At 36.8% G+C, this 57,671-nt stretch carries 37 protein-coding genes, 3 tRNA genes and 1 pseudogene (1 of these 41 running past the window's edge); 29 read left to right on the top strand and 12 right to left on the bottom strand.

The window, feature by feature from the left end; translation table 11 throughout:
- From ABFC98_07105 to ABFC98_07075, 7 genes and pseudogenes are all read right to left on the bottom strand, one after another.
- A protein-coding gene (locus tag ABFC98_07105; protein MEN6445794.1) for an aminotransferase class III-fold pyridoxal phosphate-dependent enzyme crosses the window boundary here: on the bottom strand, positions 1-1,235 show its 5' portion. The gene continues 10 nt to the left of window position 1, outside the view; only the first 1,235 of its 1,245 coding nucleotides appear in the window; its start codon is at positions 1,233-1,235; its stop codon lies beyond the left edge, outside the window.
- 214 nt (positions 1,236-1,449) lie between these two features.
- Positions 1,450-2,646, bottom strand: coding sequence for an acetyl-CoA C-acetyltransferase (locus ABFC98_07100; protein MEN6445793.1), 1,197 nt, complete (start codon positions 2,644-2,646; stop codon positions 1,450-1,452).
- A 121-nt stretch (positions 2,647-2,767) separates the two neighbouring features.
- Positions 2,768-2,843: transfer RNA gene (locus ABFC98_07095), tRNA-Gly, on the bottom strand.
- 191 nt (positions 2,844-3,034) lie between these two features.
- Positions 3,035-3,676: a GPP34 family phosphoprotein gene (locus ABFC98_07090; protein ID MEN6445792.1), complete on the bottom strand. Its 642-nt coding sequence runs from the start codon at positions 3,674-3,676 to the stop codon at positions 3,035-3,037.
- Positions 3,677-3,702: 26 nt separating this feature from the next.
- Positions 3,703-4,992 carry an ABC transporter substrate-binding protein gene (locus tag ABFC98_07085; protein ID MEN6445791.1) on the bottom strand — a complete coding sequence of 430 codons (1,290 nt, stop codon included), beginning with the start codon at positions 4,990-4,992 and terminating at the stop codon, positions 3,703-3,705.
- 319 nt (positions 4,993-5,311) lie between these two features.
- A pseudogene (locus ABFC98_07080) lies at positions 5,312-5,446 on the bottom strand (Sir2 family NAD-dependent protein deacetylase).
- A complete protein-coding gene (locus ABFC98_07075; protein MEN6445790.1) occupies positions 5,446-9,030 on the bottom strand; it encodes a C25 family cysteine peptidase in 3,585 nt (1,194 codons plus the stop codon). Before ABFC98_07075 ends, ABFC98_07080 begins: the two are co-directional and overlap by 1 nt.
- Before the next feature lie 438 nt (positions 9,031-9,468).
- Here ABFC98_07075 and ABFC98_07070 point away from each other — a divergent pair, with 438 nt between their 5' ends.
- From ABFC98_07070 to hydG, 24 genes are all read left to right on the top strand, one after another.
- Positions 9,469-10,524 carry a tRNA (5-methylaminomethyl-2-thiouridylate)-methyltransferase gene (locus ABFC98_07070; protein ID MEN6445789.1) on the top strand — a complete coding sequence of 352 codons (1,056 nt, stop codon included), beginning with the start codon at positions 9,469-9,471 and terminating at the stop codon, positions 10,522-10,524.
- A 13-nt stretch (positions 10,525-10,537) separates the two neighbouring features.
- The gene (locus ABFC98_07065) at positions 10,538-11,164 is read left to right on the top strand and encodes an MBL fold metallo-hydrolase (protein ID MEN6445788.1); all 627 of its coding nucleotides are present in this window, start codon (positions 10,538-10,540) and stop codon (positions 11,162-11,164) included.
- A gap of 8 nt (positions 11,165-11,172) precedes the next feature.
- Positions 11,173-12,708 (top strand): glutamine-hydrolyzing GMP synthase, encoded by a 1,536-nt coding sequence (gene guaA, locus ABFC98_07060; protein MEN6445787.1) that lies wholly within the window; start codon positions 11,173-11,175, stop codon positions 12,706-12,708.
- Positions 12,709-12,839: 131 nt separating this feature from the next.
- Positions 12,840-12,917 (top strand) — tRNA-Asp (locus ABFC98_07055).
- 42 nt (positions 12,918-12,959) lie between these two features.
- A complete protein-coding gene (locus tag ABFC98_07050; protein MEN6445786.1) occupies positions 12,960-14,198 on the top strand; it encodes a glycosyltransferase N-terminal domain-containing protein in 1,239 nt (412 codons plus the stop codon).
- On the top strand, positions 14,198-15,061 hold the full coding sequence (gene amrS, locus ABFC98_07045; GenBank protein MEN6445785.1) for an AmmeMemoRadiSam system radical SAM enzyme: 864 nt from the start codon (positions 14,198-14,200) through the stop codon (positions 15,059-15,061). The genes ABFC98_07050 and amrS overlap by 1 nt, the downstream gene beginning before the upstream one ends.
- Positions 15,062-15,430, top strand: a complete 369-nt coding sequence (locus ABFC98_07040) for a NusG domain II-containing protein (protein MEN6445784.1) — start codon at positions 15,062-15,064, stop codon at positions 15,428-15,430.
- A gap of 9 nt (positions 15,431-15,439) precedes the next feature.
- Positions 15,440-17,464, top strand: coding sequence for a hypothetical protein (locus ABFC98_07035; GenBank protein ID MEN6445783.1), 2,025 nt, complete (start codon positions 15,440-15,442; stop codon positions 17,462-17,464).
- A complete protein-coding gene (gene miaB, locus ABFC98_07030) occupies positions 17,461-18,744 on the top strand; it encodes a tRNA (N6-isopentenyl adenosine(37)-C2)-methylthiotransferase MiaB (GenBank protein ID MEN6445782.1) in 1,284 nt (427 codons plus the stop codon). The genes ABFC98_07035 and miaB overlap by 4 nt, the downstream gene beginning before the upstream one ends.
- A gap of 225 nt (positions 18,745-18,969) precedes the next feature.
- Positions 18,970-19,845 carry a YicC/YloC family endoribonuclease gene (locus ABFC98_07025; GenBank protein ID MEN6445781.1) on the top strand — a complete coding sequence of 292 codons (876 nt, stop codon included), beginning with the start codon at positions 18,970-18,972 and terminating at the stop codon, positions 19,843-19,845.
- Entirely contained in the window at positions 19,835-20,272 is a 438-nt protein-coding gene (locus ABFC98_07020) for a hypothetical protein (GenBank protein MEN6445780.1), read from the top strand. The genes ABFC98_07025 and ABFC98_07020 overlap by 11 nt, the downstream gene beginning before the upstream one ends.
- Positions 20,272-22,593 (top strand): VacB/RNase II family 3'-5' exoribonuclease, encoded by a 2,322-nt coding sequence (locus ABFC98_07015; protein ID MEN6445779.1) that lies wholly within the window; start codon positions 20,272-20,274, stop codon positions 22,591-22,593. The genes ABFC98_07020 and ABFC98_07015 overlap by 1 nt, the downstream gene beginning before the upstream one ends.
- Positions 22,590-23,393 (top strand): glutamate racemase, encoded by an 804-nt coding sequence (murI, locus tag ABFC98_07010; GenBank protein MEN6445778.1) that lies wholly within the window; start codon positions 22,590-22,592, stop codon positions 23,391-23,393. Before ABFC98_07015 ends, murI begins: the two co-directional genes overlap by 4 nt.
- 29 nt (positions 23,394-23,422) lie before the next feature.
- Positions 23,423-23,746 (top strand): hypothetical protein, encoded by a 324-nt coding sequence (locus ABFC98_07005; protein ID MEN6445777.1) that lies wholly within the window; start codon positions 23,423-23,425, stop codon positions 23,744-23,746.
- Positions 23,747-23,784: 38 nt separating this feature from the next.
- Positions 23,785-24,615, top strand: coding sequence for a 3-keto-5-aminohexanoate cleavage protein (locus tag ABFC98_07000; GenBank protein ID MEN6445776.1), 831 nt, complete (start codon positions 23,785-23,787; stop codon positions 24,613-24,615).
- 11 nt (positions 24,616-24,626) lie between these two features.
- Positions 24,627-26,882, top strand: a complete 2,256-nt coding sequence (locus ABFC98_06995; protein ID MEN6445775.1) for a vitamin B12-dependent ribonucleotide reductase — start codon at positions 24,627-24,629, stop codon at positions 26,880-26,882.
- 139 nt (positions 26,883-27,021) lie between these two features.
- Positions 27,022-27,819 carry a hypothetical protein gene (locus ABFC98_06990; GenBank protein MEN6445774.1) on the top strand — a complete coding sequence of 266 codons (798 nt, stop codon included), beginning with the start codon at positions 27,022-27,024 and terminating at the stop codon, positions 27,817-27,819.
- A gap of 10 nt (positions 27,820-27,829) precedes the next feature.
- Positions 27,830-28,834: an FAD:protein FMN transferase gene (locus ABFC98_06985; GenBank protein MEN6445773.1), complete on the top strand. Its 1,005-nt coding sequence runs from the start codon at positions 27,830-27,832 to the stop codon at positions 28,832-28,834.
- Entirely contained in the window at positions 28,831-29,601 is a 771-nt protein-coding gene (gene folE2 / locus ABFC98_06980; GenBank protein MEN6445772.1) for a GTP cyclohydrolase FolE2, read from the top strand. Before ABFC98_06985 ends, folE2 begins: the two co-directional genes overlap by 4 nt.
- A gap of 5 nt (positions 29,602-29,606) precedes the next feature.
- The gene (locus tag ABFC98_06975; GenBank protein ID MEN6445771.1) at positions 29,607-32,261 is read left to right on the top strand and encodes a pitrilysin family protein; all 2,655 of its coding nucleotides are present in this window, start codon (positions 29,607-29,609) and stop codon (positions 32,259-32,261) included.
- 1 nt (position 32,262) lies between these two features.
- The gene (locus ABFC98_06970; GenBank protein ID MEN6445770.1) at positions 32,263-33,030 is read left to right on the top strand and encodes an acyl-CoA dehydratase activase; all 768 of its coding nucleotides are present in this window, start codon (positions 32,263-32,265) and stop codon (positions 33,028-33,030) included.
- Positions 33,027-33,770: a histidinol-phosphatase HisJ family protein gene (locus ABFC98_06965; GenBank protein MEN6445769.1), complete on the top strand. Its 744-nt coding sequence runs from the start codon at positions 33,027-33,029 to the stop codon at positions 33,768-33,770. Before ABFC98_06970 ends, ABFC98_06965 begins: the two co-directional genes overlap by 4 nt.
- 197 nt (positions 33,771-33,967) lie before the next feature.
- Entirely contained in the window at positions 33,968-34,240 is a 273-nt protein-coding gene (locus ABFC98_06960; protein ID MEN6445768.1) for a TM1266 family iron-only hydrogenase system putative regulator, read from the top strand.
- The gene (hydG, locus tag ABFC98_06955) at positions 34,230-35,639 is read left to right on the top strand and encodes a [FeFe] hydrogenase H-cluster radical SAM maturase HydG (protein MEN6445767.1); all 1,410 of its coding nucleotides are present in this window, start codon (positions 34,230-34,232) and stop codon (positions 35,637-35,639) included. The genes ABFC98_06960 and hydG overlap by 11 nt, the downstream gene beginning before the upstream one ends.
- A 338-nt stretch (positions 35,640-35,977) precedes the next feature.
- Here the strand turns inward: hydG and ABFC98_06950 are convergent, their stop codons facing one another.
- The 5 genes from ABFC98_06950 to ABFC98_06930 all read right to left on the bottom strand — a co-directional run bounded on the left by ABFC98_06950 (position 35,978) and on the right by ABFC98_06930 (position 50,971).
- Positions 35,978-41,983, bottom strand: a complete 6,006-nt coding sequence (locus ABFC98_06950) for a C25 family cysteine peptidase (protein MEN6445766.1) — start codon at positions 41,981-41,983, stop codon at positions 35,978-35,980.
- 18 nt (positions 41,984-42,001) lie between these two features.
- Positions 42,002-42,226: a hypothetical protein gene (locus ABFC98_06945; GenBank protein MEN6445765.1), complete on the bottom strand. Its 225-nt coding sequence runs from the start codon at positions 42,224-42,226 to the stop codon at positions 42,002-42,004.
- Between the two features lie 102 nt (positions 42,227-42,328).
- Entirely contained in the window at positions 42,329-48,334 is a 6,006-nt protein-coding gene (locus ABFC98_06940) for a C25 family cysteine peptidase (GenBank protein ID MEN6445764.1), read from the bottom strand.
- A gap of 223 nt (positions 48,335-48,557) precedes the next feature.
- The gene (gene arcC, locus ABFC98_06935; protein ID MEN6445763.1) at positions 48,558-49,502 is read right to left on the bottom strand and encodes a carbamate kinase; all 945 of its coding nucleotides are present in this window, start codon (positions 49,500-49,502) and stop codon (positions 48,558-48,560) included.
- Between the two features lie 134 nt (positions 49,503-49,636).
- The gene (locus ABFC98_06930; protein ID MEN6445762.1) at positions 49,637-50,971 is read right to left on the bottom strand and encodes a cyclic 2,3-diphosphoglycerate synthase; all 1,335 of its coding nucleotides are present in this window, start codon (positions 50,969-50,971) and stop codon (positions 49,637-49,639) included.
- 325 nt (positions 50,972-51,296) lie between these two features.
- On the opposite strand from ABFC98_06930, the gene ABFC98_06925 reads away from it, so the two are divergent.
- From ABFC98_06925 to ABFC98_06905, 5 genes are all read left to right on the top strand, one after another.
- A tRNA-Leu gene (locus tag ABFC98_06925) sits at positions 51,297-51,384 on the top strand.
- A gap of 235 nt (positions 51,385-51,619) precedes the next feature.
- Positions 51,620-52,960: a PhoH family protein gene (locus tag ABFC98_06920; GenBank protein ID MEN6445761.1), complete on the top strand. Its 1,341-nt coding sequence runs from the start codon at positions 51,620-51,622 to the stop codon at positions 52,958-52,960.
- Positions 52,961-52,963: 3 nt separating this feature from the next.
- Positions 52,964-54,853, top strand: a complete 1,890-nt coding sequence (gene alr / locus ABFC98_06915; protein MEN6445760.1) for an alanine racemase — start codon at positions 52,964-52,966, stop codon at positions 54,851-54,853.
- A 96-nt stretch (positions 54,854-54,949) separates the two neighbouring features.
- The gene (locus ABFC98_06910; GenBank protein MEN6445759.1) at positions 54,950-55,903 is read left to right on the top strand and encodes a hypothetical protein; all 954 of its coding nucleotides are present in this window, start codon (positions 54,950-54,952) and stop codon (positions 55,901-55,903) included.
- Between the two features lie 546 nt (positions 55,904-56,449).
- Positions 56,450-57,671, top strand: a 1,222-nt coding sequence (locus ABFC98_06905; GenBank protein MEN6445758.1) for a glycogen debranching enzyme N-terminal domain-containing protein, incomplete at its 3' end; no start/stop codon positions are given.

Genomic DNA, 57,671 nt, shown 5'->3' with positions numbered 1-57,671 from the left:
TTTTTCACTTCGGCAAGGGATTCCTGAATTGCTCCGACGGTATATGCCAAATCTGCATCCGTATGTCGATAACAAATATAACCATGATGATAGGGTTGCAAAAAGACCTTGCGTCTGATTAACTGTGTATAAAATTCAGTTCTGAGCTTTTTATACAGACCTTTCTCATCTTTTTTGAAGGTTATATAAGGCATCCAAGGCGCACCTGTAAAATTAACGGGCACATTTGATTCCTCTACTACTTTGGCTACTGCTTCTCCAAACTTTTTACCTTTTTTAGCTACTTCATCCAAAATATGATCTCTTTCCAATATTTCTATGGTTTTCAAGGCAGCAACTATGCCATCACTATTGGAAAAGTAAGTGGATGATAAAAATACCTTATCAGCCATAACCTGCATATATTCTTCTTTGCCAACCAAAGCTGCTATGGCATATCCATTTGCCATTGCTTTGCCAATTGTGGAAAGATCTGGGGTAACTCCAAAATATTTTTGCGCTCCTCCCAAACTACATCTAAAACCGGTTCTGATTTCATCAAAAATCAGTAAACAATGATATTGATTTGCCAGCTCGCGTACTGCTTCCAGATAACCAGGTTTTGGCATTTGAACTTCCGCTCCGTTTGGATGACCAACTGGAGTTACAATAATTCCTGCCATATCATTTTTATTAGCTTTCAGGATTGCTTCCAAAGAATCAAGATCGTTGTAATGAAATTCATAAATGTCTTCATATAGTTTTTCTGGAACTCCACCTTTAACTTCTACGCACCAATCGTGCCATCCATGATATCCACAACGGGCAATTTTTGTTTTTCCTGCATTGGCGCGCGCTACACGAATGGCAATAGTGGTGGCATCACTTCCGGTTTTAACAAAAGCAGCCATATCACAGCAAGGAATTAATTCTTGCAGCTTTTTAACCAGTTTATTTTGCATTGACTGGGTTAAAGAAAAACAAAAACCCCTGTTTTTAATCTGATCGATAACGGCATTATCAATTTCTTCTTCCCGATAGCCAATAATTATGGGTCCGTAAGCACATAAATAATCAATATATTCATTACCATCCACATCAACTACTCTGCCACCTTTACCGTGATCAAAGAAAATTGGATATTCTCCCGGAACAAAATTATAGGGTCGTCTTATACCGGCAACACCTCCGGGAACAAGACGCAGGGCTTCTTCAAAAAGAGCCATACTGTTATTTAGCTTAAGCTTGTCTGCCATTTTTTATCTCCTTTTTTTATTAAAATCATTGATTAAATGAGCAACCCGTGAGGATAATTACAATTCTCCTGCAGGAGTTTCTCACTCTAAAACATATCTATTTTTATCTATCTAATTCCTAAATGTCTTCTTTAGGAACTATCTCTGCTCTGAATAACTTACTATTTTATTAATATTTACTACTTTTTCGGTGTTCTCGGTGTAAAAATAACTTCTACATTTGCCACAAAGTAGCTATTCCCATTCCGCCACCAATACATAAAGCAGAAAGTCCCTTGTGCACATTTCTTTTTTTCATTTCATGCAACAAAGTAACGATAATTCTGGCTCCGCTTGCTCCAATCGGATGACCAAGAGCTATGGCTCCACCATTTACATTTATGATATCAGGACTAATTCTTCCGATTCCTTCCAATTCCAGACCCTTTAACACAGCAATTGACTGTGCTGCAAATGCCTCATTCAGTTCTACCAGTTCAATATCACTTAATTTCCAATTTGCTTTTCCCAGCACTTTTTTAATGGCAGGAACAGGTCCGTAACCCATAATAGAAGGATCAACACCTGCTGAAGCACTGTTTATAAATGTAGCCAAAGGTGCTAAACCCAGTTCTTTAGCTTTTTCGGCACTCATTAAAATCAGGAATGCCGCGCTGTCATTTATGCCACTTGAATTTGCAGCTGTAACTGTTCCATCGTTTTTGAAAGCAGGACGCAATTTGGCGATGGATTCTACCGTTACACCCGCTCTTGGCATTTCGTCTTTATCTACAATTATAGGATCTCCCTTTCTTTGAGGAATGATGACAGGAACAATTTCCTCTTTAAATCTATCGGCTTTTTGAGCTGCTTCTGTTTTATTCTGACTTTTAGTAGCGAAAATATCCTGTTCCTCTCTGGAGATACCATATTTATCAGCTAAATTTTCTGCTGTGATACCCATATGATAATCGTTGAAAATATCGCTAAGTCCATCTCGAATCATTAAATCCACCAGATCTTTATTTCCCATTCTGGCTCCCCAACGAGCATCTTTCAGGGCATAAGGAATCTGGCTCATATTTTCAGTTCCACCGGCAACTATAATATCCGCTTCGCCTGAACTAATCATTAAAGCCGCCAAAGAAACTGCCTTCATCCCAGAGCCACAAACTTTGTTAACAGTATAAGCAGGAACGGTTTCTGAAATTCCACTATGAATGGCAATTTGCCTTGCCACATTTTGTCCTAAACCAGCTCCACAAACATTTCCTATGATAACTTCATCGATGATATCAGGTGTGATACCTGTCTCAGAAAACATACTCTTTAAAGTGTTTACTCCTAATTGAACTGCGGAAATATCTTTTAAGACACCCCCAAAATTACCAATAGGACTGCGTTTGGCACATACTACTACGGTCTCTTTCATTTTGTTCTCCTTATATATAATAATTATTCCTATACATCAACGCAAAAAGTATGCGGGTTTTCGTCAATGATATTCTTGAAAACAGGGAAGGATAAAAGAAAGAATACGCTATTTAAAAAAATGGAGCGGGCAACGGGACTCGAACCCGCGACCCTCAGCTTGGGAAGCTAATGCTCTACCAACTGAGCTATGCCCGCTTTTTAGATGAATTCCAATAATTGGATGGGGGTTTTGAAGTCAAGAAAAACAATAACGAAATGGCAACTTCCGAATTGCCAACAGAACCACATTTTCCGCAAAAGTAGAAAAAACATAAGGAATTTCTCCAAATGCCTTTTGGCAAAGCACAATAAACAACTTATTTTGGTCTGCTTGAAAAAAATACTTTTTAAGTGGTATAGGAAGTAGTAATTAGAACCTGCATTTCTCCAATAATTTTATTTACGGCCGGGCTGATTTCGTCCATTTGTTTTAATTGTATAAAGCGTTCTTTACGCTGTTGCAATTCTTCATCTGTAAATATTTTATTTAGCAAACCACATATCTTTAGCAAAGCTATAAGCGCCAGGTCTCTGGGTTCTGGTTCAACATCCGTTAACACAATTTTGCGAAGGCGAAAGAGGACTTCCTCTTCTTCTTTTTGATCAACGACAGGATAGTGGCGTTGTTTGAACAGCCAGAGAACTTTGCTTTCATTTACTTTTATTATTCCTTTGTCTTCCAAATCTTGTAGAAGTTTGGTTTTTAAATTACACCTTTGATTATACAGTTGGCTAAATAAAGCTACTGGCTCACAGTTTGTTCCAAAATCGTTCAAAATTTCCAATATCTCATTTAGAAACTTATCATCTGTTTTTTCCGTTGATAGGATACGGATATTTTCCGGAGTTACACATATTCTTTTCTGCAAAGCCAAATCCATCAACAAAGCTCCGATTAAAGCCACATTGATATTGATGGTAATCTTATGAAAAGAATTGCTTACATCGTCTATGGCAAGCAGGATTAATTCTTCAGCGCAGTTCAGCATTTTTCTCCTCAAGCAAAATTAATTGGTTATAATTTCTTAACATATTGTTCTTCATTAATGATAGATTGGAACTTGTCGTTCATTTCATCTAATGCCTGTTTGGGAGTGGAAATCCCACGCATGGCTTTTTCCAGATAATTTTTCAGTTCCAACCGAGCTTTAAACCAGGCAGAAATTTGCGGTTCAAAGATAGCTGTTTCCAGCTGATTATAAATACCTTGAAATTGCGGATATTCCTTTAAAAAATTCTGCAGAACAGGAGATTGCATAGCACTTTTTCGCACTGGCATATAACAGGTCTCTGCACTCCATCGGGCAGTTTGATTTGTATCGGTAAACCATTTGATAAATTCCCAAGCACCTTGTTCTCTTTTTTTATCACCGCTTTTGAAAATAACAATATTGGTTCCGCTAACTGCACTTTTGCTTGTTCTGTAAACAGGAAGAGGTGCATAACCAATATTAAAATTGATGGGTTGTTGACGCATATGGGTAATGGAAACACTGCTACCTTCATACATAGCAGCAATTCCAGCCAGAAAATCATTCTGACCTTCAAACTCGCGTACCAAGTAAACGGTTTTATCTTTATTCAGCAAATCGGTTACATAACTTAATGCCTCAACACCTTGAGGACTATTTAGTCGGGGTTTTCCATTATCATCTAAAATAGTTCCACCTGCTTGATAGAGCAAATTGATAAATTGCCATTCGTTTACATTAAAATTAGTGCCGTAGGTCTCTGGTTTACCATCGTTATTATTATCAATGGTAAGTTTATGACAATAAGCCCTAAATTCATCCCAAGTGGTGGGAAAATGATTGGGATCAAGACCTGCTCTATAAAAGGCATCTTTATTATAAAAATAGGCACGAACGCTTTTATTGAAAGGAAAAGAATAGATAGTATCATTAAAAGTGTTGGACTTCAAGAAAACGGGATAGATATCATTCAAACTTTCCATCGTCCAAGTGGAATCCGCTTTCATCAAATCCTCAAAATTACAAAGGACACCTGCTTCTATATATTTGGATGTCCAGGACTCAAAGACCTGGGCAATATCGGGCTGTTTTTTTGCTTGAATGGATGCCATAAGTTTTTGTGAAAGAGCGGTATAGCTGCTTATGGGATTGGCAATTACTTCCACATCTTTATGGGTCTTATTAAATTCACGCACCATCTTATTTAGTGTATCACCCAAAGGTCCGCTTAAACCATGCCAGAAAGTAACTCTTACTTTATTGGACTGCAACGCACTTTTGCATCCTGCCAAGAGGATAAAGATCATTAAGATTACAGCGATCAGTTTGCGCATTTTATCTCCTTTTTAGTAAAGAACCGGTTCATTTCCAAGTTTACAATTGTTATATAAAAGTCAATTAAAATGTCAGGCGGTCTCTAATTTCGGCAAGCCAAACATCGGAAAGATAGAAGTTCATAGATATCTATCGAGCTGAAATTATAGATATTTCCACTAATAACTTTTTACTTCCTTAGAAAACCGTATCTATGCTTTTGCTAAGCGTCTTTTTTATATCAGACAGTCCACTTTTCGATCAAATCGGGTAATATTTCTCCTGATTTCCCCTGATAAAATTCATCTATATAATGCAAGTTATCTGGTTTTTCTAAAGGGTAGCAACATCCTTCACACGATGATATTCCCATAAACCATCACTATCGCGAAAAGTGCGAATTCCAGATTCTGCGCTTATTCCGGCACCGGTTAAAACGAGAACCTTAGTTTGGGGAGTGAGTTTGATCATTTTTATTTCAGCAGAAGCATTTTCCGCATTATGGTTCCGGTAGGTGTTTTTAGCTGATAATAATAAACTCCGCTTCCGATACTTTGTTGGTTGCTGTCTAAACCTTTAAAAACAACTTTATGAGTTCCTGCCGTTTGGACTTCATTTAACAAACGGTTCACTAATTGACCTTTAATGTTATACACTTCCAAGCAAACAGGCATTTTAGCAGGCAGAGTAAATTCAATTGTGGTCTCTGGGTTAAAAGGATTTGGATAATTATTACCCAGTATCACACAATCAACTGTTGGAATGGTTGGATCTGCATTATTGACTAAACCGACGACTCTCACATCATCAACATACCATCCTTCTCCACCCACATATCCATCACTGCCAAAAATCCAGATAAATTGAGCAGTTCCATTTACATTGCCAAGTTCAAATGTTGCTTCCGTCCAATCATAAGCGCCAGAATAAACCCAAGTATTTACAGGGAAAGGAGAAGCGGGATTATTATATATTCTATAAGGATAACCACCAACAGGGGTAATTTGTGTCCAACCACCACCATTCAAGCTCATTTCCACTAACCCACCGTCCCATGCGTAGGATTGATTATCAGAATTTATTTCCGCATTCATCCAGTGATAAAATTTCAATTGGCAATTGGGACTTACATTCATCACAGGACTGATAAGTGCACCGTAAGCACTGCCAGAATAAGTAGAATTACCTTCACCGCCAAATTTCATAGCATAATTTCCAGCGGGAGTATGATTGCGGGAAGAAGATCTATGCCACTGATTAACAAAACTGCTATTAAGAGCAATCGTCTCCCAATCCTGATAATCAGATTCAAAACCATAACTTAGTGCTCCAAGATGAACTAAGAAGTTTCCTTCAACCACATTTCCGTTTTCCGCATTGAAAATATAATCTATCATATAGCTTTCATCAATTTGTGCGCTGTCCTGAATCTGGAAAGTAATGGCACTTTGATAATCAAGAGTGGTATTTGCATAGATAGGATCAAGAGTTACTTCGTATTGGTTTAGAATTATATCACTGGATGAACAGAAAAGAAGTAACATAGGATTATGGGCATTTCCACTACCTGTATTGGCAACGCTAAAACTTATGGAAGGAGAATCACCAGGCATAATTATCGAGCTTGCATTATTTATTTGATAGGATGCCATTTGTAAAACAGGAGCATTCAAAACAATATTGGTAATAGAAGAAGATGTATAAGTTCCATAATTGGCTCTTAGCTGTAATGACACATTAGTTTGATCGTTGAAATTGCCCGTTACATTAAATTGAAAAGCGGCATTAACAGCTATGGAATCACCGGCAGAAATTCCACTAAAATTAATGACAGGAGATAATATTTGAATATTGGCTGAATTGCATAAGAGAGTTAATGTTCCATTTGAAGTAAGATCAAGCAAGCCAACATTTTTGATATAGATGTTCATTGAAATTGTTTCACCTGTTTCGTAAAGACCATCCTGATCGTTAAAACTGAAATTATTACAGACAATATAAGGCATTTGAGCAGCGGTAGCATCAATTGTAGTATGATAAGGATAGAAATTGGGAGCAATGAAATATATGTCATAGTTGCCAGGAACAAGAGAGGATAATAGATTTATCTGAATTAAACCACTTGCATCGGCATAAGTTCTATAAACAACATTTCCCACATTCTTAATTATAAATTCGGCATAAGGCGCATTGGTTTGGATTTGATAATTATTAACACCTACCATAAAATGTTCCGGAAGATTGGCAACAATCGTTTGGGGCGTATCTGTCCAAATCAGCATAGCAGGATCTCCCAGAAGGTTTGTTTCATAATCTACCCAATACATTACAGGAGTATTACTTATGAAAGGTATATTATCAATTTTACTATCTGCCAAAGCATAGCCAACTTCATTGATATTTTCACCGAAAATAGCATCGATAAATTGACGATGAATATATTGAGAGGCACCGTTAGTACTACCTTGTTCACCCCAACCATAACGAGAATGAGCAATCATAGCCACAGGACCCGTAGCTATGGAAGTTAATTTTTCCGTGATGCAATCGGAGGTATAATTTCCTACGGATGTCTCCCGATTATCAAAAGCTCCAGCATAACAGCCCTGAGAAAAATAAGTGGAAAAATTATGATTAACACCATTATTGGTAATAGTAGAAGCGCTAACTTGTCCATTATTCATTCGCATCACATAAGTAGTATTGGAATGTCCCAAGTGATTAACCAAGTTAGGTCCCTGATTTAAAAGGGGTCTAAGATCATTGGCATCCCAAGATTCAGAGGATCCATAAGTTCTATCATACAAAGTACTTATATTCCAAGTAGTAGGAACTCCAACGGTTGTATAATTATTAGCGCTACTTCCACCAATCATTTCGTCCATATAATCTCCGCCCCAGGTAGGACCTTCCCAAAGCCATTCACCTACGAATAAAGCTGATTTAACTTCTCCAACCACGGGATTATTCAAATAATTGGTAACTTTATTGATAAAATTGCTTATTTCCGTATCGTCATTATAGCAGAAACGCCCGATAGCCAGTTCGGGAACAAGATCCGCTTCATACATTTCACCCCAGTAACCATCTCCATCATCATTCCAAGTTCCATCCAAACAAGAATAATACATATCGGCTGGAATGTCTGCATCTGTGCCTTCTCCACCACTATCCATAGAAATATAAAAACCTCTATGAGGAATTATATCAGTATCACCAGCCAGTAATACATAGCGAAGAGGATTGCTTGCAAATAACGAAATGATGTAATTACGCAACTTTTCCTGAGTATCAACACCAGTATATTCTGCGTCTATATCCGCCATCGTCTTCATCAACACATTTCTTCCTCTTGCTTCATAAAGTGCCTTCAGAGGTGTCCATTGAGATATTTTATTTGCATCCACCACTATTAAATATTCTACTCCAATCTCACGAGTTGGGCTCATAGTAACTGTTTCAGGGTTATCAACAATTTTCTGTAAACGATTTATGGTAAAAGAATCATTCTTCAAAAAACGCATTGCATCCATAGCTTTACTACTGCTGCCGTAGCTAATGTCCACATTTAGGTTGCGATAAAAAACCAATTCCTTTTTCAGAGGGAAATATGCAAAGGGACTAATGGCGGAAAAAGCAATCGGATGTCCACTTAAATATTCCGTAATTAAGCCATTATCACTATTTTCAGGATAAGGCAAAGCAGATGTATAAAGATCAGCATTAGGTTCATTTGGCGGTTCAATCGTTGTATGAGAAAAAGGATATTGCCGTTGAACCGGAGCTATTAAATTGGTAAGCGTGTATCTGACAGGATTAGATCTGGTAACGACAATTTTTTCTGCTTCAAAGCCAGCAGGCAATAAAACCTTTATTCCATACCAGGGTAAATCTGGATTTCCGGGATTGCCCCAAGTTTGAGCATTTTCCAAATTAACTTTAGTATAGATACCATCTGTTTTAAGTTCGGGTGTAGATAAAGTATAATTTATCGTTACACCAGCAGTTAAGGACAGCGTGAAAAGTAAGAGTAAAGCTAAAATAATGCTGTTTTTCATTTTACAACCTTTATTCATTGATATTAATTCGTTATTTTAGAAAGCAATGCTTATTCCATTTTACCAATTTTATTCAGCTAACTTGCCTTTTATGTTAATATTCATAAAATTATGCTAAAGTTAGGAAGTCCCAAAACGGGCTGATGCCGTCCCATATTTGGCACGCAAGTATTTCCTTGCTATTAACTCTTATGCGCATCTAACAATTCTCTTACAATTCAGTAACGAGATTACAGCAGTGTAAGAGAAGTGTTAGAGAGGTGTAAGATAATCTTCTATGTAACAACTAATTAGGCGATTGAGACAGAGCAGGATTTAGGGAGGATGTTTTTAGCTTTGAAAAAGTTAGCTTTCATTGTTCACTCATTAACCGAGGATTTATGTTTTCAATAGATTGCAGATTAGATAAAACATTTCTTGTTGTGCATACCTTATGAAGTGACCGCCAAACTATATTTCCTGCTTGACAAAAAAGAGCTTTTTTCAGGCATAGGCAATATGAAAACACATAAAGCAATAGCCCTTTTTTCTGGAGGCCTGGATAGTATCTTAGCCGTAAAATGGATGCAAAATAGAGGATATTTAATTCATCCTATATTTTTTAAAGCTCCGTATCTTTTTCCTGAACGAGCCCTTGATTTTGCCTCGCAAAATAACATAGAATTGGAAATTTATGATATTTCGGAAGAGCATATAGAGTTATTAAAAAATCCAATTTATGGTTTTGGGAAAAGGATGAATCCTTGCATCGATTGTCATAGTTTGATGTTTAAAAAAGCGGCAGAACTATTACCCTCCCGAAATGCTGACTATATAATTAGTGGAGAAGTTTTGGGGCAAAGACCTAAAAGCCAAAGACGCGATGCCCTGAATAGCGTTAGCAAGCTAAGTGGCATAAAAGATTTTATCATAAGGCCCTTAAGCCAAAATTTACTCCCTGATACTTTGCCGATAAGAGAGGGCTGGATAGATAAAAAAGATATGCTATCCATTCACGGAAGAGGTAGATATGCCCAAATGGATTTAGCGAAACAATTGGGAGTGGTTAATTATCCTTCTCCCGCAGGTGGATGTTTATTAACCGACCGTAATTATTGTTTACGCTTGGCAGATCTGCAAAAATATTGTCAGGATGATTTGCATTCTATAGAACTGCTTGCCAAGGGTCGTCATTTTCGTTTACATAAGGATGCTAAATTGATTATAGGAAGAGATGACGCAGAAAATGAATGGCTGAAAAATATTTTTCAAAATGGAATTATGTTGGAAGCAGAAGAATATAATGGTCCCACGGGTTTTATTACAGGCAATGTGGATGCTGATACATTAAAGTTAGCTTTGGATATCTTTATTTTATATTATCCTAAAGTGCAAAATAATGCAACGATAAATGTATGGACGGTCCAGGATAAAAAAATTGTTGCCAAAACGACTGAAATAGCCACAAAAGGCAATAGAGAGATAATAAATAAATATCTTATCTCCTATACCTAAAGAAGGATACAAAATGATAAAAATTGAAAGTAGCGTTTTACTGGAAAGTTTTCAAACCAATACTTATCTGCTTTGGGAAAGTGATGGATTAGAAGCATTTTTAATTGATCCTTCCAACCCAGACGAGACCTTTCTAAAACGGATAAAACAACTTCAGCTGAAAGTAAAAATGATTATCAATACGCATGGTCATGCTGATCATATTGGGGGAAATTCATTTTTTGCCAAAGCATTGAATTGTCCCGTTGCCATTCATAGTTTGGATGCCGAAATGCTTACCAATAATAATAAAAATTTTAGTACCTATATGGGTTTTGAATTGGATATAGATTCCCCTCAAGTTATTTTGAATGATGGAGATGAATTATTTTTGGGAAAAGAAAAGGTAAAAGTGATTCATACGCCTGGGCATACCAAAGGTGGTATTTGTCTGCTGGCTGGAAAATATCTAATCAGTGGAGATACTTTATTTGAACAAAGCATTGGCAGAACCGATTTTCCTGGTGGAAGTCATACTGCCATTATTGATTCCATCAAGAATAAACTGTTTGTTTTGGAGGATGATGTGCTGGTTTTTCCGGGACACGGACCTTCCACTTCCATAGGTTTGGAAAAGAAAAATAACCCTTTTGTTAATTAGGTATAGAAATGCAGAATAAGGTTTTAATCTTGGATTTCGGTTCTCAATATACTCAGTTGATAGCCAGAAAAGTTCGGTCCCTGAATATTTATTGTGAAATTCAACGCTGTGACATTAGCGCTGATAGGATACTATCCTTTTCTCCTAAAGCAATTATCCTATCCGGAAGTCCTTTCAGCATCAATCAAAATAACTTTCCCGAACCGAATGCCCTTATCTGGCAGCTGGGAATACCCATTTTGGGTATCTGTTATGGAATGCAATTGATCGTTAATCATTTTGGCGGAACGGTTGTTCATTCAGAAAAAAGAGAATATGGATCGGCAATTTTACATATTATAGATCATAATGAATTACTTTCAGATCTTGCAGATAGGGAAGAGGTGTGGATGAGTCATAGTGATGCAATTTCCTTATTACCCGCTTGTTTTAGGACTTTAGCGAAAACGGAAAATTGCCCTTATGCCGTTATTGCGCATAAAGAATTGCCTTATTATGCTCTGCAGTTTCATCCGGAAGTTGAACATACAAAAAACGGAATGCAAGTGCTGAAAAATTTTCTCTTTAAAATAGCCAAATTAGTTCCTGATTGGACAGCCAGCACTTTCATCAGTGAAAGCATAAAAAAAATAAGAAATGAAGTAGGCACAAAAAAAGTAATCCTGGGCTTAAGCGGAGGAGTAGATTCCACTGTAACCGCCGCTTTGCTATATAAAGCAATTGGAAAACAATTATTGCCTATTTTTGTAGATACGGGTTTGATGCGCTTTAAAGAAGCAGAAAGGGTTAAAGAGACCTTTTCTGCCTTCCCTGATTTGCAAATTCGTTATGTTGACGCCGCCGAAACCTTTTTAAACAAACTGCAAGGTGTCACGGAGCCGGAAGAAAAAAGAAAAATAATCGGAAGAACTTTTGTGGAAGTATTTGACCAAGTAGCCAGTGAATTTGATAATGTTTCTTTCCTTGCCCAGGGAACTTTATATCCGGATGTAATTGAAAGTTCTTCTTTTGCAGGACATTCAGCTACCATAAAAAGTCATCATAATGTGGGTGGCTTACCGGAAAAAATGAATTTGAAATTGATTGAACCCTTAAGAGAACTTTTCAAAGATGAAGTTCGAGAAGTAGGAACTTTGCTTGGTTTACCCGAAACCATTGTTCAAAGACATCCTTTCCCAGGTCCCGGTTTAGCGGTTCGAATTTTGGGAGAAATAGATGAAAATAAGATCAAAATGTTACAGCAAGCCGATGAAATATTTATCAGCGAGCTGCAAAACAATGGTCTTTACAACAAAACCTGGCAAGCATTTGCCGTTCTTCTGCCCATAAGAACTGTGGGTGTTATGGGGGATGAAAGAAGTTATGATCAAGTTTGTGCTTTAAGAGCAGTAAATAGCAGTGATGGTATGACGGCTACTGTAACTAACTTACCTTATGAATTTATGCAAAAAGTCGCTTCTCGCATTTGTAATGAAGTGAAAGGCATTAGCAGAGTTGTTTATGATCTATCTTCCAAACCACCTGCCACTATTGAATGGGAATGAAAAATGCTTTCTCTAACTGCCATAAATGATAAATATTTAAAGCATAACTGCTTGGATAGGCAAAACTTTTATCTTGACAGAAAATGCCATATTTTGTGTTTGAACCTTAATTTTACAAATTGGAAAGCGGTGGGGGCGTAGTTCAGTTTGGTTAGAACGTCTGCCTGTCACGCAGAAGGTCGCGAGTTCGAGTCTCGTCGCTCCCGCCATATTTATGAGGAAGGCAAATTTAGTTTTGTCCCTGTTTGTATATGTTAATTATACTCTCTCTCTTTGATATCCTGCTTGAAACGATATATTTCCTTTTTTATCCTTTCCTCTATTTACTGCTGAAACAAAGGCATTATAGTGAGGCAATTAAAGCCAACGGCATAAATACGGAAAAAGGAATCTTGTTTCATTGTGCTTCAATGGGTGAATTAACCGCTATTAAAACATTGGTAACCAAACATTTGCAAAAACATCCGGAAATTAAATTGTGCATTACTACAAGCACTGTTACCAGTTGTGCGGAAGCAAATCAAATTAGTCCTTTAGTCCCAGGATTTCTTTCAGTTATCGATCTACCTCATCTAAGAAAAAAGCAATTAGATAAAATAAATCCTGGTTTAATCTGTATTGTGGAAACGGAGATCTGGCCCAATATGCTTCTTTGGGCAAAAATAAACAAAGTTCCCGTTTTATTTTTAAATGCCAGGATGTCCAAACGCACTTTCCAAAGTTATCGTTTACTAAAATTTCTTTTTAGGTATTTGCAAAGTCCCATCACTGAAATCCATGCTCAAAGTAAAGAAGATGCCAAACGCTATGAGAAATTATTTAATAGACCTGTTTTAGAGAGTGGTAATCTAAAATTCTCTATAGTTCTTAAAAACTATGATCCTAACAAGCTTAGAGAAGAATGGGGTTATAAAAGTGATGATTTTATTATTTGTTGGGGTTCTTCCCGTCCAGGTGAAGAAGAACTGTTTATATCCATCTTTCCTTTTCTAAAAGAGCAAATTCCCAATTTGCATATAATTATTGCTCTCAGGCATCCCAGAAGAGTAGAAGAAGTGATTGCACTTTTAAATGGCTATTCATATAGCTGCTTTAGCACGAAAAAAGAAAATACTTTAGCAGAGGAAATATTAATTATAGACACCCTTGGAATTTTGGATCAAGCATATTGTCTGTGCGATATTGCTATCGTGGGCGGTTCATTTTTTGATTTCGGGGGGCATAATCCCTTGGAACCAGCATATTATAAAAAACCGGTGGTTATGGGAAATTATCACAATTCTTGTAATGAATCGGTTAAAAAATTGAATGCAGCAGGGGGAATATTAATAAGCAATAAAAATGATTTGCAAAATGACCTTGTGACATTGTATCAAAATGAGGACTTGCGCGCTAAAATGGGTGAGGCGGCAAAAAAGGTCTTGACTGAAAATGCCAGCACTTTAGACATTTATCTTAATGCGTTGGAAAAATGGCATAAGGAGTTATAATGAGAGAAGCAATGTTCTATCTTAAAGAAGGAGATAAAATTAAATGCCAGCTTTGCCCGCGAGAATGTTTATTAAGTGAAGGGCAGAAAGGATTTTGCCGCAGCAGAGAAGTTATCAATGGTGCATTGATTGCCACTTCTTACGGAAAAACAATTGCCCTATCTCTTGATCCCATTGAAAAAAAACCTCTCTATCATTTCCATCCCGGAAGTATGATTGTTTCCTTGGGTCCCAATGCTTGCAATCTAACCTGTAAATTCTGTCAAAATTGGGAAATAAGTCAACAGGATTGCTTCACTCGCTTTCTGTCTATTGAAGAATTGATTGCGGTTATCAATGATCAGCCAATTAAACAAGTTGCTTTCACTTACACTGAACCTTTGATGTGGTATGAATACATTTTGGATTTTGCTGCCCAAGCACCTGAAATTGATGTTGTTTTAGTTACCAATGCCTATCTGAATAAGAAACCCTGGCAAAATATATTGAAGGTTACCAAGGCAGTTAATATAGATATAAAATCTTACAGAGATAAGTTTTACAGAGATATATGCGGAGGAAAACTTGAAGTTATATTGGCTAACATTATTACAGCAAAAGAGATGGATGTGCATATTGAGCTTACAAATCTGCTTATCCCCGGCTATAATGATAGTGAAGAAGAATTGACCGATTTGGCTAAATTTATCGCTTCAGTCGATCTGAACATTCCTTTGCATATCTCTGCCTACAGACCTTGCTACAAAATGAATGTTAGGCCTACAACCAGTGAAGAAGTAGAAAATGCTTGCGAAATTGCCTCAAGATATCTAAAATATGTGTATGCAGGAAATGTTCATTCTTCAAGGTTTTATCGAAGATAAATGACAAAGCATACAATTTTAAACGATTTAAAACCATCTGATCTCTTACTGATTTTATGCGTCGTCTTGGCAATTATTTTTTCCGCTCGTTATTATTTAAAGGCCAAAACCGATTCCTATGTCTATATTTATAAAAATAACCGCCTTTATGGTTCTTATTCATTAGACAAGAATAAATTAATTAAAATAGACGCCCATAATACCGTAGAAATAAGGAACGGCAAGGTGAGAATGAAATATGCTGATTGTCCTGGACAAAGATGTGTAAAACAGGGATTTACAAGTTCTATGCCCATCATTTGTTTACCCAATAAAGTGATGATTGAAATACACGAAAACGGCAAGCAAAATAAATTGATTCTTTATTAGGATAAGCTTATGTTACACTTTGCCCTCTATGCTTCAAATCATGGTTTTGGTCATTCAACCCGCCTTTGCGCTTTAGCCGAAGAATTAATTAATTATGGTGTCTTTTGTCATATTATCAGTGCTAAACCAGCTTATCTTTTTAATAATTTAAATCCCCATTACTATGTTCTGCATCAGCGATCGATTGATGTGGGCGTTAAGCATAAGGAAGATTTACAAGTTGATTTAGAAAAGACCGTTTCGTCTATTTTAGATTTGCTTTCGCAGCGAAACGAAATTATGGAACAAGAGATCGAATTTTTACGCAGGGAAAAGATTGACTGCATAATTGCCGATGTTCCATATTTGGTTAGTGATTTTGCCGCTTATTGTCAGATTCCGGTTTTTGCGGTTACCAATTTTGAATGGTATTATATTTACAAATCTCTAAGTGTATTGCCGCCTACCGATTCAGCCGCGAAAAAACAGATTTCTTGTTGTGATAAAGCAGAATATGAAACTTCTCTGAATCCTGTGCTCAATCTAATTTGGTCTTTGTATCAAAGATTTGATGCCTGTTTTCAACTACCTCTTAGTACTAAAGATAGTATGTCCGCTTTTAAAGAAGTGATTCATTGTGGGTTGCTTGCCCGTAAAAAAGAGCGCTACAATGATATCCGTCAAATTTACGGTTGGGAAAAAACAACCTCAATTTTACTGATTATGTTTGGCGGAGAAGGCAAACTAAAACTAAATTACGAAGAACTCTGTAAGGCATTTAAGGGTATAGTAATTTCTTCCCAAACAGGTGTGAAGGCAAAAAATCATTTTTATGTTCCAATGAATGCCGATTTTTTGGACTTAATCTATAACGCTAATATAATACTTTGTAAACCAGGTTATAGTACACTGGCAGAAGCGGTGCAAATGAACAAATTTATTATATATTGCCCCCGTAAAAATTATCCGGAAGAAAAAGCCCTCATTGCTGGTTTGAAAAAATATCCCAATTGCTTGCAGATAGATTCATTGCAAAAAGAAACTCAGGAATGGAAGGATATTTTTAACAACATACAAGTAAGCAAAACCCATTCTAAGCTTTTTCAAAATGCCAATCAGCAGGTCTCCGCTTTAATTCTGCAAAAATATACGCAAATGATAAGTAATCAGTTAATTAGCGTGTTTGATCTCGGTTCCAATAATCTTAATTATCTACTATATGACATTCAACATAGGCAGATAATTCATAAAACGCAATTAACCACTTCTTTGGGCAAGAATTTTAAAAACGACCAATTTAGCATAAGGTGCTTGCAAAGAGTGCAAAAAATAATTACTCCCTTGTTACAAACGGATGCTTATCTACCATCCGAAAAAGTTCTTCTTGCCACTGGCGTAATGCGTAAGGCTACAAATGCAACTAAATTGACAGATTGGATCGCAAACAATTTTGGTATTAAGTGCAAAATTATTTCTCCGCAAGAAGAAATCCGCTATGTTTATTATGCCGCAAAACATTATGAAAGTGGGGAAGAGGCATCCCTGGCAATTGACATTGGGGGTTTTTCCACAGAATTTGTGAACTTAAACCAAACCAAAACACAGCCGGGATATAGTTTACCTTTTGGTTTACTGACACTTCTAAATGACCGTTACAAAGATAGTAAGGAAGCTAAAAAATACATTGAGAATCAGCTTGATAGCTTACCTTATGAGGGATCATATAAACTTATAGGAATTGGGCTTACCTATGTTTATCTGGCTGCGGTTATCTATAAATGCAATTATAATGAAGTAGATAAATTGGAAGGTAAAACAATTAGTAAAGATGCATTGCAGCAACTATCTCACTTTCTTGATGTTAATGCTGAAATAAACTATCTGCCATATTTACTGAAAGAAAGCTATCTGCCTGTGCTAAAATTAAGTATCAGTTTTACTATTTCTTTACTGGACAGATTTAAGACCCAGGAAATTATTGTATGTAATTCTGGAATATCTGTCGGCTATGCAAACTGGTATTCAGATAAAAAAGCCAACAAGGAAAATAAATGAAATTTTATATAGAGACCTACGGCTGTCAAATGAATGTAGCAGATAGTGAATTAATCGCTGCAATCTTAACGGAAGCAGGCCATAAAGAAGCTAACCAAATAGAAGACGCAGATTTATTATTATTCAATACATGCAGTGTTCGCGCCCATGCAGAAAACAGAGTGTTAGGCAGAATCCGAAGTGAATCATCTCGCAAAAAAGACAATCCTAACTTAAAAATTGGGGTGGTGGGTTGTATGGCGCAGCGCATTGGTAAAGAATTGATAGATAACTATTTAACAATGGATTTTGTGGTGGGTGTGGATCAATATGCTAATCTGCCTGATATTATTGAAAAGTGCATAAAAGAGAACTATTGGCTGGATTTCGATGAAAAGCAAATCTATAAAGGTATTCAGCCAACATACCAAAATGCTTATTCGGCGTTTGTTACCATTATGCGCGGTTGCAATAATTTTTGTTCTTACTGTATTGTTCCTTATGTAAGAGGACGCGAACGAAGTCGTCCTTGGCAGGATATTGTTGAGGAAACAATTTTGGCAGGTAAGCAAGGTAGAAAAGATATTACATTATTGGGTCAAAATGTCAATTCTTACAATGATAATGAAATGAAGTTTCCTGGCTTATTAACAAAATTGAACAAACTTGATGAAATATATCGTTTAAGGTTCATTACTTCTCATCCTAAGGACTTATCCGATGAGCTCATAGAAGTGCTGTCAACATCAGCTAATGTATGCGAACATATACATTTACCTTTACAAAGCGGAAGCGATAAGATATTAAAGGCAATGAATAGAAAATATACTGCTATGTATTATTTAGATTTGATCCATAAATTGCATAAAGCTATACCTAACATAGCTATAACTACTGATATTATGACCGGTTTTCCAGATGAAACGGATTCTGATTTTCAGGATACTATAGATGTTATGAAGCAAGTTGGCTTTGACGATGTTTTTTGTTACAAGTTCAGTCCGCGTCCAGGAACTGCTGCAGCATCTATGAAAAATCAAGTTAGCGAATCTGAAGGTCTAAACCGCTTGCAACGAATGATAGATCTGCAGCGAAATATATCTTTGCAAAAAAATAAAGCTAAAATCGGTAAAAAAGTTGAAGTATATGTGGAGAATTACAGCAAAAAAAGTGTGGATATCGTTTCGGGAAAAACAAGGGATTTTAAAGTTGCAGTTTTACCAGGGACAGAAAGTGATTTTGGAACTTTAAAAACAGTAGAGGTTAAAGATGCAACGGCAAGCACGCTTATCTGTTTTTAGCGAGGGACAAATATGTTGCATTAAGGCATATTATGTAAACTTGCATATAGGGAAGTTATCTACTTTGTATTTAAGTCCTTTATCCCCCTGCCTAAATTTATATATTGGGTAGCTTAGAATTGATAATAAGCATTTATTTTTATTTTTTGTTCGCTTGCATTCTTCAGATTGATAAGTAACTTATCCAGTAAGAACATTGTTTTCAAAATATAGTTAGGAGAAAAAATGAAAAGTATGACAGGTTACGGAAATGCTCATATTTTTAGAGAGGGCATTGATATTGATATTGAAATAAAATCCATAAATGGTCGTTTTTTGGACATTCGTTATTCCCTCCCGAGAGAATTAAGTTTTTTGGAAGCCACAATTAGACATCAAGCCGAAAAAATCCTTTCGCGTGGGACGATTGAGATCAAATTATATTACAATGATCATAGAGAGCCAAGATTATATTTAGATAGAACGAAACTATTAAAATACAATGAATTAGCTATACAAGCAATAACTCTTTTAGCCAGTGACGAGATAATACCCATAGAATTTTTATTGCAAGAACCAGGAGTTATTGCCAGTGAAGATCGTTTGGCTGATGATGTTCTTTTAGCTGATATTATAAAAGAAGCGCTTAATCTTGCCTTGCAAAAAATTAACGAATCACTCAGCAAAGAAGGATGCCAAATAAAAGATGTTTTATTTGCCTCGCTACAAAAGATGGATAAGATTATTGCTGAAATATCCACTTTATGCGAGCCCTACAAAAAAGAACTGTTTCAAAATATGCATAAACACATTGAAGAGTTATTAGGAGAATATAGTATTGAAAATCTGGAGCAACGCATAATGCAAGAGACAGCCATTTATGTAGATAAATATGACATCAATGAGGAAATATCTCGCTTGAGAGCTCATATTACAACTTTTCAAAACACTTTACAAGAAACGGGTGATATAGGAAAAACCCTCAATTTCATCATTCAAGAAATGCAACGGGAAGCAAATACTATGGGTTCCAAATTCTCTACTTCCAAAAGTTTTCCGTTGATCTTAACGCTTAAGGAAGAAATTGAAAAATGTCGGGAGATAATCCAAAATGTTGCCTGAACCAATGCTAAAATGGAAATCCTGGCCATTTATTGAACGCCCCTGGGCTTCTTTGATTCTGGTTGTTTTCTTAATTTTACTTTCTGTTCTGCTTTACAGAATTACGGTGACGGGTTGGCAACAGCCATTTTACTACTTTTTAGGAATGATATTAGTTTTAGGTAACCTTCTACCCTATTTCATTATAACGGAGTATGAACTATTTGAAGATAGAATTCATGTGCGTTATCTTATAATTAGTGTGACCCGTCCCTATACTGATTTTGGTTGTTTTTACGAAGATAAAAGAGGAATTATGCTTTCCACTTTTAAAATGCCGCGTCGGTTAGATCCTTTTAGGGGTATGTCTTTACGCTTTTCTGCTGATAAGCAAGAAAGAGAACAATTAATTGCTATTTTAACACAAAAAATTGGGAAGAAATATTAATGAACACTTTAAATAAGAATGAGTTCAAACAAGCAATATTAGATGAAATCTCCAAAATTCAATCTAATGGATTATCTTACAATGAGATAGTTAATCTACTACATTGTAATAGAGCAGAGAAAGCCGAACTTAGCAATATTCTTAACGAAATGAGAGAGGAAGGCATTTTAGTAAAAGCACAAAGAAAATTTCGCTTAAAAGAGATGCAATCATCTGAGCAGCCCTCCCCCACTTCCAATCCAAAACTGTTACAAGGCATTTTCGATGCCACACCTTTATCCAGAAATTTTTCCTATGCCTTTGTCCGAACTCCTGAGAAGGACTATTATATTAACGAAGAAGATACTTTAAATGCTTTTCATAATGATGTTGTTGACTTTGAACTCAAGTATAGAAAGGGTCATCAGAATTATGCCATTATCCGAAAAATAGTTGAAAGAAGTTCAGACAAGTTAGCAGGAGACCTATCATTAGTTAAAGATAATTGGACATTTGTTTGCAGTAATCCTAAAATACATAAATGGTTCTATGTTTCAGATACGGCAAATGCCCACGATGGAGACAAGGTAATTTTACAAATAACCAATTGGGGTAATCCGAAAACGGGTAAGTTACCTGTAGGCAAAGTTATAGAAGTTTTAGGAAAATCAGGAGATCCAGAAGTTGAACTATTAGCCGTTATCCGCCAATACAATTTACCTTTAGAATTTCCTGAAGAGGTGATCAATGCTACAGAACAGCTTTCTGACACAATTAACTTAAAAGATCATAAAAATCGGCGAGATCTTACTGATTTATATACTTTTACCATTGATCCAATCTCCGCCAAGGATTTTGACGATGCTATTTCTCTTGAAAAAACGGACATAGGTTGGCGTCTTTATGTTCATATTGCAGATGTAGCACATTATTTACCTGTGGAGGGAGCCATTTTTCAAGAGGCAGTTAAACGCGGTAACAGTTTTTATTTTCCTAAGAAAGTTATTCCAATGTTACCTGAGCGCATTTCCAATTTAATCTGCAGTTTAAGGCCTGAAGAACAGAAACTTTGTTTAACCGTGCAAACGGAATTTGATTCGAAAGGACACATTTTGGAGCAAAGTATCTATGAAAGCATTATTTGCAGTAATGCCCGGCTTAATTATGACGAAGTGGATGTTCTTTTTAACAATCAAGAATCGGATTTGCCACCGGAATTGCAAGATATTCTATTTGAAGCAAGAAATCTTTCCCGCATTCTAACTGAAATAAGAGTGGAGGCAGGATATCTCTTTTTCGATTTGCCAGAAATTGAATATGATTACGATGAAAACGGTTTTGTGCGGCGTTTATCTTTGGCAGAGGAAACCGAAAGCCATAAATTGATCGAAAATTTTATGTTAATAGCTAATGAATATGTGGCAAAACGCCTTTCACAGCTTGCTCCGGCAACACTTTATCGTATTCATGAAGATCCTGATTATAATAAATTGCAATGGCTGATTGATTTGCTTTCCTATTATGGAGTTAAGTGGGTTATGTATGAAAATTTAAATAAATCACTCCAGTATTTATTAAATTCATTACCCAATCCTGCCTATCACAAGGTTTTTGACCGTATTGTTTTAAGAAGTATGAAAAAAGCAAAATACAGCACAGAACACATCCATCATTTTGGTTTGGCTTTAGATGACTATACTCATTTCACCAGTCCAATCCGTCGTCTTTGCGATTTAGTCATTCATCATTTATGCAAAACATATTTAATTCACAGCAGTAAGCAAGCGTTTTCACTCACCCAATTAAAACATTATGCTGAAGTTGCTTCCGAACAAGAATTGCAAGCAGATCAGTCAGAACGCGACATAGAAAGAATTTACAGTCGGGCTTTTATGAAAAAGCACGAAGGAGAAATATATAAAGGAATGGTTATTTCTGCCAATTCCAGGGGATTAGTTATCCAGTTAGAAGAAATTCCCATCACGGGAATTATCGCCAGAATTGATTTGGGAGAGAAGAATTGGGAATTTAGAGAACAAGAAATGCGCTATGTAAATTACATAACACATAACTATTATCAGTTGCTGGATACTATGCAAGTTGAGATTTCCAATGTTGCCGATGATGTTTATCTTCTGCCTATCAACAAAACTCTGCAGCATAATATTGCGAGTAAGCAAAGCATATCATTCTCACCTAAAACATCTGAAAACCATAAGCCCCGCGGCAGAGTAAAGTATTCTTCCGCTAAAAATTACCCTTCTTCAACCAAGTCCACAGAAATAAAAAAGTCCAATCGGTCTCAATCAAAATATGGGTATAAAGTAAGAGGAGATAAATGAAAAAAGCAATCGGTCTTTTTGATTCCGGAGTTGGTGGCTTAACTGTTTATAAAGCCATTCGTAATAATTTTCCAGAAGAAGATCTGATTTATTTTGGAGACACTGCCAGAGTTCCTTATGGTCCCAAATCACCTAATAATATCATAGAATATTCGCTACAGAATGCTCGTTTTTTATTGCAACAAGGCATCAAAATTTTAGTTATTGCCTGCAATACATCCTCCGCTGTAGCCATACCGGCATTACAAAAATTAACCGATATTCCCATTATTGGCGTTATTGAACCCGGCGCGGAACAAGCAGTTAAAACTACCAAAAATAAATGTATTGGAATAATTGGAACGGAAGGAACGATAATGAGCAAAGCTTATCCGAAAGCAATTTTGAAACTAATTCCAGACGCCTATATAGTTTCAGCTGCCTGTCCTTTGTTTGTTCCTTTGGTAGAAGAAGGTTGGATTGATCATCCTGTTACGGAAAAAGTTGCCAGCATATATCTGGCAGATATGAAAAATCAAGGAGTTGATACCCTTGTTTTGGGTTGCACACATTATCCTTTACTCTCCAAAACGATACAAAAAATTATGGGAGAGGATGTTACTTTAGTAGATAGCGCAATGGCAATAACTGAATACTTAACGCGTTATTTGCGCGTAGATAATGATGGGCAAAAAGGAACGGACACTTTTTATGTTAGCGACAATGAAAATAAATTTGCCCAGATTGCAGCACGCATTCTTGATGCTAATTTCGGCAATTTAACCAGAGTCCGGCTTTTTGAGAGCTGGTTTAAAGATTGATTCCCAGTGAGTTACCAATAATGATAACAATGCCAGTGGTTTCTTATCTCCCTGCATCTTATTTGCTGGCGGAATCTTTATTAATGCAAAAGCCAGTAACATCAGCTTTCTTTATGCCTACTATCCAACCTTATGCAGCTGGAGAGCTTACGCTAACCATCCCATATTCCGATACGGGATGGTTACGAGATAGATACCGGTTACATACGAGCTATGAGCAGGGACGCTTAAATGAACAGGACTCTTTCCAATTAGTGCGGATTTACTGTAATCTCCTTACAAAATTAACTATATGCTGTGTTTTATGTAATTTGCATATACAACATTATGAAAGACAGAGAAATAGAATATAATATATGATAAAAAGAATTAAATATATAGAGGTATTATTATGGAACCCTTAATTTTAACTGCTGCTATCACCGGTGCTGAAACAACTCGCCGGGATCAACCCAATTTACCTATTACACCCGAAGAACAAGCAAGGGAGGCAAAAAATTGTTTTGAGGCAGGAGCACGGGTTATTCACTTACATATCAGAGAAGATGACGGCAGACCTTCTCAGCGTTTGGAGCGATTTCAAGAAGCGATTTCTGCCATTCGGAAAGAAGTTCCTGAAATGATCATTCAAATCAGTACGGGAGGTGCCGTTGGCGAACAATTTGAAAAACGCCTTGCTCCTTTATCTTTAAAACCGGATATGGGCACTCTTAATGCCGGAACATTGAATTTTGGAGACGATATCTTCGTCAATCATCCCGCCGATATAATTCGCTTGGCAGAAGCATTCAAAGAATATAATGTAATTCCTGAAATTGAGGTTTATGAATCCGGAATGATAGATTCTATTGCCAGATTGATTAAAAAAGGAATCATAACTCACAGTCCTTTACACATACAATTCGTTCTTGGCGTCCCGGGTGGAATGAGTGGTAAACCCAAAAATTTGATGTATATGATGGAACATTTGAAAGAAGAAATACCTACAGCAACTTGGGCTGTTGCCGGAATCGGTAAATGGCATATACCAACCTCTTTAATAGCGATGGTTACAGGCGGTCATATTCGGTGTGGATTTGAAGATAATATCTTTTATCATAAGGGAATTATAGCGGAGTCCAATGCTCAATTGATAGGTCGTTTAGCCAGAATTGCAGAGGAAATTGGACGCCCTCTTGCCACTCCGGAACAAGCAAGACAAATTTTAGCGCTAAATAAATAAGGGAAGGTAGAATGCAATTATCGGAAAATGCACTGAAAGTATTGGAAAAAAGATATTTCCACAAAGATGATAAAGGCAATTTGATTGAGGACTGGGATAAAATGCTTACACGGGTTGCCTCCAATCTTGCACAGGGTGATGAAGAAAAAACCAAACGGTTTTACGATTTGATGGATTCAGGATATTTCTTACCCAATTCCCCCACTTTAATGAATGCCGGAAGTGATTTACAACAACTCGCCGCTTGTTTTGTGTTACCTATTGAAGACAGTATGGAAAGTATTTTTGAAACTGTAAAAGATGCTGCTTTAATTCATAAAAGCGGAGGTGGAACTGGTTTTTCTTTCAGTCGTTTAAGAGAAGCCAATGCCCGGGTTCGTTCTACTAATGGTGTTTCCAGTGGACCGCTTTCTTTTTTGAAGGTTTTTAACGCTGCTACTGATGCTGTAAAACAAGGTGGAACCAGAAGAGGGGCAAATATGGCGATTTTAAATGTGGATCATCCGCAAATATTGGATTTTATCACTTGCAAAGAAAATCCTGCGGAACTAACCAATTTTAACATCAGCGTAGGCATTACTGAAGATTTTATGCAGGCGGTTGCCAATGATGATGAATATAATCTGATTTCTCCTCATACAAATGAAGTATGCGCCAAATTAAAAGCGCGTGATGTTTTTTCCCTGATTGTGCAAATGGCGCATAAAAACGGTGAACCCGGAATTGTTTTTTTGGATAGAATTAATAATGCTAATCCTACTCCGTCTTTAGGAAAAATAGAATCAACAAACCCTTGTGGAGAACAGCCATTACTACCTTATGAAGCATGTAATTTGGGCTCTATAAATCTGGCATTGCTGATAAAAGACAACGAGTTAAACTGGGATAAATTAAAGAAAGTGGTTTATGATAGCGTTGATTTTCTGGATGCAGTAATTGATGTTTCCCGATTTCCCCTACCTCAAATTGATGCAATGTCCAAAGCAAACCGGAAAATTGGACTGGGAGTTATGGGTTGGGCAGATTTGTTGTTTCAGCTGAAAATACCTTATGCGAGTGAATCTGCGGTAGCTCTGGGCGCTAAAATTATGGAATTTATAGATTTCTCTGCCAAAGAAAGGTCTATGCAGCTGGCACAGGTAAAAGGTGCTTTTCCTAATTTTTCCGAAAGTATTTATGCCCACGGTATGTTCAAGCGCGAAAAAATGGAGCAAAATTGGGATTTCCTAAAAGAAGAAATTAAGCAAAAAGGTCTGCGGAATGCTACTCTTACTACGATTGCTCCCACGGGAACAATTAGTATGATTGCTGATACTTCCAGTGGTATTGAGCCCCAATTTTCTCTTGCCTATGTTAAGAATGTGATGGATGGCGAAAAATTAATTTATGTGAACAAATACTTGCAGAAGGAATTGGAAGATAAAGGATTATATAGTGAGGATTTGCTGGAGAAGATTTTATCTGAGGGGTCCCTTGATAATATAGATGAAATTCCGCAAGAGCAAAAAATGATTTTTCAGACAGCCCATAATATTAGCCCCGAATGGCATATCAGAATGCAGGCAGCTTTTCAACAATATACTGATAATGCGGTTAGCAAAACCATTAATTTTCCAAATTCAGCTACGGTGGATGATATCAGAAGTGCTTATGAACTTGCCTATCAACTTAATTGTAAAGGAGTTACGGTTTACAGAGATGGAAGCCGTGAATTTCAAGTTCTAAGTAAGGGAACTCAAACTGAGGTAGCGGAAAAAAGTGAAAAAAAGGTTGCTCCCAGAACCAGACCTGAAATTACCAAAGGGATAACTCAGCGCGTGGAAACAGGATGTGGCCATATGTATGTAACCATAAATTCCGATGCTCAAGGTGCCTGTGAGGTCTTTATTCAAATGGGAAAAGTGGGTGGATGTGCTTCTGCCCAATTGGAAGCATTGGCAAGAATGGTTTCTTTGGCTTTGCGATCTCAAATAGAGATTGAGTCCATAATTAGGCAGCTGAAAGGAATTCGTTGTCAATCCCCTATGTGGAATAAAGGGAAAATGATTACTTCTTGCGGCGATGCCGTTGGACAGGCATTAGAACATTTTTTAAGGCAATATACTAATGGTGATTTTGCGCAAAATGAAAACCAAACCGAAAATGCTTATAATGATTCGGATAAGCCGTTAGGTAATGGATTTGCACTTTGTCCGGACTGTGGAAATACAATTGAACATATTGAAGGATGCTTAAAATGTCCTTCCTGTGGATGGAGTAAATGTTAGCTATGCTTGACAAAAGTAGCGTTATTATATTTTTGCCTAAATGCAAGACCTAATAGTATATTTTGCTATGCTGCAAAAGATTTGGTTACATTAAAGTGCTGATTCGAAATTCGCTAATTCTATTATAAAAGGAGAATAAATGCGCTGTAGATATTGTAATGCCCACCTTGCCATCCACGATGTATGGTGTATGCAATGCGGCAGACATACATCTGTCCTCAAAAATGATCTTTATTCAATGAAATCTTTATCTGATACATATAAAGCATTCAAGAAACAAATGGCTGCTTCAATGCCGGGTGCAGCTTTTGCTGTAATTTTGGGTTTAATTCCCGTAGCAGTTTTAATTTGGCTGTTTAATAGTATTGTGGTATTGGAAAGTAATACAACCGGACAATTTTTGTTAAACTTACTAATTAAGGCAGTTACTTTTTCTGTCTTCATTCCCTTTATGCTAATTTCTTTTGAGGCAATTTGTAAGCATAAAGAATATCATCTTAAACTGTCTGAAATGTTTACGGCTCTACACAGTTATCCGCGTTATTTCTTATGGACTCTTATCAATGCCATTTATTTTTGCCTTATCTATATCATCTGTTTTGGACTACCAGAATTTCCTTCGGGACCAATTTTGCATCTGGTCTGGCTTGTTTTAGCTAACTATTGGGTTGCCATTTCTTTACCCTCTTTAGTTTTGATGGAAGAATTGAACTTAAGCCCTGGTAAAGCAATAAAAAAATCCTATCAGCATTTACAGGATGTGCGTTGGAATATCTATTTGCTTGCTTTGGTCTTAGCAGTTTTAAATGTTCTTGGTCTTTTGTTTTTCTGGCTGTTGTTAATTCCGGAAGCTCTAATTTTAACATTCTCCTTTTTTGCGTTAAGGGATTATACGCGTAAATTGATTGATTTTGAACTTTTGAACTATCGTTTGTGAGGCATTCATTATGAATCGGAGAGAAATTATATCACTTCTAATCCTGATTTTAGTAATTGGATTTGGCGCTTATAAATACTTAACCAGGTCTTTTACTGAATTAAAAAGTCAATATTTGATGGATACGATAGTAGAAATATCTGCCACTTCGCAGAGTAAAAATGTTGGTCATCAAATTGATAAAGTGTTTAACTACATTCATAATCTGGAAAGCAAACTGAATGAATTTAATCCCGACAGCTATTTGGGCAAAATAAATGCAGATTCCACTCATACTGTCTTTGCTATGGATGCCGACATCTATAATTTACTTACAATTGCCGATAGTTTATATAAAATGACTGACGGAACTTTTGATCCCACGATAAAACCGGTGTGGGATTTATGGGGTTTTAATGTGGAAAATCCGGTTCCACCCGATTCGATGTTAGTAAAGAAAACACTCGCCAAAGTAGATTTCAGCAAAATTCGGTATAATCAAAAAAATTTATATAAGCCAGTAGGAATGCAGCTTACTTTTGGCTCTATTGCCAAAGGTTATATACTGGATAAAGCAAAGGATTATATGCAAACTTTGAAATTGGATGATGGATACATTAACTGTAGAAGTTCGATGATCTTCTTCGGTTACAAAAAACCGCAAATTGTTTATATTCAACATCCTCGCAAGACGGATGATTTTATCGCCAGTTTCAAAGTATTGAATCTAAGTATTTCAACTTCGGGAGATTATCAGCAATTTTTTGAATACAACGGCACTCGCTATCATCATATTTTAGATCCATTTACCGGTTATCCAGTAAAAAATGTGCAGTCGGTAACTGTTTTATCTCCTTCTGCCGCATGGTCGGACGGTCTTTCTACAGCTTTATTTTTATTGCCTCCGGAGAAAGCTTTGGATTCTCTTAAGGGCAAAAAGGACTGTGAGGCAATAATATATTTCAGTAAAGGTGATTCTTTAACATCAATTAAAACACCTGGTATGTTGGAAAGGGATTTGAACGAGAAAATATGAACATACCTGATATTCAATCCCAAACCGATAATCGTTCAATAACCATTGATAAAGTTGGCGTAAAAGGCATTCGCTATCCGATAATAGTTCAGGATCGAGAAAATGGCATTCAACATAGCATTGCCGATCTAAATATTTATGTGGAACTTCCTCAACATAGGCGTGGAACTCATATGAGCCGTTTTCTGGAAATTTTGAATCGGTATCATACCGATGTCTTTATTGATAAGCTGGATTCTTTTCTGAGCGATATGAAAATGAGTTTGAAAGCAGATGCTGCTTATGTGGATATTATGTTTCCTTTTTTTATGAAAAAAACGGCTCCTGTTTCCAAGGTCTCCTCCCTATTGAGTTATGATTGTTTTTTTAACGCTTCTTACAATGAAAATTTTGAACTTTGGATTGGCGTAAAAGTGCCGGTTACAACTTTATGTCCCTGTTCCAAGGCAATCAGTGTTTCCGGAGCACATAATCAAAGGTCAGAAATTTTCATCAAAGTGCGTTATCGGGAATTTGTTTGGCTGGAGGAACTGATCCAGCTCGCTGAAAAACATTCCAGTTGCGAAATTTTCCCTTTATTGAAACGCTCCGATGAAAAATATGTTACCGAAAAGGCATATAATAACCCCAAATTTGTAGAGGATGTAGTGCGAGAAATAACCTTGGCATTAAACAAGGATGATAGAATAACGGGATTTTATGTAGAAGCGCAAAATTTTGAATCCATCCATGCACACGATGCGTATGCCCTTATAAGCAGAATATAGATAGTATGATACAAAAAATCATCTCCGGAGATTATGAATTTCCAATCCCAATCTGCCAAAAGATGAATAACGGTATGGAAATTATCTCCGTTAAAGATAATTCCAATCCTGTTCTCTGCATTCAACTATACATTCGAACTGGTTCAGCTCTGGAAAATAATCAGCAGAGAGGTTATTCGCATTTTATCGAACACTTGAGTTTCAAATCCACCCGGGATTTTCCCAACAATGGTATTTCTTTTTATACTTCTGGATTGGGTGGAATGCTGAATGCTTATACAGATTACGATTGCACCTGTTATTATTTGAATATTCCTGCCGAACAAATCAAGGAGGGATTGCATATCCTTTCTCAGCTTGCTTTTCACAGCACATTTAATAATGAAGATGCTGAAAAAGAAAAAGAGATTATTCTGGAGGAAATAAAACAATACCAGAATGAACCAGAATCGGACTTCTTGGAATATATTCAAAAGAGTTATTATCTTAAAAGCCCACTCCAATACCCTGTATTAGGAAATCCCGAAAGTATTCATAATGCAAGCTTTGAATCACTCTATCAGTTTTATGAAAAGAGATACATTCCTCTTAATGCGTTTCTAATTATTTGCGGCGACTTTCAGGAAAAGGAACTAAAGACATATATTGAGGACTATTTTGGCGATTGGCAAAATACCGATAACCCTCTTCCCTATCTTTCTGACATTGAGCCAGAATTAAATGGTTTTCGTTATTTCTTTCGAAAAAAACAAGTAAGCGGTGACACACTTGCCATTGCTTTACCAGAATTGAGTGAAAAACATCCTTGCGCCAATGCTTTATTAGTTGCTATGCGCTATCTGGCAATTGGAAAATCATCGCGTCTATTTAAACGGCTTGTGGAAGAAGAAAAAATATGTTCCAGTGTAAAAGTAAATTCTTTGTGCGGATTCTTTTCCGGGATTTCGGTGATAACTTTTACTCCCATTTCCGAAAATTATATACCTACAATACTGGACATTTTCAGGGAAGAATATTCCAATTTAATGAACAACGGAATACCACTGGCAGAAATGGAACTGATTAAAAAAGACATTATCTACGGGTGGTTCTATAGTTTTGAAGGTATGGAAAATCTTGCCAACCTCGTAGCTATGGAAAAGTTTACCGGAGACCTAAATCGTTTACAAAAATATGGCGAAGAAATCAATTCCACAACAATGGAAAATGTTATGGCGGCCATTCATAAATATTGGCTTCCGGAAGGCATTGCAGTTTATGTGGAAGGACCTTCTGAAATAAAAGAAACAGCGACAAAAGCCAATCTCATCAAAGATTTTATTTCCAACGCATATTCCCTATCCGATTCCGTTAAGAATGATTCTTCAGAGCTAAACTTTTTGCCTTTGAATATGGAAGGCAGCAAAAAACCAACTGAAATAAATAGGATTGATGACGATTATTATCAGATATTTCTTTCCAATGGTATGCAAGTTCTTTTTAAACAGCTTAAGCATAAAAACATAAGCGGTTATTCATTGTCCACGCCTATCAGTCAAGTATGTGAATCTCCTCATTCTGTAGGTAATAATTTTTTCTGTTCTTCCTTGTTACTGTATCAAACCCAAAAACATAGTCATCAGGACTTATTACAATATTCTCGCGATAATGGATTGAACATCCGTTTAATGCATCATTTGGATTCAACTACATTCAGAGGAAAGTGTCTAAACAAAAATCTGAATAAGGCACTTTCGTTGCTGGCTGAGTTGCTCTATTTCCCTAATTTTGATAGAAGCTATCTTTCTTTATTAACTTCCGTGGCTTTGGATGATATTCGACGCGATAATGATTATCCTGTTAGTTACGCTTATCTAAACTGGTATAAAATGTTAGTAGGCAATAACAGTAATCTTTTTAGATCAACGGGAACATCCACTCAGATTCGTTCCATCCGATTGGCAAATCTTCAAGATTGGTATTCTAAATGGAATATAGCAAAAGATTTCTGTCTTTGTATTGCCGGAAACTATTCAGTAAATGAAATATGGGAATTATGCGAGGAGAACTTGGGAGGAAGAAAATTTGTTTCTCCTTCTCTAACTTCACAACCTGTGTATGCTCCTTCCCCTGTTCATTTCAAAAAGAAATACCGTAAAACAGACCAAGCCATTATTTATATTGGGGGATTTGCTTCACCTGCTACTAATAGAGACGAAAATACAGCTTTTTATGTTTTAGCCCAAATTTTGGGGGGCGACATATCTTCGCGCTTTTTTGATCTTTTAAGAGAACAATATGGATATGCTTATCAAACTGGGTTTGATTTTCAATCTTTAAATGAACTGGGATTTTGGAATGCTTTTGCTTTTTGTGATAAAGCAGATTATCAAAATTGCCTAATTTTGATGCAAAATATTTTGTCCTCCGTAGTTGAAAATGGCGTAACAGAAGATGAACTTAAAAATGCCAAACAATATTTAATTGGAATGAATCGTTTTGAAAACGAAAGCGTTTCTTACACGGCTTCCACAATTTCCAATCTGGCAGCTTTGGGATATGAACCAGAATATTATCTTACCAGAGAAGAACGAATTAGGAAAGTAGATAGCCAGTTAATATGGCAAATAGCTAAAAAGTGGTTGCTGCCAGAAAACCAATTTACTTATATTTTATTGTAAAATGCTTAAACTTGGTATCGATATCGGCTCACGCAACACGAAAATTGTTATCTACAACACTGATAACAAAAATATAGAATTTAATGCTTATCAGACAACTGATATTTTTGTTTTAGATGGAGTTCACTCACTTCTCGATAAAGCATTTTCGACTTTAGGAATAAGTAAAAACGATATATCTTTAATTGGCGTAACAGGTTACGGACGCAAACTATATAAAGAGGCAAATTCCATCCATTCTGAAATTAGCTGTCATACCGCCGGTTGTTTATTTTATTTTCCTAATGCCAATACAATCATCGATATCGGAGGCCAAGATTCCAAAATTATAACTTTGAATGAAAGCAGAAAAATAACTGATTTTGTAATGAACGATAAATGTGCAGCAGGAACCGGACGCTTTCTGGAAATGACTTCTTTACGCCTGGGTTGTCCTATTTCTGAACTTTCTTCCTTGGCGGCAAAATCCACTTGTGAAATTAAACTAAATTCCACCTGTGTAGTTTTTGCAGAATCAGAAATTATTGGTATGCTTTCTTCGGCAATTGCACCAGAAAATATAGCTCGTTCTGTTCATCGCAGCATTGCAAAACGAATTTTGGGTCAAATGTCATCTTTAATTTGGGAGCCGCCAGTTGTTTTTACGGGAGGAGTCGCTTTGAATGAAGATATGGCAAAATGTTTAAGTGAATCACTTACATATCAAATAGTTACACCACCTATACCAGAAATTACAGCTGCCTTGGGAGCAGCTATTTTAGTTGAATGAAATACGATTATCATATTCATACTGAAGATAGTTACGATAGTTCTATTAAAGCAGTTGATTTAATTACCAAAGCTATTCAATTACAATATGATGAAATAGCTATTACTGAGCATCTGGATTTACTTCCAATTGAAATTAAGCAATACGGAGCTCCATCACTAAAGCGCTATATGGAAAGAATAAAGATATTACAGGATAGCACTTCAGAAGTTACTTTACTTTGTGGCATAGAAATTGGTGATTATCAGCGTGTTAAGGAATATGCACTCTCTTTAATAGAGGGTTACCATTTTGATTTGATTCTCGGCTCGGTGCATTTTTTAAAAGATCAAACTAATGTAGCCCTACCTTTGAAGCATCCACTTACTAAAGAACAAGTTAACGACTATTATAGGCAAAATTTAGCATTAGTGACCAATTGTGACATAACGGTTTTAGCTCATTTGGGAGTGTATAAGCGTTGTTATCAGTCAATTCCGGAGGAAAGCATTCATTATCCTGTCATAAAAGACATATTTAGAACTATGATTGATCGCAAAATAGCTCTGGAAATCAATTACAGTTCATTGCGCAGAGGATATCCTTCCTATCTTCCAGAAAACCATATTTTAGAATTGTATCTGGAAATGGGTGGAGATCTTTTTTCTTTGGGTAGCGATGCACATTTGATAGATCATTTTGATAAATATAGAGACAGCATACCTCAACGATTCTGCACTTCTTTTAGACATCAAATGTAGTAGGAACTTGCCACAATACCTTTTTTTTGACTATCAGATACCTCTATATTTAAAATTTTTCTTGCCAAAAAAGACAAACCCATTATTTTGTTTAAAAAACAGACCTGCGATGAGAGATAAGTTCTGGCATCAAGGGCTAAATAAGAACCTTCTTGTTATGCCTCTTTTTTACCCTCTCACGCAAAAGGATATTTATTATGCAAGAGAGACATCACATTCTCACTATCATTATGGAAGACAGAGAAAGTGCTTTTCTTCCTGTAAATGAATTGTTACACAACTATGCTCAGCATATTTTATTGCGAGTTGGCTATCCAATGCGAGATTTAGGAGTAGCGGTAATCTTTTTGATTGTAGCTCTACCACTTGCAGAATTGGGAGCATTTTCCGGAAAATTAGGACAAATTAAATCTGTTAAAGTCCAAGTTACAACCCTGAAAATTGAAAAAGGAGATAAAAATGAACATTAACACAGAAGGCGTAAAGTCCTTTATTCCTACCAGCGAAATTGAAACGCATTTGCAAAAAAACCGTTTTGCCGACACCATTCGCATCCGAGACATCATAGATAAATCATTGGCTAAGAATAGATTAAATCCAGATGAAACGGCTGCTTTGATCAATGTTACCGATCCAGAATTAAAATTGCAAATTTTGGAAGGAGCTCACACCCTAAAAGAAAGAATTTATGGCAATCGCATTGTTCTTTTTGCACCTTTATATGTGGGCAATGAATGTATAAACGATTGTGTTTATTGTGGGTTTCGCATTTCCAATAAAGAATGCAACCGGGCTACATTAAGTAAAGAAGATCTTATTGCAGAAACCGAATCATTGGAAGATAACGGACACAAACGTTTGATTATGGTTTACGGAGAACATCCTAAATATTCTCCTGAATTTATTGCTGAGACGGTTCAGACCGTTTATAATGTAAAACACAACAAAGGCGAAATCCGTCGCGTAAATATTAACGCCGCACCTTTAGATATTGAAGGTTTTAGAACTGTCAAATCAGTTGGCATTGGAACATATCAGATTTTCCAGGAGACATACCACGAAGAATCATACAAAAAACTGCATCCTCGCGGTCCTAAAAGTAACTTTTTATGGCGACTGGATAGTTTGGATAGAGCTATGCAAGCCGGAATTGACGATTTGGGAATCGGAGCTTTGATGGGGCTTTACGATTGGCATTTTGAAGTTATGGGTTTGCTTTATCATACCATTCATCTGGAAGAACGTTTTGGAGTGGGTCCTCATACTATCTCTTTCCCGCGGATAGAGCCGGCTATTGGAACGGATTTTACTCAACACCCACCCTTCAGAGTTTCCGACGATGATTTTAAACTTCTCATAGCATCGCTTCGTTTAAGCGTTCCTTATACAGGAATGATTCTTACGGCCAGAGAGCCAATTGCAATTAGAGATGAGGTTTTACGCTATGGAATTTCACAAATTGATGCGGGCAGCAGCATTGGAGTTGGCGATTATGCACATAAAGACGAAGATTCCAAACACAAAAGTCAATTTGTCTTGGGTGATACACGCACTCTTGATGATGTAATTTATGAACTTGCCACCGGTGGCTATATTCCTTCTTTTTGCACTTCATGTTACAGAGCAGGCAGAACTGGAGAGCATTTTATGGAATTTGCCATCCCTGGCTTTGTCAAAAAATTCTGCACTCCCAATGCGTTACTCACTTTTGCAGAATATTTATATGATTACTCCAGCGAAAAAACTAAAAAAGCGGGTTTTGAATTGATTGATAAAGAAGTGGAAAAGATTGATGATCCGAATATGCAATCTTCTGTAAAAGATAATTTGGCGAAAATGAAAGAAGGAATTAGAGACCTTCACTATTAAAGCTTATTAGCAAATAAAATGACGATGAAGATGAGTGGAAAACCACCAATATAAAAAGAAGTGATTTCCGCTCTAAATATCTGACCGTTCACATTAAAAGGAGTTGGAACTTACCAAAGTTCTGACTCCTTTTGCATTAACTTTTTGCTGGTTCGCTATTAACCTTCGGTTGCAAAACTATCTTATAACTCAGTAACAACTGAGTAGCAATCCAGTAACGAAGTAACAGCAGTGTTACGGAAGTGTTAGAGGATTATTAGATAATCCTCTATGGAACAAATAATTAGAGAATAAGCTCGTTACATCTTAAAGCAGTTATTTTTGATTGGTTATGAAAGTTATGGGTTATCTTTTAGAACTGGAAGTTGCGAACTTGCTTTGATATAATAAAATGCTTTGGTGGCAGTTACATCACTGAATTGTAGCTGAGAAGTAGTGCCAATTAAAGTAAAGACACCAGTTGGACTATCACTTCTATAGACCTGATAACTATTGGCATTGGGAACAGTATTCCATTGTAGAATAATATTATCCGTTCCTTGAATAATGTTTACTGTGGGCGTTGCCAATGATGGATAAGAACCACTTCCGCTAATCTCTATGCTAAATATATGACTATTTTCCGCATTACTGGTTATGGTTAAATTACCATTATAGGATGCTGGAATTGTAGGAGTAAAAGTAACGCTGAAATTTAAAGTATTTCCCGGCTCAATGGTAAAGCTAACATTATCTCGTTCATCAATTCTATGCTGTTCCCAAATAGATGAGTTTGTAGGGTTATTAAAACTAACAAGATAACCTTCAGGAACGGTAAAATAACCTGCCAGCAAATAATTGCCAGTATTTTGAACCGTAAAAGGCAAAGTTGCTGAACTACCAATTTCTACGGTGCCAAAATCGAGTTGAGAAGGATTTACTGCTATGTTTGGATTTTGGGGTGGAGCAGAAACAGTGATTTTAAGATCGGGTCTGCTACTTATGACGAAACCGCCGGAAAAAACATTGGTCTGATCATTGCTATAGCTTCTGCAATATCTATATCCATTATCAACAGTAGTATAGCGAACTGTTCCCGAAGAAACATATAAACTGGCTACTCCAAAAGCTGTATCCACAACAATATTATCCGTTCCGTTCCACTGAAAGGGAGTGGAAAGAGTTAACATATTCCAACCGACTTCAGTTGGCATATAAGATGTATTGGCATAAACAATTGACATTCCTGTGGCAGATTGCCAAGAAGAGACATTAGTTGTAGCCGTATGTTTCATCCGAATCAAAAAATTGGGCAATGGATAGGAAGGTAAACCGGATATATAAAAACCGATTTGTAAGATTGGAATGGGACCATATATTCCAGCGGCATTCAATTCTGCTGCAGTATAAACTGATTGGCCATGTAAGCTTGGATTATATATATTTACGGGACAAGCAGTTGTATTGTCCGTAAAACCTGTTCCGACGCCTAAAATTACTTGCGTGGAAGTAATATTGGAAGGTGTCGCTTGCACCGTTTGGGTAGGGCTTGATTCATTATCTCCGGAAACAGTGGTTAAATAATAAGAATAGGTAGTATTATTGACCACATTGACATCATAAAAAATACAAGCATTTTCTACATTCGCATAAAAAGCATCATTACGATATATTTTATAGCCACTTACATTTCCAATTACGGGTGCTTGCCAGGAAAGAGTTACTAATCCATTTCCGGGAGTTGCGCTTAAAGCCGTTGGAGGGAATACTATATTGTCATCAATAAACATTTTCATTCTTAAATTAGGTAAATTAGTAGTAGAAGAAAGATTAGTGGGTGATGCACTATCACTGCGATTTTGCCTTGCCCTATTTGCAGTAGTATTTGTATAAGTCCAATAAGGATAATTACTTATCCACGATTGAAATCCTTTTATACATAAGATAGAAAGATTATTCACTCCATCAAAAAAGAACATCGGATTAAGATTAACTTCCATCCAACCCGAAACAGCATTATTAGGAAAAGAACCGCTATAAACTAATGTATATCCGTTTAAATCATAATTTCCCGTGCTTAAAGAATTACTGGAAGTGAGTTTCATATAGATTGTTACATTATCAATTGGGTTGGTATCAGCTCCAGAAGCTTTATAGTAAGCAATTGATTTTATCATACCCGGCATCCCGATTTCACTTGCCAGATAAATTGCTTCATGGGCTGAATAGTTATAATAGCGGTCTATTGGATAACTTTGTTGACCTGTTCCGGTGCCGATAATTACAGGTAACGGCGCTCCAATTTCCAAAGAAATTGTTGAGGAAAGATTATAACTTCCAGCCGTAGCATAAAAATTCAGAGTTGCCAAAGTTCCTATAGGAACCGAAATACCGGCGCTAAGAGTAAAAATGAGCTCTGAACTTCCATTTCCGGCAATAGGAGCAAATTGAACAGACCCTGTTGTTATCGTTATTGATCCCCCAGAAGTAGTAATATTTGCTGAACCAGATGGACTTGCTACTGCTCCTGTATTGAGAAGCTGAACAGCAAGATTTACTGTTTCACCCGGATCAAGAGTGCCATCGTTGTCTCCACTAAAATCAAGTATAGTATAAGTGCCCATACTCAAAACTGGAGTATAAACTCCTAAAGTAAAAGTATAAATCCAGTTCTGCCCACTTCCGGTAATGGATATTGTGAAGTTGATAGTATGATTGCCTGGGCAAGATGGCGAAATACTAAGGTTAAAATTGGTTTGAGGGATACCCAGTGATTCTCCTGCAATGTTTCCATAATTGGCAGTATTTACATTTAAAGTTACATAAGGATCGGAACAGGTAAGCACGGCAGTAACATTTTCTGCATCAGTAAGTCCGTTGTTGGTTAGCTGAATTTGCAGATCAGCTGTTTCTCCTGGTTCAAGATTATTATTAGCATTAGGATCAATGACTGTTGTCTCGGCAATATTCAGATGTGGTAAGCCGGAAATTATGCCAGGAGTGCTTATAAATAATGCTTTTTCACTACTTAAAGGACTTGCCGCAGTTGGATAAGTATTATTGAAAGTATATTCCAATCCGTCAGTTCCCAAATGATTTTTGATTCCGATCGTGCAATAATTGCCATGGGGATAGGTATCTCCACTCCCTTGATCTATATTATTGAAGATTTTGTATTGTAATTTGATCTGTCCGTCGTTAGTATTGGTAGGATAATAAATCGGATCGTATAAAATTGCCTCAAAGGTCTCTAAACTGGAACTGTTATAACCGCTAACTATATTATACCACTCAACTACATAATAGTGCTGAGCAGAATTGTAATATGTATAAATTCCGCTGCCTGTTCCAAATTGAAGATCATCCCAAAAAACAGCTATCATAGGATTAGGTCCGCCAGCACCCGGTAAACGCCAATTTCGCCAGTCCCCATCTAAGGTCTGACCAAAAGCAATAAAACCATTGGAACAAATTGATGCCTGAGTATATTGTCTGCCATAAAATTGGAAGGGAAAAGGTAAAGTAACTGTTTGAATGGCGATGGCATTGGTAGCATCTCCTTCATCAGAAGAATTTCCCGGATCAGTGAAAGAAAGCAAAGTCCCACTTCCTCCTTCGGTAGGAGCTATCGGTATCCACTGATAAGTAGGACATAAGGCATAGCCAATGTCAGTTACATCATAAATAAAATAACCATAAGCATCTTGGCCCAAAGGATCATGAACGGTGGTAGTTCCAATGTTTACGGTAAAGTGAATCTCTTCCGAATAACCGTTTGTAGATGATAAGGTAAGAATTAACGGAATAACCATCCCTACAACGCTGGTGTTTCTAACCATAATGTTAAAACTGTCATTGTTATTAGTAGCAATAGCATTAGGATTTAGCGTCCCGTAATACCCAATGGAATCCTGTATTACAAAATAATTGCTAAGCGATCTCAATCTGCCAGAAACATTTGGCAGAGCAATTAAACCCGTATTTTTAACCGATAATGTGAATGGACAGGTAACTCCCGGAGTAACGATATTTCCAGTTAAACCTACAAAGTTATAATTCTGCATCTGTAGTTTTCCGCCCCGAACCATTATAGGAATATTCATTGACCAAATATACCCTGTTCCTTCAGCAGTTAAAAGTAAATTGATGGTATGTTGATCAGGGCAGTTAGGAGAAATCGAAAAGACAATGGGAGTAGTATTCGTAACTAAACCTATGGGGCTAATATCACCAAATTCTATGCGGTCAAATTCTATTAAATTGATATAAGGATCATCGGAACTAACTCGTCCATTGACAAATAGTGTAGATGCACTTGTATTCTTTAAAAATATATATAAATTTGCTTCTTCACCTGGATTTATTATTTCATCGCCATTACCAACTATTGTATCGTCAACAATAATACTGTCAAACACAACACCACCGTTTGTATTTACATTAATTGTGCTTGAATAGGCGATAAAATCATTCTTAGTAACTGTTAAATCAAGATTTTGAGCTAACCCTGCTGGCAAGGAAATGCTTACATAACCATTTGAATCGGTTATTCCTTTTAACTGCACACCGGAGGTTGTAGTTAAAGTTACAAAGGCACCTTCAACGCTTATTCCATCATTTGATTTTACATTAATTCTAACATCGGTTGAGCCAGAAGGAATAGTTGTAGGCGCTGACACAGCAAAACTATTAGGAGTTCCTATATAAACCATCGCCGTGGGATCACCCATCAAATTACAATAAGCAGCAAAATTTTGTGCCTGGGTAGGATGACTAACTCCATAAATTAAATTTAGGTATAGTTTTGAATAAAGTAATGCGGAAGACATATCTCGCATTCCCAATCCAAATATTCCGTGAAAAATACCCACCGTTAAACAATTGTTCATAGGAGTGTGTGTACTGGATGTAGCCATCCCGATGGCAGTTACAGCTCCTCCCAAAGATGCAGATGAGCCATATCTGATAATATCTTCCGTAGTTGCATTGCCTCCACCAAAGCTACCAGTGTTACAAGTAATAAAGACAGCATGAAATAGCTTGTAGGAATTAAACAATGAAGACATTGTGCTGGGCCAACCACTCATTCCTATATAACCACGATAGTTATAAAAGGCAACACCTTGATTGATGGCATTGTTAATTGAGGTAGAACTGGGAGAACCATATTGTTCAGTGTAAGTATATGCTGGATTAACTTCATAGGATATGTCATGGATGAATCTGTTAGTATATATGGTAGATATTCCAGATGAACTGCTGTCCCCTACTAAAACCATTCTATCTAACCAGTCCGTAGAATGCTGACCAATATTTTTTTCCAAAGAGAGTATTTTGGCAAGTATAACATCCAGTTGTGCAGTAGTTGAAACCGAAATTCTCCCGATCATAACATCGCCTAAACTATCTCCCCCGGAAAGCCAGGTATATTGATAATCAACATAACTACTAAATGTAGGCACAGTAATCGTCCCATCCGTATCACCTATTAAAACAATATAGTCCGGACGCGTAGCAATATTATTGTATGCTGTTTGTATATAATTTTTTATGCTGGTGCTTGTAGATCCTGTAACACTGGTACTAACGGCATTTACGATAAAGCCCCTTTGCTTTTTCCAGTAAACATAATTATTGATTTTAGCTTGATAAGTGGTATCTGAGTAGTTACCATATATAACTAACAGAATAGGATTTCGATAGCTGATTTCTCGTGTTTGCATTACCGAATCATAATTTAAGATCAAACCCTGGTAAATACTGTCAAAACTCTCGGAAATGGATATTGGGCTTGACATTAGCTCATTTACAGATGAACGATTATCAAAAGTAAGCTTGATATCCAGATCTTGTGTTACAAGAAGGTTATGATTCTTCTGGTCATATTGAAAAGGATAAACATTGATGCTTACTACTCTGAAGTCACGCAGAATCTGAGGTTGTGATATAACAACATTATTGACTGGATACAAACCTTCAGCTAATCTACCCTGTTGTCTTTCGGAAGATAGTTGCTCGTCAAAATCAGCAATAAATTGATCTATAGAAATTTTGGCAGGATCTGATACAAATAAATTAACCCCTCCCCTATCAGGAATCGCTACCATCGTAGAAAATACAGGTAATGTTTCTTTCTCATCAATGAATAAATAAGGAGTGTCTGACATCTTAATCTGTTTGATAAGATCACTGTTGTCAATCTGCTTAATTTCCCACTCAGACAAAGAAAAATGAATGTTAATTTCATCGTTGGCAGAGCGAGTTAATTCAAAGGGATTATCTGCACTGTTTGCATTAGCATATAGCGCTACTGGTAACATCAAAATAGCTATCATCAATAAAGACAAATAGAGATATGGTTTCATAGTCAACCTCAGTTAATATCAAATTGTTTTATTTAATTGCAATTTATAAACCAAAACAAGACATTTTATCAATATTATTGAGCTAAATTTCATCTCATCCCAAAGTAGCATATTGTTCTGATGATTTCGGACTGCCAGATAAATTTTAGAAAGTGGATAGGAAATTTCGTAATGTTTTTTACTGATATATCCTTTAGCATCGGAATGAATTTTGAATTTTGCGGTTCCATTATCCAATTCCATAAAGCCCAACAAGTCATAAAAAGATTGCCCTGGAAAGCAAGATTTGCTTATCTCTGTTTCCCAAGACAATGCTTTTTATCGTAAAATAAGATTGTTTAGGGATTATTTTTTGGCAAGTGGATTTTGGGTGCTTGCCTTTATATAGTAAAAACCTTTATTTACAGAAGTATCGGTAAATTGCAGTTGAGTTGTGGTTCCAATCAAAGTAAAAACACCAGTTGGACTATCACTTTTATAGACCTGATAGCTATTGGCATTGGGAACAGTATTCCAGTGCAGAATAATACTATTCGTTCCTGGCATAATGTTTACTATTGGCGTTGCCAATGATGAATAGAAACCTCTACCAATTAAAGCCAAGTTATAATTATGATTGTTAACAGCATTACTGGCTATAAGCAAATTACCGTTATAAGATGTTTCAGCAGTTGGAGTGAAAATCAAATTAAAGGTGAAGGAATTTCCTGCTTGAATAGCAAATTGCAAATTATTCCGTTCTTTGTTAATATTTCCATCTTCAAAAGAATTTTTGGCAGGATTGGCAAATACATATCCGGAAGGAATAGTAAAATAACCCCCTAAAAGTTGATTGCCTGTATTTTGAATAGTAAAAGGCAAAGTTGTTGAACTGCCAATTTCCACCGCTCCAAAGTTCAATTGACCGGGATTAACTGAAATTAGAGCACTTTGAGCTTGGGTAGGAACAACAATTTTAATGTTTGGTCTATTACTGGAAATATTACTCCCAGTAAAAACATTAGTTTGGTCATTGTTATCGTCCCAAGCATATCGATAACCATTGGTAACAGTTGTGTATTGAACTGTTCCGGAGGAATTCCATTGACTTACAAGCCCAAAGGCAGTATCAATAACAATATTATCTGTTCCATTCCAATGAAAAGGAGTAGTAAGAGTAAGCATATCCCAGCCACTGGAAACAGGCATATAGGACGCATTGGTATAAACAGTAGTCATTCCCGTTGCGGTTTGCCAAGAAGACGCATTAGTAGCAGTCGTGTGTTTCATTCGGATTAAGAAATTCGGTAAAGCATAAGTTGGAGAGCCCGCAATATAATAACCCAGTTGTAAAAAGTCTACGGGTCCGTAAATCCCTGCTGCATTCAGTTCTGCAGCAGTATAAACCGATTGACCGTGCGCACTTCTATAATAAATATTTATCGGACTGGCAGTAGAAGTTCCTGTAACGCTTGTTCCACTACCAATTATTGCTACAATGGAAGTAGTATTATTGGGAGTTGCCTGAACAGTTGAAGTAGGAAGAGATTCATTAGTTCCGGAAACAGAGGTTAAATAATAAGAATAGGTTGTTCCATTAATAACATCTACATCATAATAGGTCTGTCTATTAGCTACATTATCATATAAAGCATTATTACGGTAGATATTATAACTATTTATGTTTCCTGTAATTGGTGCCTGCCAGGATAAAGTAACTATTCCATTTCCCGGGGTAGCTGTTAAAGCAGTGGGGGGAAAGATTATACTGTTATCTGCAAAGATTTTAAAGCGGATATTAGGTAGATTGTTGGTAGCGGAAAGATCTGTGGGAGCTGCACTATCACTATGATTTTGCCTTGCCCGTGATGATGCACTACTGGTATAACTCCACAATGGATAATTGTTTATGTATTGTTGATATCCTTTTACGCAGAGGGCAGAAAGATTATCGACTCCATTGTAAAGGAACCTTGGGCTTAGAGTAATTTCCATCCAACCGGAAGTTGCATTATTAGGCAAAGAACCGTTATAAACCAATGTATATCCATCCAAACTATAATCTCCGGAGCTGAGGTTTGTGCTTTGCGTATGTTTCAGATAAATAGATACACTTTCTATCGGGTTTACATCTACACCTTGAGCTTTATAATAAGCAAGGGACTTAATTTCACCTGCAATACCAATTTCGCTGGCAAGATAAATTGCTTCATGCGCAGAATAGTTATAATATCTATCCAAAGGATAATTTTGCGTTCCGGTTCCAGTCCCGATTGTAATTTCTAAAGGTGCTCCGATTTCCAGAATAATATTCGTTGAGGCAGAATAATTTCCGGCAACGGCGGAACACAGAATATCAGCCATAGTTCCAACGGCAACTGAAGCATCCGCACTAAGAGTAAAAACAAGAGTAGCAGTTCCGTTTCCAGCAATGGAGGCAAACTGAGCTGTTCCTGCAATAATATTAATTCCTTCAGTAGATGTAGTAATCATTACCGTTCCAGCAGTGCTGGCTACTTCTCCAGTATTCAATAATTGAACAGAGATGCTTGCTGTTTCACCGGGATCTAATATTTCATCAAAGTCACCATTAGAATCTAACACAGTATAAGTTCCAAATTCAAGTATTGGAACATAAACCTCCAGAGAAAAGGAATAATTCCAATTTAATCCACTGCCTGAAAGAGTTAATGCAAAGTTAATTGTATGACCTCCAGGGCAAGAGGGAGATATACTTAAAATAAAATTGTTTTGAGGTAAAGCTTGAGAATCAGCAGCAATATTTCCGTAATTAGCTGTACTATTATTAATTGTAACATAAGAATCGGAACAGGTAAGCACGGCGGTAACATTTTCTGCAACAGAAAGCCCGTTATTTATAAGTAAAACTTGCAGTTGAGCTGTTTCACCCGGTTCCAGATGGTTATTAAAATTGGAGTCAAGAATAGTTGTTCCAGCAATGTTCAGATGTGGTAAACCGGAAATTATGCCAGGAGTACTTATAAACAATGCTTTTTCATTACTTAAAGGGCTTGCCGCTGTAGGATAAGTATTGTTGAAAGTATATTCCAGTCCATCAGTTCCGTAGTGGTCTTTAATGCCAATGCTACAATAATTTCCATGGGGATATGTATCCCCACTACCTTGGTCTATATTATTAAAGACCTTATATTGGAGTTTGATTTGCCCGTCATTAGTTATAGTGGGATAATAAACAGGATCATATAATATTGCTTGAAAGGTTTCATTAGTTGCATTGTCAAATCCTGATATTAGATTATACCATTCCACCACAAAATAATGATTCCCAGAATTGTAATAAGTATAAACTCCGCTTCCAGTGCCCAACTGCAGGTCATCCCAGAAAGCGGCAATCATACAATTAGGACCTCCAGCACCCGGTAAACGCCAATTTCTCCAGTCCGCATCTTGTGTAGCACCAAATGCAATAAAGCCATTGGAAGTAATGGATGCCTGAGTATATTGCCTGCCGTAAAAAGTAAAGGGAAAAGGTAAATTTATTGTCTGAATAGCTACGGCGTTCGTAGCATCCCCTTCATCAGAAGCATTACCCGGGTCTGTTAAGGAAAGTAATGTTCCACTTCCTCCTTCAGTAGGAGCTATAGGAATCCATTGATAGGCGGGACATAGTGGATAAGCAATATCCGTTTGATCATAGATAAAATACCCGTAAGCATCCTGACCTAAAGGATCATTCACAATAGTTGTTCCGATGGTAATACTTAAATGTAATGTTTGTATGTAGCCATTAGCGTTAGAAAGTGTAAGAATCAACGGAATAACCATTCCGTTTACACTGCTGCCACGAGCAAAAATAGTAAAACTGTCAGAACTATTAGTGACCGTAGAATTGGGTGCAATATTGCCAAAAAAACCCTCAGCATCCTGAACCACGAAATAATTACTGAGCGACTGTAAATTACCGTAAACATTTTGTAGAGTAGAAATACCTGTGTTTTTCAGAGAAAAAGTAAAGGGACAGGAAACTCCTGGAGTGATAATATTATTAGTTATACCAACAAAGGTATAGCTTTGCATTTCCAGGTTACCATTACGAACGATAACAGGGATGTTTATCGTCCAATTATTGCCTGATGCTTGAGCCGTAAGAACTAAAATAGAAGTATGTCGGTCAGGGCAGGTGGGAGAAACGGAAAATACAATGGGAGTAATGTTTTCACCATAATTACCGGCAGCAATATCCCCAAATTCCAAGCGATCATATTGTCTCAAAGTTATAAAAGAATCTGTAGTAGTTACACTACCATTAACGAACAGAGTAGATGAACCCGTATTTTTCAAAGTTACATAGAGGTTTACTTCTTCACCAGCATTAAGTGTTCCATCGCCATTTCCTGTAGCCGTATCATCATCCAAAACATAGCTGTCATATACAATGCCTCCATTCGTGTTTAATGTTATTGTTCCAGTAAACGCCATATAATCATCCTTAGCAACGGTTAAAACCAGGTTCTGACTTAAATCGGAAGGTAGATTTATAGTAACAAAACCGGTAGCGTCCGTAATTCCGGTTAACTGTAAACCGGAAGTCGTTGTTAAAGTTACATAAGCACCTTCAACGCATTCTCCGTTATTATTTGTTGTTCCAATTCTGACATTGGTTGAACCGGTAGGAATAGTTGCAGGAGCCATAACGGTAAAACTTCCAGGAGTTCCTACATAAACCATAGCAGTAGGATCACCCATCAGATTACAATAACCGGCAAAATCCAATGCTTGAGTAGGATGGCTTATACCATAAATAGAATTCAGGTATAACTTTGCATAAAGCATTGCGGAAGACATATCCCTCATTCCCAGATTGTAAATTCCGTGAAAGATACCTACATTCAAACAATTGTTCATTGGTGTATGAGTGGATGAAGTAGCCATTCCAATTGAAGTTACGGCACCTCCTAAAGACGCAGCGGTTCCCATACGAATAACTTGTTCTGTAGTAGAGGTTTGAGAAGAGCCATAGAAAGTTCCAGTGTTACAAGTAATAAATACTGAATGAAAGAGTTTATAGGAATTATATAAGGAAGACATTGTGCTGGGCCAACTATTCATACCTATATAACCCCGGAAGTTATAAAAGGCAACACCTTGATTAATTGCACTATTAGTTGTTGTGTTACTGGGGCTGGAACCATAGACCTCAGTATAAGTATATGCAGGATTAATTTCTTCCGAAATATCACGAATGTATCTATTTGTATAAATCGTTGAGATACCTGAAGAGCTGGAATCTCCTACTAAAACCATTCTATTCAACCAATCAGTTGAATGCTGGCTGATATTCTTCTCCAGAGAAATAATTTTTGCCATAATTACATCCAGATCAGAAGTAGAATTAACGGAAATCCTGCCAATCATCACATCACCCAAGTTATCGTTACCAGCCAGCCAGGTATATTGATAATCCACATAAGAGCTATTACTTGGTACGGCAATATTTCCATCTGTATCTCCAATCAAAGTAATATAATCGGGGCGAGTGGATACATTGTTATAAGCATTTTGGATATAACTCTTTATGCTTGTATTGGATGTTCCGGTAACACTGGTGCTAACAGCGTTTACAATAAAGCCCTTCTGCCTTTTCCAGGTAACATATTCATTTATTTTGGATAAATAGTTTGTATCTGTAAAATTGCCATAAATAACCAGCATCACAGGATTTCTATAACTAACATTCCGTGTTTGCATTACGGAATCATAGTTTAATATAAGCCCCTTGTAAATACAATCAAAACTGCAAGATACATCAGTATCGGAATTCAGTTCGTTGCCAGCTGTCCGATTATCAAACTTTAAGGTTATCTCCATATTTTCATTAATAAATAGGGTCCGGTTATTCCGGTTATATTGAAAGGGATAAATGTTTAAAGTTATCACTCTGAAATCGCGCAATATCTGTGGCTCTGAAATTACGACATTATTGGCAGGATAAAGAACATCAGAATATCTACCCTGCTGACTTTCTCGCATCAAAACATCATTAAAATCAGCGGTAAAATCGTTAATTGTGGATTTTGAGCTATTGGAAACAAGGAGATTCACCCCTCCCCTATTCGGAATAGCAATCATTGTAGAAAAAACAGGGAGTGTTTCATCTTCATCTATAAATAAATAGGGAGTATCTTGAACTTTTATTTGTTTTCTAATTTCACCCTTATCATCAATTTGTTTAATCTGCCATTCAGGTAACGAGAATTGAATTTTTATCTCTGAACTACTGGAATTTATTATACTAAAGGCATTTTTATCACTACCGCTATTGGCAAATATTGCTAATGGCAACAGTAGAATGGTTACGAATAGCAATGTTAAACATTTAGATTGTTTCATTATAACCTCTATATTTTCATTTTCTTGGCCATAATGTTGCAATATTAGAGCCAATTCCTGATTTCCTTAAGGTTACAGTGATTTAGTTATTAACTTTTATTTCTTCGAGCTGTGAATGCGTATGCTGCAATTTCTTTCTATCTTTATAACCATATACTGATAATGAAATTGCAATATCGTTCCGTATTTGATACAGGAACAATATTAGGTCTGGAACCTTCAGCTACAGAATTCGGGTTCCTGTTTTACCCTCTATGGCATCTACGATTTTATCTATGGAAGTAATCAACACTTCCGAGCCCCCGCGCTCCAGAAAATCAATTGCAGCCATAATTTTAGGTCCCATACTACCTGCTGGAAATTGCTTTTCTGCGTAATACTGTTTGGCTTCGGAAATCGTTAATTTATCCAAATCTTGCTGATTTGCTTTACCGTAGTTTATGGAGACCTTTTCCACCCCAGTTAAAATCACAAATAGATCTGCCTTAATCTCCAGAGCTAATAAAGCAGAAGCAAAATCCTTATCAATTACTGCATCTACTCCTTCGTAAGTTCCATCTTCTTCAATATAAATAGGGATACCACCTCCGCCAACTGCAATAACAATTTCTCCCCTATCTACCAGTTCTTTGATTGTAGCTCCGGGAATTATTTCCACCGGATGAGGAGAAGGAACAACTCTGCGATATCCTTTACCTGAGTCCTCTTTGAGAGTCCAACCCAATTTAATTTTTAGTTCTTCTGCTTGTTCTGCAGAAAAATAAGTGCTTCCCACAAATTTAGTTGGATTTAGCATACTGGGATCATTTTTATCTACTACTACTTGTGAAATAATGGTTATAACTTGTTTTTGTATTCCACTTTTATGCAGTTTATTTTGTAAACTCTGTTCAATCATATAGCCCATCGTTCCTTCGGTGGCTGCATTTAACACACCTAAAGGTAAAGGTGAAATACCTTCCTTTTCTCCTAATTCTTGTTGACGAAGAAGGTTTCCAACTTGAGGTCCATTTCCATGAGTTATACTTAGATGATAACCGCGTTTTATTAATTCCACAACTCCACCGAGTGATTCACGCGTGTTAGCAAACTGTTGTGTTATGGTTCCTGGTTCACCAGCTTTGATTATAGCATTTCCACCCAGAGCGAGAACAGCTGTTTTTGGCATTTTCAATTCCTCTTTGTTTAATTATGAGCAAACGGCTAATATACTGTAAGAGATAACAGCATAATTAACTATACGACTAAAATATAAAAACCGGAAATGGAGGTGGGAAAAAACCACCTCCATACTTATAATTGTTATTTTTTGTTAGATTTCTTTCCGAAATTCTTCAGCACATCAGCGATTGTGGGTATCCCAATTTCCTGTAATTCATAGCTAACTTGACATGCTGGCTTATTTATTTTAATCAGACGCCGTAGGTCTATAGGAGTAGCAATAATAACGGAGTCACATTCGGTGCTATTAATGGTCTTTTCGAGGTCTTTAATTTGCTTAGCGCTATAACCCATGGCTGGTAATAAAATACCTATATCAGGATATTTTTCGAAGGTCTGTTTTATTTCTCCTACAGCCCAAGGACGAGGATCAACCAAATCGGCACAGCCATATTTTTCTGCTGCCACGACACCTGCGCCATAAGTCATTTCTCCATGTGTTAAAGTAGGTCCATCTTCCACGACCAGAACTTTCTTGCCCAAAATCATTTCCGGATGATCTACAAATAGAGGTGAAGCAGCTTCAATGATTTGAGCGGTGGGATTGATGGCACGCACATTTTCTCTCACTTCATTTATATCAATCAAATCAGCGCTATCAATTTTATTGATTACAATTACATCAGCCAATAGGACATTTGTTTCTCCGGGATAATAAGAAATCTCGTCTCCAGGACGATGCGGATCAACTACCACAATTTTTATTTCTTTATCGGAAGTGTAGAAAGGTATATCATTATTTCCACCATCCCAAACAATTACATCAGCTTCTTTTTCGGCTTCTTTTAAGATTGCTGCATAATCTACGCCTGCATAAATCACACTATTCATCATAATGTGTGGTTCATATTCTTCCATTTCTTCAATAGTGCAGTTGTGTTTTTTGAGGTCTTCCAGTTCAGCAAATCTTTGTACTTTTTGTTTTACCAGATCTCCATAAGGCATAGGATGACGAATAGAAACAACCTTCAGTCCTTTTGCTTTTAGGGCTTTAACAACTGCTCTGGTAGTTTGAGATTTTCCACATCCAGTTCTTACGGCACATACCGTTACTAATGGTTTGCTGGTTTTAATGCTGGTATTTTGGGTTCCCATTAACATAAAATCGGCACCACAAGCATTCACTAAAGATGCCTTATGCATCACAACTTCAAAAGGAAGATCACTATAAGCCAACACAACCATATCCACATTGTGTTTCTTAATTAAGCTCTTAATTTCACTTTCGGGATGAATTTTAATTCCTTCTGGATAAAGTTTTCCGGCTAATGCAGCAGGATACTTCTTATCATCAATTCCAGGAATTTGGGTAGCCGTAAAAGCTACAACTTCATAGTCCTTATTATCGCGGAAGTAAACATTGAAATTTTGAAAGTCCCTTCCAGCAGCTCCCATAATGATAACTTTGCGTTTCATTAATGAATCTCCTTTATTTTTATATTTGTTGCTTATTTACTGTCAACCTTTAAATTAGGGTTTTACCGTCAAGGAAAATCTTGTAAATTACGAAATTAGGTTATCGTAGGTAGATGATATGAAAATCTAAACAAGTATGAACTTTTACGGTTTTGGCTTTATTTTATTAAGTTATTGGCGTGCCCAAAGTAAGAAAATGCCTGTTTGATAAAATAATCCTTCCTCATAATCAGTGTTTATCGGCTTCAATCCGCTAAATTCTTAACTTAACGAAATTTCGTGCTTGACAAAAAACACCTGTTAAAAATAGAAGAATAAGCAATGTGCTGAAGTGGTGAAATTGGTAGACACGCTAGTTTCAGGGACTAGTGAACAATGCGTTCATGGGGGTTCGAGTCCCCCCTTCAGCACCATTTTTTTATCTATTTTAATACTTAAAATCAGAAGGATTGATGCAACAGAGAAAATAAACATTGACTCAGCAGATAATGTTTCAATTATTGTATATTGTCTCACGATAAGATTTTTTGAATGCAGTTCAAATAACCATATATTTGTTCTTTATAGATTTGGTTAGAGAGATAGAGAACATTGCATTTGGCTGCAGAAAGAAAAACATTATTATATACAGAAAAGGAAGATATAGATATGGAAAAGAAAATCTTTGTTCTGGATACGAATGTTCTAATTCACAATCCACAAGCTCTTTTTTCCTTTGAGGATAACAGAGTGGTTATACCCATCGTCGTTATAGAAGAAGTTGATCAGTTTAAAAAAGGCGTAGATGAAAAAAGCAGAAATGCGCGTCAGATTGGTAGATATTTGGATGCTTTGCGTAAAAAAGGCAGTTTGAAAGAAGGCGTTCCTACAGAAAATGGAGGCACTATTCAGGTTGTAATTACGGAAGATATTGTAGCTACTGCTTCCCGCCTTTTATATATGGACAAAAATGATAATATGATTATTGGCACGGCATTATATCTGAAAGAAAAATATCCCCAGTCCATCGTAACTCTTGTTTCCAAAGATGTAAATGTGCGGGTGAAAGCTGATTGTGTAGGTATCAATGCTGAGAATTTTGAGACCGATTCGATTAAATATGATGAATTCTTTACGGGTTGGGAAATTATCGAGTTAGAAACAGAACAATATCGGGAATTGGAACAGAAAGGATACATTGACAATATTTTTGGTGATTTTTTTGCCAATCAGTTTGTTCGTGTACTTGATCCTAATAATTCCGCCAAATATATCACTTTGCGTTATCATAAGGGTAGAAATCAGCTCTATAAAATAAATCACTACACAGGACAGCAAATATATGGCATCCAAGCACGCAATTTTGAACAGGAAATGGCTTTAGATATTCTTTTGGATGACAGCATCCGCTTAGTGAGTTTATCCGGCAGAGCAGGCACGGGGAAAACACTTTTAGCGATGGCTGCTGGCTTGCATAAAGTAGTGGAAGAAAAAAAATATTCCCGCCTGGTTATCTCGCGTCCAATTTCTCCTTTGGGCAAGGACTTGGGCTATCTTCCCGGCTCCAAAAGTGAAAAATTTAATCCTTGGATGCAGCCCATTTATGATAATATGGACATATTACTTTCTGCCCATTCCGATAAACTGCACACCTCCGGAAAAGATAATAAAAAAACAGATATTAATTACCTAACTGATTATGACTTGCTGGAATTGGAACCTTTAACTTATATCCGAGGCCGCAGCTTACCAGATCAATTCTTTATCATCGATGAAGCGCAGAATTTAAGCCCTCATGAAATGAAAACAATTATTACGCGTGCCGGCGAAAATACCAAAGTAGTTCTAACCGGAGATCCTTACCAGATCGATATTCCCTATCTTGATTCGCAAAGTAATGGGCTTTCCGTTTTAGTGGAAAAATTCAAGGGAGAAATTATGGTTGGACACATCACTTTGGATAAGGGTGAACGCAGCGCATTGGCAGATTTAGCTGCCAAGTATTTATAGCTTATGTTACAGAAGAAAATCACCGATAGAAGCAGAGTGGAAATAGACCTCTCTGCTTTTAAGGCAAACCTAAATATTTTAAAGCAATACTTAAATCCCCAGCAACAATTTATGATGATTGTGAAAGCAGACGCTTATGGACATGGAGCCAGTGAAATAAGCCAAATTGCTTGTTCGGAAGGAGCAGTTTATTTAGGAGTCGCCAATCCGGAAGAAGGGCGTTTATTAAGATTGCAGGGCTTAAAATCTCCTATTTTAGTTCTTTCTCCCTGCCTGAAGAATGAAATTATACTCATTTTAGATAATAACTTAGCTGTAAATGTATCTTCTTACAATTTTGCCAAGGACTTGAATAAGGCAGCCAAAATTAGAAACATAAAAGCAATTGTTCATTTGAAGGTAGATACAGGTATGCACCGTAGCGGAATTTTGGATAGTGAATTCCTTTCCTTTTATTCTAAAATAGCAGAAATGGATAATCTGGTCATAGAGGGTATTTTCAGTCATTTTGCTTCTGCAGAAAATGATCTTGAATTTAGCCAACTGCAAGAAGAACGCTTTAGGAAAATAATAGACAAGCTACCGGCAAAACCCAAATATGTGCATATCAATAATTCTCACGCACTTGTAAATGGACTGGGAAAAGGGACTAATTTAGTTCGCATAGGCATTATGGCTTATGGAATTCAAATTCCGTCTCATAACGACATTGGTTTACAACCTGTTATGAAATTTAAAACTACTCTTTCGCAAATCAAGCAGATTAAAAAAGGGGAGTCAATCGGTTATAACCGTGCTTGGATTGCCCCCAAGGATTGTATTTATGGAATATTGCCCATTGGCTATGCCGATGGTTATGATTTTATGCTTTCCAATTGCGGAGTAGTATGGCTAAATAATCAATTATGCCAAGTAATTGGCCGCATTTCTATGGATATGATTTGTATTGATTTAAGCGAAGTAAAAGCTCCAGCAATTGGGGATACGGCAATTCTTTTGGGCGGAGAGAGCAAAGAAATTAGAGCGGAAAATTTGGTTGCCCATTACAACGGAAGTTCCTATGAATTGCTTTGTCAGGTTGGCAGACGCGCCAAACGGTATTATTTTCAAGATGGTAAATTGCTGCACAGCACACCTTTATCCCGGCGAGATTTTGTCCCTGATGATTTTCCTGATACTAAACTGAACCAAATAATCGAATCTGCCATCGCTCAACGAATGCAAAACATAGAAATTGGCGAACTTATCTATCGTGAAATGCTGCGGGATTTCTTTTTTTACAAGGATAAGGACATTCATTATCGCCATAATTTTCAGCACCAAATCGTCTTTTCCTGTTCTTTAAACGCCGGCTATTATAAGGCAACCACTACCCTCAGTTTTGATAAAGTGCTGAGCAATGATTATTTTTTAGTTGCCTGCGCTTCTTCTGATGAAGTTTTAAGACATTATTTTAAACGCAATGATGTTGAATACAGATGGCTGATGGATGATAGCTTCAAACTGAACACTGAAAACTTTATAGTTTGTTTGGCACAAGTGGATGAGCTCATTTTGGAGACCTCCGTAAACTACATAAATGACTGCCTGGAAATTAAATGCAGCCATCCTGACCTGAAGAAAAAGATAGGTAAAAAAGTGCATTTTATGATAAATACTCAGACATTGTATCCTATATCTACGCATCAATTCAGCGTTTTTATCACGGAACTTACGCGCGGCGTGAATATTTCCTTCCATTTTCCTCAGGACATTGCGAGTGTGGATTGTGTACCTTTTTTTTCCGGACAGGATAAAGACCCGGTGGTGAATATTACCAATAACGAAATTAGCGTTTCCAGCCGACCGGATGAATGGATTTTCCCCGTCAGCGGAGTTGTCTTTGCCTATTAAGCTAAAAAAAAGTTTGACAAATCAGTCCTGCCATATATTTGGTTTCAAAAGCATAAATGATTGTTTTTCATTCTGTTAACTAATGGTGACTTGCTTATGAAGAGATTCAATACATTAATTTTAACCTTGCTTTTGTGTTTGCCTTTATTGGCAGGAAGTTTTAACTGGTATTCGCAAAGCGACGAGCGCTGGAAATCAGAACAATTGGGTTCGAGCCGAAGTTCCATCGGTAGTAGTGGCTGTGTTCTCAGTTGTCTTTCTATGTTATTAAATGCAGAAGCAAGCAATCAATATATGACGCCTGACCGCTTAAATGAATGGTTACAAAAAAATGGTGGATATTCTGGCAGCAATATGCGCTGGCAAATTCCCGGAGAAATTGACGGCAGTGGATTAGGACTGGAATTAGTTGCCCAAAGCACAAAGCGTAATGATTGGGATTTTCTTTCTGGCGAACTGGGAAAAGGTAACAAAGTTATTGTAAAAGTTACCGGCAGAAGAAGCCATTGGGTGTTGGTTATCAAGCAGGATGGTCCTTCTGACAAACCTTCATCCTATCTAATCAATGACCCGGGAATGAAAGAATACGAAGAACGATCGCTTGCTTATTTTGGCGGTTTTAGATCTGCTCGTTCCTATTCTGGTAACTGGATTGATGAACAAGCATTTGATTTAGATAGTGAGATCAATGTTGTTCCAGTGTCACAAGATGAACTTTTCCTCTATGATGTAGCCAAATTACCTCATCCTGCCGATGTTTATGTTTCTTTGCATAATAAATTGTCCGTTGAAATAACGGGCTTTTTTATTTTAGGCCTTTTTGATGAGGAAGGAAATTACATCCGCACTGTCGATTATGAATATGCAACCGTAAAAGCCAATGAGGACTATGATTTGCTGTATGAATTGCCCGATGTAAATCCCCTGAATAAGGAACATCAAGATCTGAAGATTATTTACAGTAAATACTTTTCCGCTATGCCATCCTTGGCGGAATCCATTGAACTGATCAGTAAAGGTATTAGAAACTACACTCATATTGGGGATTAACCCACATTTCCAGCAGCCATATTTTCTAACAATTGCATTTTAGACAGAAATTACAGAGTAAATAACAAGACAATTGCGTTTTACATTAGCTATAATATCCTGAAGCAGATTTCAACTCAGCCATTTGATTCCTAATGAAATTTTACTTTTTCGCACTCTATCTGGTAGCTTATCCATAATTCACTTGCAAGCGTCTTCTTCCTTACTCATAACTCGGCTACGCCTGAAAACCAACCCGTAACCATCCCGTATCGCCATATCGGATGCTTTCGGGATGGTCTTGATCTGCACACCTTTAAGAAGAAACAGACAAGTGTAAAAATGGCTATATACCTAAAAGTAAGAAATATTTTATATTATGCAGCTATCTCTTTGCCGATCAGTAAGTAATATAAATAATAAACTTGTATTATTTTGCATCCGAGAGACACTCTCCCAATCAGGTTAACTGCTATATTTAACAAGGATCTAAAAATTATTCTTGACGGATTTTGCAGTATGGAAAAAAATCAACACAATTTGAACGCATAACAACGAGGTGGTTTGATGAATAATTACTTTATGGAAACCCATCATCATGAATGGATTTTAACCAATCGTAGAGGTGGGTATGCCTTGGGAACTGGTAATCTCATAAATCAACGCAAATATCATAGTTTGCTGGTAAGCAGCGATAATAAATTTAATAGAACTCATCTGGTAGCTGGCATAGAGGAAAAAATTGAATGGCGGGGAGAATATTTCCACCTGGATAGTAATAATTACAGTAATTGTATTTTCCCCGAGGGGTTTTTACATTTGGTGAAACCGTGGTTAAGACCCTATCCTATTTTCTTGTATTCCGCTCTTCCCCATCAAAATGATATTCTAATTCTCAAAGAAATTATGATGGATGAATCCACCAATACAACCTTGGTTAAATATACTAATTTGGGTCATCATTTGCTCCATTTTGAATTGCACCCGAAGTTTACAATGGTCAATCATCATTCATTGAACCAACCTGGAACTCTAAATTCGCTGGAATTTGATACTGAAATTGAAAATATAGATAAATTCATCCGCTATAGCGTTGTTCGCAAAGATAACGATGTTACTCTTAGTGGAGCTGTTTTATTCGGAGAAATTACATCCAATCGTTATGTATATTACAATGTTTTTTATCCTTGGGAAGTGATGAATGGCTATGAAGGCGTGGGAGACCAAATATCTCTTGTTCAAATAAGTTTTGATCTAAAAATTGGTAATAGCAACTATTTACTTTTTAGTGATACTCCCATTGAAGATGCGGAAACACTAATTAAGAGGATAGAAAACCGTTACGCTTATTTACCCAAGCCACTTGATTATCCTTCTTATCCCGATAAAGATGATACCCTGCTCAATTCTCTTGATTATAATGATAGTATCCTGTTCAATTATGATAGCTATCTAAAAATATTGGAGTTTGGCCTTCAGGACTTTTTAGCCAATGATGATATAGTAGCCGGCTATCCTTTTTATGGCGCTTGGGGAAGAGATACAATGGTTGTTCTTAATGCTCTTTTACGCAGCCCTGGTCAACAAGAGACCGTAGAAAAAATACTAAGCAAATATCGTGGCTTCATTAAGAATGGTCTTATCCCCAATATGTTGGCGGAATCAGGCAGAGAAGCAAATTACGATAGTGTTGATTCTACTCTTTGGTATATCATTTTACTTTGGAAATTGGGCAAAAGAAAACAGACAGTTAAATACTGGAAAGATAGCATCACTCTTACGGAAGAAA

The sequence above is a fragment of the Candidatus Cloacimonas sp. genome (assembly GCA_039680785.1).
Classification (GTDB): domain Bacteria; phylum Cloacimonadota; class Cloacimonadia; order Cloacimonadales; family Cloacimonadaceae; genus Cloacimonas.
This window is presented reverse-complemented; position numbering and strand designations above follow the sequence as displayed.

Excerpts from the sequence above, each read along its gene's own strand:
- ABFC98_07100 (MEN6445793.1), bottom strand. The coding sequence starts at position 2,646 with ATGAAAGAGACCGTAGTAGTATGTGCCAAACGCAGTCCTATTGGTAAT.
- ABFC98_07090 (MEN6445792.1), bottom strand. The coding sequence starts at position 3,676 with ATGCTGAACTGCGCTGAAGAATTAATCCTGCTTGCCATAGACGATGTA.
- ABFC98_07085 (MEN6445791.1), bottom strand. The coding sequence starts at position 4,992 with ATGCGCAAACTGATCGCTGTAATCTTAATGATCTTTATCCTCTTGGCA.
- ABFC98_07075 (MEN6445790.1), bottom strand. The coding sequence starts at position 9,030 with ATGAAAAACAGCATTATTTTAGCTTTACTCTTACTTTTCACGCTGTCC.
- ABFC98_07065 (MEN6445788.1), top strand. The coding sequence starts at position 10,538 with ATGATAAAAATTGAAAGTAGCGTTTTACTGGAAAGTTTTCAAACCAAT.
- guaA (MEN6445787.1), top strand. The coding sequence starts at position 11,173 with ATGCAGAATAAGGTTTTAATCTTGGATTTCGGTTCTCAATATACTCAG.
- ABFC98_07050 (MEN6445786.1), top strand. The coding sequence starts at position 12,960 with ATGTTAATTATACTCTCTCTCTTTGATATCCTGCTTGAAACGATATAT.
- amrS (MEN6445785.1), top strand. The coding sequence starts at position 14,198 with ATGAGAGAAGCAATGTTCTATCTTAAAGAAGGAGATAAAATTAAATGC.
- ABFC98_07040 (MEN6445784.1), top strand. The coding sequence starts at position 15,062 with ATGACAAAGCATACAATTTTAAACGATTTAAAACCATCTGATCTCTTA.
- ABFC98_07035 (MEN6445783.1), top strand. The coding sequence starts at position 15,440 with ATGTTACACTTTGCCCTCTATGCTTCAAATCATGGTTTTGGTCATTCA.
- miaB (MEN6445782.1), top strand. The coding sequence starts at position 17,461 with ATGAAATTTTATATAGAGACCTACGGCTGTCAAATGAATGTAGCAGAT.
- ABFC98_07025 (MEN6445781.1), top strand. The coding sequence starts at position 18,970 with ATGAAAAGTATGACAGGTTACGGAAATGCTCATATTTTTAGAGAGGGC.
- ABFC98_07020 (MEN6445780.1), top strand. The coding sequence starts at position 19,835 with ATGTTGCCTGAACCAATGCTAAAATGGAAATCCTGGCCATTTATTGAA.
- ABFC98_07015 (MEN6445779.1), top strand. The coding sequence starts at position 20,272 with ATGAACACTTTAAATAAGAATGAGTTCAAACAAGCAATATTAGATGAA.
- murI (MEN6445778.1), top strand. The coding sequence starts at position 22,590 with ATGAAAAAAGCAATCGGTCTTTTTGATTCCGGAGTTGGTGGCTTAACT.
- ABFC98_07005 (MEN6445777.1), top strand. The coding sequence starts at position 23,423 with ATGCCAGTGGTTTCTTATCTCCCTGCATCTTATTTGCTGGCGGAATCT.
- ABFC98_07000 (MEN6445776.1), top strand. The coding sequence starts at position 23,785 with ATGGAACCCTTAATTTTAACTGCTGCTATCACCGGTGCTGAAACAACT.
- ABFC98_06995 (MEN6445775.1), top strand. The coding sequence starts at position 24,627 with ATGCAATTATCGGAAAATGCACTGAAAGTATTGGAAAAAAGATATTTC.
- ABFC98_06990 (MEN6445774.1), top strand. The coding sequence starts at position 27,022 with ATGCGCTGTAGATATTGTAATGCCCACCTTGCCATCCACGATGTATGG.
- ABFC98_06985 (MEN6445773.1), top strand. The coding sequence starts at position 27,830 with ATGAATCGGAGAGAAATTATATCACTTCTAATCCTGATTTTAGTAATT.
- folE2 (MEN6445772.1), top strand. The coding sequence starts at position 28,831 with ATGAACATACCTGATATTCAATCCCAAACCGATAATCGTTCAATAACC.
- ABFC98_06975 (MEN6445771.1), top strand. The coding sequence starts at position 29,607 with ATGATACAAAAAATCATCTCCGGAGATTATGAATTTCCAATCCCAATC.
- ABFC98_06970 (MEN6445770.1), top strand. The coding sequence starts at position 32,263 with ATGCTTAAACTTGGTATCGATATCGGCTCACGCAACACGAAAATTGTT.
- ABFC98_06965 (MEN6445769.1), top strand. The coding sequence starts at position 33,027 with ATGAAATACGATTATCATATTCATACTGAAGATAGTTACGATAGTTCT.
- ABFC98_06960 (MEN6445768.1), top strand. The coding sequence starts at position 33,968 with ATGCAAGAGAGACATCACATTCTCACTATCATTATGGAAGACAGAGAA.
- hydG (MEN6445767.1), top strand. The coding sequence starts at position 34,230 with ATGAACATTAACACAGAAGGCGTAAAGTCCTTTATTCCTACCAGCGAA.
- ABFC98_06950 (MEN6445766.1), bottom strand. The coding sequence starts at position 41,983 with ATGAAACCATATCTCTATTTGTCTTTATTGATGATAGCTATTTTGATG.
- ABFC98_06945 (MEN6445765.1), bottom strand. The coding sequence starts at position 42,226 with ATGGAATTGGATAATGGAACCGCAAAATTCAAAATTCATTCCGATGCT.
- ABFC98_06940 (MEN6445764.1), bottom strand. The coding sequence starts at position 48,334 with ATGAAACAATCTAAATGTTTAACATTGCTATTCGTAACCATTCTACTG.
- arcC (MEN6445763.1), bottom strand. The coding sequence starts at position 49,502 with ATGCCAAAAACAGCTGTTCTCGCTCTGGGTGGAAATGCTATAATCAAA.
- ABFC98_06930 (MEN6445762.1), bottom strand. The coding sequence starts at position 50,971 with ATGAAACGCAAAGTTATCATTATGGGAGCTGCTGGAAGGGACTTTCAA.
- ABFC98_06920 (MEN6445761.1), top strand. The coding sequence starts at position 51,620 with ATGGAAAAGAAAATCTTTGTTCTGGATACGAATGTTCTAATTCACAAT.
- alr (MEN6445760.1), top strand. The coding sequence starts at position 52,964 with ATGTTACAGAAGAAAATCACCGATAGAAGCAGAGTGGAAATAGACCTC.
- ABFC98_06910 (MEN6445759.1), top strand. The coding sequence starts at position 54,950 with ATGAAGAGATTCAATACATTAATTTTAACCTTGCTTTTGTGTTTGCCT.